This is a genomic window from Hyalangium gracile (genome assembly GCF_020103725.1).
Lineage (GTDB): Bacteria > Myxococcota > Myxococcia > Myxococcales > Myxococcaceae > Hyalangium > Hyalangium gracile.
In genome coordinates this window covers 57523-112890 of the sequence record NZ_JAHXBG010000032.1, presented here as the reverse complement: position 1 = coordinate 112890, position 55368 = coordinate 57523, and the positions used below count along the sequence as shown (strand labels likewise).

Genomic DNA, 55368 nt, shown 5'->3' with positions numbered 1-55368 from the left:
GCTCGAGCAGGAGGGCTACCGGGTGATGTCCACCTCGGGAGCGGCCGAGGCCCGCTCCGTGCTCTCGCACATCCGCCCAGCCATGGTGCTGCTGGACCTGCGCCTGAGCCAGGAGGACGGGCGCTCCGTGCTGCACTTCATCCGCGCCACCGAGTCGCTCTCGGACGTCGTCGTCTACATCATCTCCGGCGCCAGCGAGGTGGCCTCGCTCAGCTCCGGCCAGGGCCTGGATCGCATCGACGGCTTCTTCGAGAAGCCGCTCCAGCTGCCTCGCCTGCTGGACACCGTGGCGTCGGTGGTCCGCCCCAGCCGCCGCAGTCCAGCCGTGCCCTGAGCCCGGCCGCGCCAGAGTGAGGAAAGAGGCTGGAAAGCCGCTTTCCTTCGCTAGTATCCGCTCCGGCTCGGAAGCCTTTCCGCCGGAGGAAGCCACGTGGAGACTGCGGTGGCCGGGACTGCGAATCAGGGAGCGGCCGTGCTGAAGGAAGAGTTTGGACCGATCTCGCGCTGGCTGGGGGCGCGCTACTTCGACGGCGTGCTCTTCCCTCCGGAGTCCGAGGCCGAGCTGCGCGAGCTCCATGCCAAGGGGTTCGTGGTCCACGTCATGCGCTCCACCGCGTGGATCAACTTCCTCTACCTGGCCTGGGCCATGGTGCGCCGCGCCCTGCCCCCCATCCGCGCCGTGGTGAACCTGCGGCCCTGGTTCACCCGCCCCTTCCGCAACACCGCCCAGCGCGGCGACTTCGACGTGCGCTTCACCTACGCCCGGCGCCACGGCGGCAGCGGCCTCATCTTCCTGAAGAAGACGGCGCTGATGAGCGCCTCGGGCAAGGACATCGAGGAGAACCCCTTCCCCGCCCTGGTCGCCATGGCCCGCAAGGGCGACCGCACCGTCTACCTGGTGCCCGAGCTGTTCGTCTGGGAGAAGCGCACCGCGCGCATCAAGCCCGGCATCATGGACCGGATCTTCGGCAGCCCCGAGGCCCCCGGCTTCCTGCACTCGATGGTGGCCTTCTTCCGCAACTACCGCCGCGCCCAGTTCCGCGTGGGCGAGCCCATCGATCTGCGCCGCTTCATCGAGGAGAACCCCCAGGACTCGGACGAGGTGATCGCCCGCAAGGTGCGCAGCGCCCTGCACCACCACCTCACCCGGGAGACGCGCGCCGTCTTCGGCCCGCCCCTCAAGCCCACCGAGCGCCTCATCGACGAGACGATGCGCGACCGGCACCTGCGCAAGGCGCTGGATGCCCACGCCGCCTCGGTGAGCCGGCGCCAGGAGAGCGTCTACCGCGAGGCTCGCCGCAACCTGCAGGCCATCGCCGCGCGCCCCAGCCCCACCGCCCTGGCCTTCGCCTCGCCCCTGCTGGACTGGGTGTTCCAGCGCATCTACGACGGCATCGAAGTGGATGAGACGGGGCTGCACCGCGCCCTGAAGGCCGGCGGCATGGCGCCCATCGTCCTGTGCCCCTCGCACAAGAGCCACGTGGACTACCTGGTGATGAGCTGGGTGCTCTGGAACCGCGGCTACGCGGTGCCCCTGGTGGCCGCGGGCGCCAACCTCTCGTTCTTCCCGCTGGGGCCCTTCCTGCGCCGCTGCGGCGCGTTCTTCCTGCGCCGCTCCTTCAAGGGAGACCCCATCTACTCCGCGGCCTTCCAGTCCTACGTGCGCAAGCTCGTCCACGACGGCGTGCACCAGGAGTTCTTCCCCGAGGGAGGCCGCTCCCGCACCGGCAAGCTGCTGCCCCCCAAGCTGGGCATGTTCACCTGGCAGGTGGAGGCCGTGCTGGAGGGGGCCCGGAGCGATCTGATCTTCGTCCCCGTCTCCATCGACTACGAGAAGGTGGTGGAGTCCGGCAGCTACTCGAAGGAGCTGGCCGGCGGAGAGAAGAAGCCGGAGGACCTCAAGGCCCTGCTGAGCACGCCCAAGGTGCTGGCGGCCCGCTACGGCCGCATCCACCTCACCTTCGACGAGCCGCTGTCGCTGGTGGAGCTCATGAAGAGCCGCGGGCTCACCCCGGGCGAGCCCGTCACGGACGACCAGAAGAAGGGCCTGGTGCGCGCGCTCGGCAACCGGGTGATGTACGGCATCAGCAAGGTGTCCACCGTGACGCCGCACGCCCTGGTGAGCGCGTCGCTGCTGGCCCACCGCCGGCGCGGCGTCACCCAGCGCGAGCTGACCGACCGCATCACCCTGCTGCGCCGCATCGCCGAGGAGGAGCGCACCCCGCTCTCCAAGACGCTGGCCAACGCCCCGAGCGATCCCGAGACGATGGGCGCCATCCGGGACGCCATCCAGACGTTCCGCTCGGATGGGATGCTGCGCACGCAGCAGGCTCGCGGCGAGGTCATCTACCAGCCCGAGGACGAGCGCCGCGCGGAGCTCTCCTTCTACAAGAACACGCTGATGAACCTGGTGGCGCCGCGCAGCCTCGTGGCCAACGCGCTGCTGGTGGGCGCCCCGGCCCCCTACGAGCGCGTGAAGGTCCGCGCGCTGTTCCTCTCGCGCCTCTTCAAGGTCGAGTTCATCTACCGGGTGGGCACCACCTTCGACACCATCTTCTCGGAGACGGTGGAGGCCCTGGTGCGGATGGGCCTGGTGCTGCGCACCGACGACACCCTCCAGTTCGCGCCCGAGCCCCACGCCCGGCCCTACCTGGAGTTCCTCGCGGACCTGCTGCGCGACTACCTCGAGTCGTACCTGCTGGCCGCGCTGACGCTGAAGGACGTGGCCGACGGGGTGGCCACGGACCGCAAGTCCTTCATCAAGTTCGCGCTGGAGACGGGCCGCGCCGAGTTCCACGCGGGCCGCATCGGCGCCGCCGAGTCCCTGGCCAAGACGACGCTGGAGAACGCCGTGGCGTACCTGCTCGACCAGAAGTACCTCGTCGAGGAGGAGAAGAAGCTGAAGCTGGGCCCGGCCGCCTCCGAGGCCCAGACGCGCGACCAGCTCGCCGATCAGATCCGCGAGTACCTGCAGCGCGCCTGAGCCGCCGGCCTCCGCCTACGGGCCGGTGCGGAACGGGACGCGGACCTCCTCCACGAGCGCATTGCCCTCGTAGTCGGTGAGGATCGTCCGCATCACCAGGATGAGGCTGGCGTTCGCGGTGAAGGCGCCCGACTCCGCGCTCACCGTGACGGTGTACGGGATGTCCCCGCGCTCGACGTCCTCGTCCCCCTCCGTCGGGGCGGGCACGGCGATGCGCAGGGGCACCTCTTCGCGGCCGGAGAACACGGCGATCCCCGGGCGCAGCGTGCGCACGTCCATGAACTCCGAGAAGGTGATCTCCAGCGAGCCGTCCGAGCCGATCTCCCCGTTGGCCCCCGGATCGGTGGACTCCACCTCGGGAGGATCGCTGTCACGCACGGCCAGGAGGGGATCTCCCGGATCCAGGCAGCCCGCGAGGCTCAGGCAGGCGCAGGCAATCAGCAGGCGGCGCATCACCGGCACCCCTTCTGAGCGAGGCTCGTCTCCGAGTGGCACTTGAGGCACGCGCGGTCATTGGCCGCCGCGAGCTTCTTGCAGTTGTTGGCGAAGCCGTTCGGGTGCGGGTTCACCTGCTGGCGCTGGGACAGCTCCGAGTGGCAGCTCATGCAGGACTCCTCCCGGTGGCAGGCCGCGCACTGGCGGATGTCTCGCGAGGCGACGATGCCGTGGTGCTGGGGCCCGGGGATCTGCACCCACGTGGCGTAGTCCGGGTGCACCTTCGCGTTGCGCGGGCGCAGGGACGGGTCCGCGTCCATGCCCACGCCCACCCGCTCGTGGCAGGCGGCGCAGAAGGACTGGAGCCGGTGGCAGCTCTCGCAGCGCTGCGCGTCCGTGCGCGCCTGCACCGGGTGCAGGGTGATGTAGTCGTTGGGGTGCACCGACAGCGGCTTCTGCAGCGAGTCGTGGCACTTCTGGCAGTACGAGTCCGAGTGGCACTGGCTGCACAGCTGCCGGGACACGGCGGCGCGGCTGCCGTGGTTGAACTCGTAGCGCGGGCCGTGGTCCAGGCCCAGCGGGTCGCCCTGCATCGGCCGGAGGATGCCGGAGGAGAAGTTGAGCTGGAGCCGCCCCGAGGCCTCCTTCAGGTGGCACGTCGTGCAGGCGTTGGAGGCGGCCCGGCCGTCATGGCACTCGAAGCAGGTGGCCATCTTCGGCAGCTGCTGCCGGGTGGCCAGGGTCACCTTCGTCATGTCCCCGTGGCAGGTGACGCACTCCACCTTCTTGTCCAGGTGCACCTTGTGGGTGAAGCGCAGGTTGGCGGGCGGCAGATCGAGCTTCGCCGGCTCCTTGCGCACCGTGGGATCGAAGCCCGGGTGGCACGTGCCGCAGCTGGCCGGCGGATCCGTCTTCTGCCCCTTCTGGGCGGCCTCGATGTCGTGGCACGTCTCGCACTCGGGGTGGGCCGGGAGGTTGCGATCGCGGGCCACCTCGCTCTTGCTCACGGAGTCGTGACAGGTGGCGCAGTCCGCGCCGGCCTCCAGGTGCTGCGCGTGATCGAAGCGGAGCGGGATGTTCTGCGCGGGGTAGATGGCGAGGCTGCGCTCGCGGGCCGTGGCGGCCCAGGCCACACCTGCCGCGACGAGGGAGAGGGCGAAGACGCCCAGTGCGTTCCGGAACTGGCGGTCCATCTTAGAGGTTCGCCTTGAGATCGAAGAGGAAGAAGACCTTGGTGTCCGAGCGAGAGAACGGATTCACGTTCTGCTCGAGCACCAGGGAGACGCGGGCGGCCTGGCTCAGGGCCCGGCTGCCCCACACCTGCGCTCCGAAGAAGGTGCCGCGCAGCTGCTCGTTGAACGCGTCATCCACGTGCGCCACGGACAGCCGGGCATCCAGATCGAACAGCCCCCGGTCGAAGCTGTAGCCGCCGGTGAGATCCACCCAGAGCTGGTCTCCGCCGAAGCCGGTCCGGTACGTCACGTCCAGCCCCGAGCGCAGGTTGCCCCGCCGCAGCGACGCACCCACGGCGCCGCCCAGGTTGGTCGAGGCAGGCGCGCCCTCACCGTCCACGTCATCCGCGATGCTCAGAGTGCTGTTGAGGTTGGTGTGGTACAGGCTGGCCAGCGCCTGGACGTAGTAGCGCAGCGGGCCCACCGGGTAGAAGTCCGCGCGCAGGCGGGCCTCGTCGCGCGGGGCGTACGCGAAGTAGTACCAGATGGAGTCCGAGGAGAAGACCGGCGTGAAGCGCAGGGCCTCGGCCGTCACGGCGAACACTTCCCGGTCCAGGCGGACCTGCGCGCGCAGCTGCGCCGGCTTCATCTGCAACATGTCGAAGTCCAGGCCCGCCAGCGCGCTCACGCCGAGCCCGCGCGCGTAGCGGAACTCCAGCCCGGCGCGCTCCAGGTCCGTCTTCCCGGCCACCATGGCCTTGCGGTAGCCGAGCGAGCCGCTGAAGCCCTTCAGATCGCCCACCAGCAGCTTGGCGCCGTACAGGGGCTCCATGGCGTCCAGGCTCTCGTCGGCGCCCACCACACCCGCATCCAGGCGCCGGGAGTCGCTCTCGCGCGTCCCGTCCGGCTGGTATACCGACGAGCCGAGGATGCCCGCGCCCTTCACCCACAGGCCGCCGTAGGCCTCCACGCCCACGCCGAAGCGGGACATGTACCGCAGGCGCAGGCCGTCGAAGGACATGATGTCCATCGAGTCGACGTAGAGCTGGCGCCCCAGCCGGCCCTCGAAGCCGCCGGTGGAGTACCGGGCGTACGCGTACATGATGTCCGCGTCCTCGGTCCGCAGGCCGTCCACCTTCTCGGCCTCGCCTTTCGGCAACCCCAGGTCCGCGAAGATGCGCAGGCTGGACTCGAAGCCCAGATCCTGTCCGGTGACCAACTCGAAGGCGTTGAGCCCCAGGTACTGGACGATCCGCCGTCGTGGCAGCAACACCACGTCGTCTGGCGTGGTGCCACGCCAGGCGCGGATCTGGTACGCCTGAGCCTCCGTGCGCGCCTCGATCTGGACTGCCGCTGCTGATGCCGATCCCGAAGCCAGCAACACCAACGCCAGAGCCGCGGCCCGGGGGGTATGCGCGGCCATCCTCATGCTCCGCTGCGCTCGATCCAGGAAGAACCTCAAAGTGCCGGCATTATAGGGATATGCGACTCGGACGCTTCACGGTTTTCGCTCAGCTTTTTTCGTGACTCAGGAGATCCCGGTGGAAGATTCCACCCCCAGCCCCCCCGCCGAGCCGCCTCCTCCGCCCCTCAGCCCCCTGATCATGGCCGTGATCGGCGTCGCGCTCGGGCTGGGGCTCTTCCTCACGCTCGGAGGCGCCACCCAGCTGCTCAACGCGGCCTTCGGCATCTGGTTCACGGAGATCTTCATCTTCCTGGGCGTCCCCTGGGTCCTGCTGCGCGCCGCCCACTACGAGCCCCTGGGCTTCTCCGGCGCCCGGTCCGTGGCGCTCGCGCCCGCGGCTTTCGGCTTCGGGCTGGGGGTGATCAACTTCTTCGCCTTCGTGATCCCCATCCAGTACGCCGCGCAGTCGGTGGCGCCGCAGTGGCTGCGGGACATGTTCGACAGCAGCCGCATCTTCGAGGGGCAGAACTCGCTGGAGCTGGCCGTCATGCTCGCCGGCGTCTCCGTGGCCGCCCCCGTCTGCGAGGAGTTCTTCTTCCGAGGCGTCTTCCAGCGGGGCCTGCTGGCCACCTCGCTCTCCCGGGTGAGCGCCGTGGTGGTCACCGCCGTGGTGTTCAGCGCGTTCCACATGGATCCCGTGGGCTTCGTGGCTCGGGTGGAGCTGGGGGTGCTGTTCGGCGCGCTGAGGCTCTACACGGGCTCGCTGTGGCCCGGGATCATGGCCCACTCGGCCAACAACGTGGTGTCCTCGGCCCTGTTCCTCGCGGCGCGGCAGATGGGGGCGGAGGGCACGGACGAGCAGCCCCCGCTCAAGCTCGTCCTCCTCCTCTCGGCTGGTGGACTGGTGCTCATGGGTGGCATGCTGACGCTGGCGCGCTGGTTCCCGGTGCTGTGGGGGCCCAGGAAGGAGCTACCCACCGTCACCCTGCCCGCTCCGTCCCTGGCGCGGCTGATACTGCCGTGGATGCTGGCCGCCACGCTCTCCGTGGGCGCCCTGGTGCTGCTGGACAGCCGAGGCATCCACTTGAGCTTCGTCGACATGCAGCACCGCCTGCCCAAGCTGCCCAAGGACGCCTCGGAGGCGCAGCAGGCCGAGCGCGCGGAGCTGCTGCGCATGCGGGATGAGGTCCGCGGCGGACGCCTCCCAATCGAAGTCTACGAGGAGGAGCGCGCCCGCCAGGCCCGGCAGGCTTCGGAAGAGCCGACTCCCGAAAAGCAGTGAGCCCTCCGGCGGAGGGCTCCGCCAGGAGGGCTCTGTCCGAGCACGGTCGGCTTGGGGCTACAGGAACTTGTAGGAGGCCACGGTGAGGACGGGCCCCACCATGTGCAGGGTCACCGCGTCGTTGTCGACGTTGCCCTCGACTTCGACCCGCTGACCGTCCTTCTTGATCTTCCGATCTCCGCCGGCGAGCTGATAGGTGCGGCCGTCATCGCCCTCCAGCACCCACACGCCTGTCTCGATGTCCCGGAAGGCGATGCGCCCGCTCAGCTTCATACCGTCTCCTTCTTGAGCATGGCGCGGCCGATGACGACGCAGATGAGCGCGTTCACCACCAGCCACGGCATCGCCAGGAAGGTGAAGGGCATGTACGCCAGGCCGGGCGCCTTGGACCAGGCGGCGTAGGCCAGGAAGCCCGCGAAGCCCAGCGCCAGACCGCCGATGGCCGGACGCAGCCCGCGGAACTTGATGGCGAAGATCGACAGCACCGTCGGGATGATCGCGCTGTAGAAGAGCGGGTTGGCCAGCTTGCCGCGACCGAAGATGATGCGCTCCCAGTCGGGGATGGGCAGCGACACCGCGTTCACCACGTCCCCCGCCGCGCCCGAGGCCCCGCCGAAGATCGAGCGGGCGAAGAACACGCCCACCGTCGCCAGCAGCAGCGGCACCAGGAAGCTGGGGGTGAGGAGGATGTTGAAGAAGCCCGGCCGCGCGCGCCGGCCCAGCGTCAGCAGCACCAGCGCCAGCAGCGCCAGCGCCCACCAGAGCGGGGGCCACTGCCCACCGACGCCACCCAGCGCCTCCAGGGAGGCCTGCGCGTTGAGCAGGCCATGGCCGTACTCCTCGCTCCAGGCCTGGCCGTTGACACGCCTGGCGCCAGCAAAGAGCGCCTTCTCCACCTCGTCCGGGCCGCTGGCGCCCGCCGCGTACAGGAGCGCCGCCACCGCCGCCACGTGCGGGGTGGCCATGCTGGTGCCCTGGTACGAGGCGTACACGGAGCGGGACACGTCCCGGGGATCGATCGTGTTCTGGATGATGCCGTTCTGGTCGCCCTTGCGCTTGTCACCCCCGGGGCCGGCGATGTCCAGCTCCTTGCCGTAGGAGGAGTACGGAGCGCGCGTGCCATCCGGGCCCACGGCGGACACCGCCACCGCGCCCGGGTACGCCGCGGGGAACTCCACACGGGGCCGCGAGGCGTTACCCGCCGCCGCCACCACCGTCACGCCCTTCTTGCGCGCGTACTCCACCGCGTCGGCCATGGCCTTCGAGTAGCCGCCGCCGCCCAGCGACATGTTGATCACCTTGGCGCCCTTGTCCGCGGCGAAGCGGATGGCGTCCACGATGTCCGCCGAGGTGCCGCTGCCGAAGTGGTTGAGCACCTTCACCGGCATCAGCGTCGCCTCGAAGGCCACGCCCGCCACGCCCTCGCCGTTGTTGGTCGCCTGGGCGATGGTGCCCGCCACGTGCGTGCCGTGCCCGTGGTCGTCATTGGCGTGCTCGTCGTCGTTCACGAAGTCGTAGCCCTGGGTGAACTTCACGCCCTTCAGGTCCGGCACCTGCTTGAAGTCGTCGTAGTCCTCGTAGGCGATGCCCGTGTCCAGCACCGCCACCACCACGCCCTTGCCCTTGCTGCTGTCCCAGGCCTTGGGCATGTCGATCATCTTGAGGTTCCACTGCTTGCCGTAGTCCGGATCGTTCGGCGTGAAGCTGGCGCGGTAGGCCAGCAGCGGCTCGGCGGACTCGACGGCGGGGTTCTGACGGATGGCCTCCAGCACGCCCTCCACGTCATCCACGCCCACCGCCACGGTGAGGCCGTCGTCATGGCTCTCCACCGAGTTGAACTCGAGGTCCACGCCCCACGCGTCCTCCCAGGCGTCGAACTCTTCCTTGGTGGTCCCGTCCTTGAAGTCCACCACGATGCCGCCCGGCACCACCTCCGCCTCCGCGAGGTCCAGCGTCGGGGCCGACTGGCTCGCCTCGGGAGAGACCGGAGCCTTGCTCTCGGAAGAGCAGGCCGCGGCTGCCACCACCGCGAGCGCTACCACCGCGTTTGCCAGGATCCTTCGCATCATCGGCACTCCTCAGGAAACGGGGTACTTCCTCAACAGGCCCATACGAACGAACGGCGAATCGATTGGGTCTGCCTTGCAGTCTGTTCGACCGGATGGCTGGCCGGCAAGCGCACCCGTATTGAGAAACCTCAAGAAGTTTGATGGCTTGCGCGGCATCGGTCACTCGCCCGACACCCGCTTCATCCACGCGGACAGGAACCGGCCCACCTGCGGGAGATTCCTGTGGAAATTCGGGCCTGCGTCATCGATCACCTCCAGCTCTCCTCGCGGCGCCTCACCCACCGCCGCTGCCAGGGCCGCGCGGGACAGGCGCTTGTCCTCCTCCCCCACCACCACGAGCAACGAGCGGCTCAGCCGCGTCAGCTCCGCCAGTTCCACATCCGCGGGCGCCACCAGGCACACGCCGCCGACGGCCGGGTGCCGGGCCTGCAGCGCCAGCGCCACCTGGGCACCGCCATGCAGCGAGGCCACCACGAGGCTGGAGCTCTGCGCGTTCTCCATCAGCACGCGCATGGCGGCCTCGGCATCCTCCACGAGCGCCTCGCCCGTGCCTCGCGAGCCCTGGCTCCCGCCCACGCCCCGGTAGTTGAACCTCAGGGTGGGAAAGCCAGCGGTGGCCGCGGCCCACACCAGCTCCGCCGCGACGACGTGATCCATGCCCCCGCCCTCCTCGGGCCGAGGCGCGAGCACCAGCAGCGGCGGCCGCTTCACGCCCCGGTGCGCCGTGCCCTCCATCACCTCACGGCCGACGGGAATGAGCGTCGGGCGCTCGAGGAACTGCCCTTTGGTGACCATGCGCGGTGACCTTAATCCTCGCCCGCCCCGGTGGCCGCACCCGTGGACAGGAACTTCCTCCCCAGTGCAGCCCTGCCGACTTCAGCAGGCGGGTCCCTTTCGACTCGCTGAACGGAGATTCAGCAAAATCGCCATTCCTGATCGCAAAATGATCCAGGAATGATCCGGAAAGGCGGCCCCGAGGCGGCGGGAATTTCCCCCGCGGGCGGAGCGCTCCCGAGGCGAAGTGGGGGCCTCTTTGCTCCCAGGTCTGCTAGGCTGGTTGGCCTCGTTTTCCCCCGCCCGGAGATCCAGCCCCCTATGATGCGAGATGAAGCGCAGCGCCTGGCGCAGGCGTTACTGGCAGCTACTGGCAATCCCGACAGCCCCGGCCTCAACCCTCAAGGCTTTGGCGGCGTCGCGGTCGAAGGCGCCCAGCTCTACTTCGAGTGGCACGACAAGGAGCAGGCGCTCGAGTGCAGCGCGCTCATCTACAAGTTCAAGGACAACCCCAAGCCCGGCATCATCGAGGGCTTCCAGCAGGAGGAGAAGGCGGGCACGGACACCGGCGGCGGCAAGGTGGACTACGAGACCGAGAACAAGTCCCTCTTCCTCAGCCGCACCTATACCCAGGCGCCTCCGCACACCGCCTTCATCGAGGACATGAAGAAGCTCATGAAGGCCAGCCTCAAGTGGAGCGACGAGGTGCTGGACCGCGTGGCCTCGAAGGTCTTCAAGAACTAGGCCGCTCGACGCGCCGCGTCACCGTAGTGACGCAACTTTTTTCCTCCAGGTACGACAATTCCCTCCAAAGGCAGCACACCCTCACGAATTTACGGAGTCCCCAAATGAACCCCATCGAGCGTGGCCGGAACCTTATCAACAACGTGCGCACCGGCGCCGAGAAGGCCGTCAACAAGGTGGAGAACGCCGTCGCCAAGACGGTGGACAAGGTGCAGGACGTCGCTGCCGACGCGGGCCAGAAGATCCACAACGTGGTGGACGGCTTCGAGGCCAAGGCCGTTGGCGGCGCCAAGGCGGTGCAGGGCCTGTTCGGCGGCGGCAACCAGCCGGACCGCGTGTATGACGGGCAGTTCCTGGGCGCCGGCGGCAAGACGTTCCCCCCTGGCACCGCGCTGAAGGACGTCCCCGGCGTCACCCCGAAGAACAACCCGAACCCCTCCGAGACGATCGTCTACGTCAACGGCATCAACACCCCGAAGGACGCCCAGTACAGCAGCCTGGAGTCCATCGCGGAGACGACGGGCGCCAAGGTGGTGGGCATCCACAACGCCACCGAGGGCATGGCGGCGGACCTGGTCCAGTGCGTGAAGGACAAGCTGGACAAGGGCACCAACCCGGCCGTGGATACGCTGGCCGACACGCTCTACAAGGAGATCAAGGCGGGCCGCTCGGTGCACGTGATGGCGCACAGCCAGGGAGGCCTCATCACCAGCCGCGCGCTCGGCCACGTGTACGACAGGCTCCGCTTGGAAGATGGGATGTCCAAGGCCGACGCTCAGAAGGCCATGAGCAAGCTGAACGTGGAGACGTTCGGCGCGGCGGCCATGACGTACCCGGACGGCCCCAACTACGTGCACTACGTCAACCGCGGCGACCCGGTGCCCGACGCCTTCGGCCTGGGCCCCACGGGCTGGAACCCGCTGACGGACGGCGGCAAGAACTCGGTGGTGCACCGCTTCAACGACTTCAAGCTCAACCCCATCGCGGCGCACGGCTTCGAGTCCGTGTACCTGAAGCACCGCGTGCCGTTCGATCAGGCCCGGGCCGGTAACTTCAACAACTGAGATGGCGACCGCTCCTCGAAGTGGCCTGGCAGGCCTGCTGATGTCGTGGGTGGGTGGCCTGGCTCCCGCCTCCCCCCCGGGTGCTCCGATGACCCGGGAGGGCGCCAAGCGCCTGGTGCAGTCCTTCGTCCGGCCCCATGGCTCGCTGCAGAGCGAGGGGCTGAACGAGGAGGGCTTCGGCGGCCTCATCATGGGCGGGGCGCAGCTCTACTTCGAGTGGCACGAGGACACGCAGGCGCTGGAGTGCAGCGCCCTCGTGTACAAGTTCCATGATCCGCCGAAGCCGGGCGTGCTGGAGACCTTCCAGGCCGAGGAGAAGGAAGGCACGGACACCGGCGGCGGTACGGTGACGTACGAGACCGAGAACCGCGGCCTGTACCTCAGCCGGACCTATACGCAGGTGCCCGACGAGCGCGCCTTCGGCAAGGACATGAAGAAGCTGATGAAGGCCAGCCTCAGGTGGAGCGACGAGGTGCTGGACCGCGTGGCCTCGCGCGTCTTCCACCCCGAGGAGCTCGAGCAGGGCTGAGGTGCCCGGCGTGAGCGGGTGGAGGCAACTCCCCCGCTCCCGGGGCTCGCGGGCTCACACGGAGGCGAGCACGTAGAACTTGAGGTACTTGCCCTCGGGGAACTGCAGGCGGACCGGGTGATCCGGCGGCTGGTAGCGCTCCTCCACGAGCGCCAGGTCCACGCCGGCCTTGAAGCCCGCCTCGCGCACCGCGCCCATGAAGTCGTCGGGGCTGACGCGCGCCGAGCACGAGGCCGTGGCCAGCAACCCTCCGGGCCGCAGCAGCGCGAGCGCCTGCCGGTTGAGCGAGGCGTACCCGTCGATCGCAGCCTGCACCGCGCGCTGGCTCTTCGCGAAGGCGGGCGGGTCCAGGATGATCAGATCGAACGTGCGGCCCTCGTCCTTGAAGGACTGGATGATCTTGAAGACGTCCGCGGCGAGGAAGTCGTACTTCTCCGCCGGCAGCCCGTTGCGCGTGAAGTTCTCTCGGGCCAGCGCGATGGCGTCTGGATCCAGGTCCACCGAGAAGACGCTCCTGGCCCCACCCAGCGCCGCGTTCACCGAGAAGCCTCCGCTGAAGCAGAAGCAGTTGAGCACGTCCCGGTCCTTCGCCAGCCGGCGGATGAGGAAGCGGTTCTCCCGCTGGTCCAGGAAGAAGCCCGTCTTCTGCCCGCGCCATGCGTCCACGAGGAAGATGGCGCCCCGCTCGCGGATGGGGATGAGCTCCGGCGCATCCGGCCCGTAGAGCATCCGCCCCGAGCCCCGGCCGTCATCCTCCTCCACGTCGTCCCGAGCCACCTCATCCCGGCCGATGATGCCCTTGAGCTCGGGGAGCGCCGCCTTGAACGCCTCCACGATGAGGTGCCGGTAGGGCGTGAGGCCCGCCGAGTACAGCTTGAGCACCACGTGGCCCGCGTAGAGGTCCGCCACCACGCCCGGCAGGCCGTCCCCCTCGCCATGGAGGAGGCGGAAGCTGTCCGTGTCGGTGAGGTCGATGAGGCCCCTCCGCGCGGCGAGCGCCTGCCTCACCCGCCGGGTGATGAAGTCCGCGTCGATGGTCTCCCGCGGCTCGCGCGTGAGCACGCGCACAGCGATGGCCGAGTGCGGATCGAAGTAGCCACGCGCGACGAACTTCCCGTTCTCGGTGAGGTCCACCACGCTGCCGGCGGGGATCTTCGGCACCTGCTCCAGCGCCTTGCGGAACACCCACGGGTGGCCTGCGCGCAGGTGGCGGCCCAGTCCGCGGGCCAGCTCGAGCTTCACGACGTTCACGAGTCACTCCTGGAGAGCCGGGCGGCGGCGGCGCTGGACGAGGATGGCGCGAGCCAGCTCCTCGAAGCCCTGCCCCTCGGCGGCACGGGTGATGAAGGCCGGCGGCGCCTCGATGCGGTCCAGCACGCCGCGCACGTTGGCCACGCCCACACTGAGGGCAAATGCCTGGAACATCGGGGCGTCGTTGAAAGAATCCCCGGCGTAGACGGAGCGGCCATCCTCGGGCGTCAGCCGCTCGCGCCACGCCACCTGGGCGAAGCGCCGCGACATGGACAGCTTGTCGAAGCGCCCGAGCCAGCAGTTGACGTGCACCGAGGAGCGCACCGCCGTCACGCCCCGCGCGCGCAGCAGCGACTCGATGCGGCCCGCCGCCGCGTCTCCCAGCCGGGCCTCCTCGTTGTAGTCGATGGCCAGATCCACCTCGGTGTACGCACTGTCCGAGGACAGCCGAGCGCCCGGCACCTTGCCCAGCACCCGGAGCACCTCCGAGCGCAGGCGCTTGCGGTTGGCGGCTCGCTCCGCTGGCGTCTCCGCGTACACCCGGCGCAGCGCGCCCTGGGCTCCGCGCACGAAGCACAGGCCGCCGTTCTCCACGATGACACCCGCCACCGGGAGCGTGCGCGCCCAGGCCTCGCCCCACCCCGCCGGGCGGCCGCTGACGAGCACCACCCGCAGGCCCGCCTCGGACAGGCTCTCGAGCGCACGGATCGTCTGGCTGCGCAGCTTGTGGCCCGTGGTGAGCGTGCCGTCCACGTCCGTGAAGACGCTCTCCACGCGGGACAGCTCCGCCTCACGCAGAGGCCGAGGCCCCGTGGCTCGCACGCCCTTGCCCACCGCGCTGCTACGAGGCGACCGCCTCACGTCACCCCCAGGTTGGCCAGCAGGCCCTGCAGGTTCTCCAGCGTGGCGCGCAGCTCCGGGCCGGTGAGGCTGGCCAGCGGCGCCTTGCGGGCCTTGCGCAGGAAGGCGTCCATGTTCGACTCGCGCCCATAGAGCGACTGCCCGATGGCGGCGGCCTCGGCGAGCAGCCGCGCGGCGGTGGCCGGATCCGAGTCCACCAGGCCCATGGCCCGCTCCAGGCGCACCCCACAGGCGGCCCATACCTCGCGGTCATTGATGATGAGCACCTGCCGCTGGTTCACCGAGGCCAGCCCGCGCACGAGCCCATCCAGCGCCTCCACCGCGGAGAGCAGCTCCTCCTTCGGCGGAGCGGCCATGGCCGCCAGGGGCCCCACCTTGCCGCGCAGCTCGATGAAGTGCCGCTTGTCCTGGGCGCGCAGGCCCCGGTAGGCAGCCGTCCGGCCGAAGGCATCCATCTCGTTCTGGAGCTGCTGGGCGTTGGCCTGCAGCTCCGCGGGCCCGGCGTCACGCACCTTGGCCAGTCGCGCGGAGAGGATGCGCCCCAGGTCGGCCACGATGGCCCGCACCGTCATCGACGCCTTCACCTCGGCCTCGTAGCCGGGGACGACCTCCTTCCGGGCCACATCCACGAAGGCGGTGATGGAGGTGTAGACGAGGTTGCTGATCTGCTCTCGGAAGGAGGAACGGAAGCGCTGGATCTCGGCCAGCAACGTCCAGCGGTCCGACACCACGGAGGGGTTGCGCATGGCCTCGCCCAGCTGGGTGATCTGCTGGGCCATCTGGGCCATCGACTCCTGCAGCGCGGATGACGCCTCTCGGGCCTTGGCCTGGAACCCGTCCGCTCCTCCCGCGGGCAGCGGTCCGGAGAACTGCTCGCGGATGACGTTGAGCAGCGTGTTGACGTCCACCACCGTGTCCCGGATGACGGGAGCCATCTCCTCCCACAGGGACAGGTCGGCGCCCGACTCGGTGGAGTCCGTCTCGTACTTCACCAGGTCCATGTCGCTGAGCCTCGCGATGGCCTGCGCGGCGGCGATGTACGCCTTCCTGAGCCGACCGGCGAACGCCGGATCCGGCAGTGTCTGGAGGATCTGCTCGAGCCTCGGAGAGACAATCACGGGGGGTGGGGTATCGGCGGACACGGGGTCACTCTAGACAGATCCGAGGTCGCTGGGTTCTCGACTTCTCAGCCGGTTGGTTCTAGCAATCCACCACGTGTCGCGCTCTCAGCATTGTGAGTTCCACTCATGAAAATTCAGGTCTGTGTCCTGCACGAAGGTCGCGTCCTCACAGGTGGCGAGGAACTTCTCGATAAGCCTGGAATCAAGTGGATCGACGTGCTCGCCCCCAACGAGCCGGAGCTGATGAAGCTCGGCGAGCGCTTCTCGCTGCACAAGCTGGCCATCGAGGACTGCCTCCACCTGGATCAGCGCCCCAAGCTGGAGGAGTACCCCAACCACCAGTTCATCGTCCTCCAGGGCTTCACCGCCTCGAAGGACATCTGCGACCTGACCCTACAGGAACATCACTTCTTCCTCGGGCCCGACTGGCTGATCAGCGTCCACGAGCTGCCCTTCGACGCGCACGATGAAGTGCGCCGTCGGGTGGAGAACGAGCCGCGCGCGACGCTCGAGCGAGGCGCGGACTTCATCCTCTACCTGCTGGCGGACACGCTGATCGACAAGCAGTTTCCGATCCTGGACACCTTCGCCGACGAGCTGGAGGACCTGGAGGTGGCCATCTTCGAGCACGCGGAGAAGCACCACCTGCAGCGCATCTTCGAGCTGAAGCGGATGCTGGTGACGTTCCGGCGGGTGCTCTCGCCGCAGCGGGACGTGGTGGGGCTGATGTCGCGCCGGGGCATCCCCAACATCCAGGAGAAGACGACGCTGTACTTCCGAGACGTCTACGATCACCTCGTCCGGCTGTACGAGCAGATCGACAGCGGCCGAGACATCCTGGGCAACGCGATGGACGGCTACCTGTCCATGGTGGCCAACAAGACGAACGACATCACCAAGCAGCTCACCATCTTCGCGACGATCTTCCTGCCGCTGTCGTTCATCGTGGGGTTCTTCGGACAGAACTTCGATGCGCTGTCGGGCACGGGCTTCTACTACGCCATGTGGGCGATGATCGTGGCGTTCCCCATTGCCCTGATCTTCTGGTTCAGACACAAGCAGTGGATCTGAGCTTCCCGGGAGGAGCCATGCTGACCGTGACCGTGGACGGCGTCCCGCTGCACTACCGTGACGAGGGCCAGGGGCCGCCCGTGCTGCTGCTCCATGCGTTCCCGCTGAACGGCTCGGCGTTCGACGCGCAGGTGAAGGCGCTGTCGGGCCGCTACCGCTTCATCCTCCCGGACCACCGGGGCTTCGGGCAAAGCCGGCTGGGCGAGGGGCCCACGACGATGGAGCGGATTGCCCGGGACGCGCTGGCGCTGCTGGACGCGCTGAAGATCGACTCGGCGGTGGTGGGCGGGGTGTCCATGGGCGGGTACGCGGCCATGGCGCTGCTGCGCGAGGATGCCGGGCGCGTACGTGGGCTGGTGCTGGTGGACACGCAGGCCACCGCGGACGACGAGGCGGGCCGGGCCCGGCGCGAGGCCTCGGCGAAGGAGGCCCTGGACAAGGGCTTGGAGCCAGTGGTGCAGACGCTGCTGCCCAAGCTGGTGGCGGCGGGCCCGGACTCCCCCGTGGGCCGCGAGGTCGCCGCGATGATGCGGGCGGCGGCGCCCCAGGCGGTGGCGGCGGCCCAGCGAGGCATGGCCCTGCGGCCGGACAGCAAGGACATCCTCGCGCGCTACGCGGGGCCGGCGCTGGTGGTGGTGGGCGAGCGCGATGCCGTCACTCCGCTCGAGAAGGCGAAGCAGATGGCGGACCTCATCTCCGGCGCCCGGCTGGAGATCATCCCCGACGCCGGGCACCTGCCGAACCAGGAGCAGCCCGAGCGCTTCAACCAGGTGCTCGACAGCTTCCTGGGCTCCATCCCGAGCTGAGCGTCAGGAGCGAGGCTCCTCGGGCGGGCGCTCCTTCACCACGAGCGAGGTGAAGCTCCGGAGCCCGTCCAGGCGCGTCACCTTCACCAGGTAGAGGCCGGGCTCCCAGTCCCGGGAGATCTCGAAGGAGAAGGACTGCCGCGCGGGACACGCGGCGCGCGCGCACCGAGCCTGAGCGGACACGGTGATCGGCTCGCTGCTCCACACCTTGGCGGCGCCCGAGCCTCCGTAGACGCCCAGGCGGAAGACCTCGGCACGCACCACCGCGGACTCCCGAGCGGAGACCTCCACGGAGATGTGCTCGCCGGGCCGCGCGGCCTGGGTGGAGGAGCTCACGTGCAGCTCGCCGGGACTGGCGGGCCGGCCCTTGCGCCAGGAAGGATCCCCCTGAAGGGAGGCCTCACGCGCGCGGGGCTCGGGCGCACTCACGAACCTCACGCGCTGTTCAGCCGACAACGTTGCCGGGAGGACCGCGGCGGCCTGTCGGACCTGCGGCCGCTCGACGCTCCTGCGCTCCTCGTGCCGCGGACGGAGCTCTTCCCCAGGCCCACTTGCCGACAGCCATGCCACGGCCCCCAACCCCCAAAACCCCCAACCCGCCATGCCCACCCCCACAGCCAGGGGCAAGGTAGGCACAGGCAATCAGCCTGCCAACCGCCGGGCTCGGGCGCCCAGGCGGGCCGGCGGGGAGAAGTTACTTCTGGCAGACAACCTGGGAGCCGGACTGGGAGCAGGCGAGACAGGACTCCGTCTCCACGAGCACGCCCATGCGGCACTCCAGGGTAGCCAGGCCATCGGCGCGGCAGAGGCCCCGGCCCTCGGCGCTGAGCGCGCAGTTGTCTCCCGCGACGTTGGCGGTGGTGTCGCAGCGGATGCTGCCGCTGGCCTCCTGACAGCCCAGCGAGCCCCTGCAAGGCAGGGCACGCCACACGCCCTGGCGGCACTCCAGGGCCTGCTTCTCGTCACGGCAGACGTAGCCGCTGGTCTCGCACGAGTCGCCGGCGTCCGGGCCACCACAGCCGGAGAGGAAGAAGAAGCCCACCAGAGGAAGGAGCAGAGAGAAGCGGTTCATGCAGGCGCCGACTATCCCGGGCCTCACGGGGCCGGTCAACCGCCGAGCGTCTCCCGGAAGAACCGCCGGAAGTTGCCCCCGAGGATCCGCTCCACGAGGGGCTCGGGGAAGCGGCGCAGTAACACCTCGGTGAGACGGGGCAGATCCGTCACGTCCCGGAAGCCCTTGGGCAGCGCCACCATCCCGTCATAGTCCGAGCCGATCCCCACCCCGTCCTCGCCCATGACGTTGAGGGCGTGCTCGACATGCCGGGCGACGTCCTCCAGGGTGTCCCCGCCCAGGTAGATGGGGGCGAGGATGATGCCCACCACGCCCCCTCGGTCGGCGATGCGGCGCAGCGACTCATCCGAGAGGTTGCGCCACCCTCCCCCGGCGCCGCGCACGCCCGTGTGCGAGGAGAAGAAGCGCACGGAGGGGTAGGCAAACAGCTGCTCCAGCGTGCGCTCGGAGGCATGGGCCACATCCACGCTCAGGCCCACGCGGGCCATCTCCTCCACCACCTGATGGCCCAGGGGGGTGAGGCCGCGGTTGCCCATCATCGGAAAGGAGGAGCCGCCCAGCTCGTTGTTGGAGAGGTGGGTGAGCCCCATGAAGCGCACCCCCCGCTGGTGCAGCTCCGCGAGCCGCTCCACGCGCCCCTCGATGGCATGTCCCCCCTCCACGCCGAGGATGGCGGACAGCTGCCCCTGGGCCAGGTGCTCCTCCAGCAGGGCGGCGGTGGTGGTGATGCGCACCTGGCCCTCGGAGCGGCGGCAGAACGCCTCGAGCTGCTGGACCTGCCACAGCGCGCGGTGCCACTCGCTCGAGCGCGCCTCCCGAGGCCAGCCACGCCACGCCGCGAACACCGGGAAGCCGCCAATGAAGGGGAACCCCCGGGTGACGATGGTGAAGCACTGGAGCTTCACCCCCGCCTCGCGCAGCCGGGGGAAGTCCACGTGCCCTTGCGTGGAGCGCTCACAGAGATCGCGGTTCCACATGAGCGAGTCCGCATGGCCATCCGCGATGCACCAGCGCCGGTGGAGTTCGTTCACGTCGCTCATGCCCGGCAGTCTCGGGCCTCATGGCTTGGAGGACAAGCCGTCCGTGCCGGGCACGCCTCCCGCCAACACTGCCCACGGGGCCAGGGAGCGCCCCCTCACACCGAGAGGGCGCCCCCCGTCATGCCAGCACCTCAGGGACGAGGCTTGCGCGAGCCGCCGTCAGGAGTGTTGCTGGAAGACTCCTCTTCGGGGATCTCGGCGCCACTGCCGCGCCGCACGGCCTCGCCCCGTACCCGGGAGATCTCTCGCTCCGCTTCCCGGTGGCCGAAGCAGCGTCCCTGGCCGCCCAGGAAGGACCAGAGCTCATCCCGCAGCTCCTTGCCGGACTGGAAGCGCTCGGGGGGCTCTCTCTGGAGCGCGCGAGTGACGATGGCCCGCATGGGCGCGGAGAGCGTCTGGGTGGCACGCTCCACGTGCTCGCTGCGGAAGCGCTCCATGCGCATGGCCATCTGGGGAGCGGGGACCCAGCTCTGCTCCTCGCTCTCCAGGGCGGCCTGGACGGTGCTGGGAGGCCCCGCGAGCAGCATGGCCTCTTCCACCTCCGGCAGATCCAGCAGGTGCCGGCCCGTCACCAGTTCCAGCAGCACCACCCCCAGGGAGAAGAGGTCGGAGCGGGCATCCAGCGGCTGGAGCATGAGGTACTCCGGGGAGGAGTAGGCAATGTCCCCCTTGAGCAGAGGCCCCACCGTGGACAGCCGGCCCTCCATCGTCGAGTAGGCGACGGAGAAGTCCGTGAGCTTGACGTGCCCCCGGGTGCCGATGTGGATGTTCCGAGGGCTGACGTCGCGGTGGATGATGCCCAGCGGCCGGCCCTGCGAGTCACACAGCGTATGCGCGTGGAACAGCGCATCCGCCACCTCGGCCACGACGTAGGCGGCGAACTCCTCGGAGAGGGGCACGCGCCGCATGGCCGAGAAGTTGAGCAGGGACTCCAGGGAGATGCCGTCCACGTGCTCCATGACGACATAGGGTGAGCCCTCATGCATGCGCACCAGGAACACCTGGGCGATGCACGGGTGGTTGAGCTGGATGATGAGCTTGAATTCCTCCAGGAGCCGAGCGCGCGCGACGGCGTCGGCGGGTTCCTGCAGGCGCTTGATGATCACGGGGGCGCCGAGGACTTCCGCGTAGCGGCGGCGCGCGAGCAGCACCTCTCCAGTGCTGCTGGAGCCGAGGTACCGGACGAGTTCGTAAGAGGTGGCACCGGACGAAAAGAGGATGACGGGTTTGGACGTAGGACGCTCAGGGGGTGAAGACATCTCGTGCACTCCTTGGGGTGGGCACGCGAATGGCCGCGCGTGTGACGGCGGGGAGAGCAATCCAACCTTATAGGTTGGGCGTCGCGCATCCTACCAGAAAGCGCACCATCGCGCGCTTCAACCTTGCTTCCAGGTAGGGATGGCATGAACAACCTCATGGGTCGTCACCCTACCAAGGGGGGCAGACATTGCCTCCCCTACCCACCCGGCCCCGCGGCGAACTCCGCGCCGTACAAAGAGAAACGGCCCCCGCCGGAGCGGGAGCCGTCCCCAGAGCCCCTCAACGGGCCCTGCCTTCGGGAGCCTACTTCTCCTTCACGGGGGAGATGATGACCACGTCGCGGGCGACCAGGTCCTCCCCATCCGCCACGTAGGAGGCGCGCACCTCGGTGCCCTCCTTGAAGTCGTCCAGCTCCACCACCTGGCTGTTCTGGGTGACGCGGGTCTTGTCATCCGTCTTGAGCTTCAGCTCGGTGTTGTTCTGGTTGGGGACCACCAGCACGAGCGAGTCGCCCGTGGTGGAGCGCACCCTGCCCATGACGGTGTCGTTGACGGCCGCGGTGGCCGCGCTGTCGTCACGCAGATCCTCGGCACGCTCCCGGTCTGCCTCGGCCACATCCCGCTGGGCCTGCGCCACGTCACGCTGGGCGTCGGCGATCTCCTCCTGCTCTTCCCGCTGGATGTCGGCCCGCTCCTCACTGGCCTCCCGCTGGGCCTCGGCGACCTCCTGCTGGGCGTCCTGCTGGACCTCGGCGAGCTCGCGGCGCTCCTCCCTCGGGTTCTGCTTGCAGCCCGCTGTGAGAGCCAGCCCCGCCACTGCCGCCACCGCCACCATGAGCTTTCGCATACACCTCTCCTTTCGTTACCTGACCAGGGAACAAGGTCCCCGGCGGTTGGGCAGAAAGTGGGTGTCCGGGCTGTACCTGAACAGCGCTTGGCACGGCCCGCGGGCCGCCCTAGGGGCAGCAGCCGGGCAGCCGAGCCCCGAGAAGGCAGCTCGTACTCACCGAGGGGTTGACGGCGCCGCTACCTGCCGCCGTCCGTGCCCCCATCCGCGGGGGTTCCGCCGTCTGCGCCATCATTGCAGAGCGGCGTGCCACCCAGGGCCCACTGCCCGATGAGCTCGCGCTCCTCGGCGGAGGGGGCGGGGTTGCCCTGAGGGGGCATGTCCTTGAACCTCACGACACGCACCTCGAGGCGGGACGCCATCTCCCGGGCTCCCTTGATGCTCCCGACGGTCTCGTAGTTGTCCAGGCGGAAGTCCGTCCGACCACTGCCGGTCTGCACGGCGCCGTGGCAGCTCGCCAGGCAGTAGTTGGTGAGCAGCGGCTGCACATCCGCGCACCAGGTGGGAACCGGCCCCGGAGCGGGCCCTCCCCCATCCGTGGTGCCCGGCAGGCCCAGCGCCTCGCACGTGCGCCCGGCGCCGGGGCGCGCCGCGACACACACGTACGGGTCCGGACAGTCCTCGGCGATCTCGCAGCTCTTGCCCGCGAAGTCGCTCACCGACACGACGCAGCCCACCACCACCACCGTGGCGGAGACACACACACTGAAGACGGCTCTTTTCATGGCTGGCTCGGTTGCCCTCCACATCAGGGAGTGCCCCCATCACAGAAGGGTGCCCCGCCCGCCACCCAGCGCCCCAGCACCGCGCGCTCGGCATCCGTGGGGGCCGGGTTGCCCATCGGCGGCATGGTCCGCAGATCGAAGGCGCGAACCTTGATCCGGGCCGCCATGTCCTTGGCTCCTTTGGGGCCGCTTCCTTCAGGCTCGTAGTAGTCCAGGCGGAAGTCGGTCCGCCCACTGCCTCCGGTCTCCGCCCCGTGGCACCCCGCGACGCACGTGGCCGCCAGGATGGGCTGGACGTCCTGGCAGTACGTGGGCACCACGCCCGCATCCGGCGTGCCCGCGTCCGGCGTCACCGTCGGCGGAGGATAGATGACCTCGCAGAAGCGCTGGCCCTCCGGCCCCACGCAGGCATACGCCTCGGGGCAGTCGGCGTTGAGCGAGCATGCGCTCCCCGCGACCTCGTCCTGGGAGATGATGCAGCCCGCGGCCGTCAACACCGCCGCGAGCGTGAGGAAGCCACCTTTCAACCTTGCGTCCACGCGCCCTCTTCAGAAGTGGTAGGTGAGGCTCGCCGCATCCGCGGCGGGTTCCGGGAGGACCTCCAGCAACAGTCCATAGGCGATCGTCAGGCCCGCCATCCCATACATCAGGTTCGAGGTGGCCGCGGCGGTGCGCGACCGGCTCAGCGCCGCCTGCGACTCGCGCGCCGTCTCGAGGCTCTCCGCCCGCTTCGCCTCTCCCCGAGAGAAGTAGCCGAACCCCACGCCGCCCAGCAACAGGACGCCGCCCGCGACATAGGCGTAGCGGTGACCGTGGATGAAGGGCTCATTCCGCGCGGGGGCATCAAGCGCTCCGGCGGGCACCGAGGCCGGCTCGGACGCCGAGGCCGTGGCGGGCCTGGACTCCGCGGCGGGCTTCGCGGGCGCTGGCTTTGCCTCCGCGGCGGGCTTCGCCGGGGCCGCCCTGGCCTCGGGAGCGGGCCTGGCCGGAGCCGCCTTCGGCTCGGGAGCGGACTTCGCGGGCGCGGACTTCGCCCCAGGCGCGGACTTCGCCTCCTGCATGGGAACGGCGGGTTTCAGGTCATCCGCCGCCGCTGGCAGGGCAATCGTCAACGCCAGGACGGAAGCGGCGAGCTGGCGGGTCGCAGTGAGCATGCGAGCGAGTATAGCGGGCCCTTCCCCCGCCGCAGCAGGTCCGTGTGCGTTGACAGCGAGGGAGAGCACTTGTAGTGCGTCGGCATCCAGGCAAGGAGCGACCGGCCGTGGAGGTATGGGTCAACGGAGAAGTGCGTGAGGTGCCAGAGGGGACGACCCTCTCGGCCCTGCTGGAGCTGCTGCGCATCGCCGGAGGCCCGGGCGTCGCGGTGGAGGTGAACGCCGAGGTGGTCCGCAGGGCCCGCCACGCCGAGCACCGCCTCCAGCCCCAGGATCGCGTGGAGATCGTCACCTTCGTAGGCGGCGGGTAGGAGAACACATGAGCACCCAGGACACCCCCTTCACCCTGGCGGGAGTCACCTTCCAGTCCCGCCTCATCGTCGGCACCGGCAAGTACCCCAGCCATGAGGTGATGAAGCGCTGCCACGAGGCCTCCGGCGCCGAGATGGTCACCGTGGCCGTCCGGCGGCTGGACCTGAGCGCGCGCGGCGAGGCGTCGCTGATGAACTGGATCGACACCTCGCGCATGCGCCTGCTGCCCAACACCGCCCTCTGCTACACCGCCGACGATGCGGTGCGCACCTGCCGGCTCGCCGAGGAGCTGGGCATGAGCAAGTGGGTGAAGCTCGAGGTGCTCGGCGACGAGAAGACCCTCTACCCCGACGTCGAGGAGACGCTGAAGGCCGCGCGCATCCTCGTGAAGGAGGGCTTCACCGTCCTGCCCTACACCACCGACGATCCCATCACCGCGCGCAAGCTGGAGGACCTGGGCTGCGCGGCCGTGATGCCGCTGGCTGCTCCCATCGGCTCGGGCCTGGGCATCCGCAACCCCCACAACATCCGCCTCATCCGCGAGCTCGTGAAGGTCCCCGTCATCGTCGACGCGGGCGTGGGGACGGCCTCGGACGCGGCGATCGCCATGGAGCTGGGCGTGGACGCCATCCTCATGAATACCGCCATCGCCGGCGCGAAGGATCCGGTCCGCATGGCAGTGGCCATGCGCAAGGCCGTGGAGGCCGGCCGCGACGCCTTCCTCGCGGGCCGCATCCCCCGCAAGGCCTACGGCAGCGCCTCCAGCCCCATCGAGGGGCTCGTCGAGTAGTGTCCGCCCTGCCCCGGCTGGTCGTCATCACCGACTGGCGGCTTCCCCGGGCTCGGCTGCTCTCGGCCCTGGAGCGCGCGCTGGAGGCCGGGCCCGAGGTCGCCGTCCAGCACCGTCACCCCGACGCTCCCGCGCGCGCCTTCCTGGAAGAGGCTCGGTGGCTCGCGGAGCTGTGCCGGGCGCGCGGCAACCCGCTCTTCGTCAACGGACGGCTGGATGTGGCGCTCCTGGTCGGCGCGCACCTGCACCTTCCCGCCCATGGCCCCACGGTGGCGGACGTGCGCCCTCACCTCCCCGCCGGACGTCTGGTCAGCGTCGCCGTCCATGACCGGGACGAGGCCCTGCTCGCTCGCGGGGCCGACCTGGCGCTGGTGAGCCCCGTGTATGCCCCGGGCTCGAAGCCCGGAGACACCCGTCCCCAGCTGGGTCCGGAGGGCTTCCAGGCGCTGGCCGCGTCCGTGCCCTGCCCGGCCCTGGCGCTCGGAGGCATCACCCCGGAGCGGGCCTCCCTGCTGCCGGGCGCCCATGGGTTCGCGGTCATCTCCGCCGTCCTCGAGGCCGAGGACCCCGCCGCCGTGGCCCGCGCCCTGCTGCGACCTGCCCCTCTCTTCCGCCAGGAGCGGGGGTGAGACGCGGTATGCTGCCCCGCCTGTGAGCCCCCCCTCCGGCATCAAGGACCTGCGCCCACTCGCTCTCGGCGAGCTGATCGACCGCTCCGCCACCTTCTGGCGGGCCCACCTCCGGCCGCTCTTCGTGCTCTGCCTCGGCTTCGAGCTGGTCAACTACATCATCGCCAAGGGCATCACGCTCTTCCTCGAGCGCACCAACTCCCTCATGCAGGGCAGCAAGGCGATCCAGGCCCGGATCGAGGCGGATCCCACGAGCGTGTTCGGGGATTTCGCCACGATGATGGTGTCCCTCTCCGCCCTCTGGCTCGTCCTCATCTGGAGCTACTGGCTCGCCACCCTCGTCATCACCCGGTACGTCGTGCCCGTGCAGCTCGGCGAGTCCGCCCGCCCGGCGGATGGGCTGCGCCGAGGCCTGGCCCGACTGGGTGCCTTCACCGGCGCCTACGGCCTGTCCCTGCTCTGGGGTATCGCCATCACCCTGCTGCTGGTGCTCCCGGGAGGCGTCCTGCTCGGGCTGGGAGCCGTCCTGGGAATAAACGCCAGCACCGGCGCCGGAGTCCTCGGCATCGTGCTCTTCATCGGCGGCATGCTCCTGAGCAGCCTCGGTGGACTGGCCGCGCTCCTCTGGTACTTCCTGCGCTTCTCCCTGCTGGCGCCCGTGTTCGCCATGGAGGACCTCTCGGCTGTCGCGGCCTTCCGGCGCTCGGGCGCGCTCATCTCGGGCCGGGTGGCTCCCGGCTTCATGGGCCGCGTGAAGGTCCGCGCCATGATCCTCTTCACCGCCCTGTCCGGCATCGTCATCGCCGTGAGCCTGATCTTCAGCCTGCCCACCTGGATCGTCCGCGCCGCCTACGGCCAGCTGACCGACCCTTCCGCCGCAGCCACCAATCCCATCCCCCAGGCGCTCCTCGTCCCCGTGGAGCTGTTCCAGGTGTTCGGCCAGTCCATCTTCACGCCCCTGGCCCTCGTCTTCTCCGCCATGTTCTACCTGGACATGCGCATGCGCCGGGAAGGGCTGGACCTGGGACGCCGCCTCGACTCCCTCCGACCCGCGCCTTGATGGGCCCCCCTCTCCCGTGAGCGACGCGTGCTGACCCTCGCCCTTCCCCTGCTCCTCGCCTCGGTGCCGTGCGCGGACCTGGAGGCGAACGTCCAGCTCCTCGAGGAGACCGCGAAGGACCGCCCCGCCGAGCTGGCCGTCGTCGTGGAGGGCATCGAGTCTCGCGCGGGAGGCCTCCCGCTGCGCCCGCCCGGAGAGCTCCCCGCGGAGCAGCTCGCCCGTGACGTGGTGACCCGACTGCGCGCGGCCTGTGAGCTCCAGGAAGCGGCGACGCGCGTCCAGGCGCTCCCTCCCTCGAGCGACACGGACCGGCTCCGGGCCATCCTCGATCGCCCCGAGTTCTCCCAGGCTCGCAAGCGCAACACCGATCTGCTGCAGCGGCTCATGCGCCAGCTCGACGCCTGGCTCAGCACCTTCTTCCAGTCCCGGGGCGCCCAGAGCTTCGCCATCGCCACGCGCGCGGTGATGCTGGGTCTGGCCCTCGCCGTGGTGCTCTGGGCAGCGCTGCGGTTCCGACGCTGGCGCCGTCCCACCGAGCCTCAGGCCCTCGGCTCGCCAGGAGCCGCGGCTCCGCTCGAGCTCGACTCGCCGGGTGAGCACCTGCGGCGCGCACGGGAGGCGCTCGCCTCGACTCCTCGTGAGGCCATCCGCCAGGGACTGCTGGCCCTGCTCTCCACCTTGGAAGAGCGCCAGCTCGCCCGCCCCGACCGCGTGAAGACGAACCGGGAGCTCGCCGCCGAGCTGCCCGGCCGTGGGGCGCCGGCCCCGCTCGTCCAGGAGGTGGAGCGGCTGGTGCGCTGGTACGACCGCACCTTCTACTCGCTGACTCCCGTACCTCCCGAGGAGGCCGCGCGCTTCATCGCGGACGTGGAGCGCCTGCAGGCCTCTCCTCCTCCAGGAGGGGTGGCATGAAGAACCTGCGGACCTTCCTCTTCTTCGGGGTGCTCATCGCCATCGCGGCGGCGCTGGGACTGGCGGCCCACGAAGCCCCCCCGGAGTCCACGATCCCCTCCGTGGACAATCCCGGCCCTCTCGGGCTGCGCGCCCTCTACCTCTATATGGAGGAAGGCGGAGCCTCCGTCGGCGTGCATCGCGAGTCCCTCGAAGCCCTGCCCTCGGGCACCCGGACCGTCGTCATCGCCGCCCCTCACGCCCGGGCCGTGTCCTCCGAGGAGGTGGATGCGCTGGAGCGCTTCGTCCGCGCTGGAGGGACGCTCGTCTTCCTGTCCTCCCGTGAGAAGGAGCCGGGCCAGCCCGCGCTGGAGGACTGGCTGAAGCTGGAGCAAGGCCCCTGGGTGCCCGCGGACGGGTTCGGACTTCCCCAGGGAGAGCAGGATCTCGGAGGAAGCACCGTGGGGTTCTGGCTGCCCGCGGGCGCCGCGCGAGGCCTGGGCCGCTTGCGCGTCTCTCGGGACCGGGGCGTCATCGTGGGCTTGCCGGAGGCCGTGCCCCTCGCGGGCCTGGGCAGCAGCGTGACGCTCTGGCGGCTCGGCATGGGCCAGGGCGAGGTGTACGTGGCCGCGGGAGCGGACCTCGCGGAGAACCGTCGGCTCGAGCTGCTCGACAACCTGCGCTTCTGGGACGCCCTGGCCGCCCGAGGCCTCATGCTCTTCGACGAGTTCCACCACGCGGCGGCGCCACCCCCGCCCCTGTCTCGAGGCCTCTGGGTGTTCGCGCTCCAGTGTCTGGCGGTGGGTGGGCTCTACGTGGTCGCGCGGGGCACCCGCTTCGGAGCGCCCAGGCCCCAGCTGCCGGAGCGGCACCGCTCGTCGCTCGAGTACGTGCAGTCCATGGGCTGGCTCGCGCGCCGGGCGAAGGTGGAGCGCGAGCTGCTGACCGAGCTGGCCCGGCACCTGCGCCAGCTCATGCAGGATCGGCTGGGCATCCCCCTCGTGCTCTCCGAGGAGGAAGCCGCCCGACTGCTGGAGCAGCGCTGCGGCATCCCCGCCGCGCACTACCTCGAGGCTCGCACGGAGCTGATGCGGGCGCTGGACGCGCCCACCCTCTCCCCCAAGGACTACGCCCGCGTGGCGGCACGGTACGCGCGGCTCGAAGCCGTCATCATCGGCCGCGCATCCGCCGACACCGCCTGAGCCTCACTCTCCGGCGCCGTGCTACAGGCCGCGGCCCAGCCGGACCATGGCCTCGCCCACGTGGCCGCGGATCTCCTCGACGCGCGCATCCCAGCTCTCGTGGAAGATGCGCTCGGCGCGCTCGCGGCTGGGGCCCGCGCCCTCGGCGAGGCACTCGTCCACCTTGCGCACGAAGTCCTCCGTCGAGGTGGCCAGCTTGCACAGCCCCACCTTGCGCACCTCGGGGATGTCCGTGGACACCACCGGGAGCCCCGCGGCCAGGTACTCGCGCACCTTCAGCGGGTTGGCGTTGAGCGTCAGCTCGTTCACCTTGAAGGGCATCAGCGCCACGTCGAACGCGCGGCAGTAGCCCGGCAGGCTCGCGTACGGCTTGCGCCCCAGGAAGTGGATGTTCGGCACCGCCTTCATCGCCGAGACGTCGCAGTCGGGCGCCACCTTGCCGATGACGACGACCGAGCCCTCCGGATGCGCCTTCGCCGTGGCGATCATCGCCTCCTGATCCACCCAGTCCGCCATCAGCCCGAAGAAGCCGATGATGGGCCCGGGCAGCTTCGCGATGTCCTCGGGAACCTGCGTGGCCTCGTCACACGCCTTCACGAAGTGCTGGTAGTCCACGCCGTGCCGCACCAGCACGGTGTTCGGGTTCACCTTCGCCTTGTTCTCGCGCAGGCGCTCGGCCGAGGTGATGACCAGGTTCGCCTTGCGCAGCAGCCGCTCCTCCAGCTCCGCGATGTGCTTGCCGTTGGTGTCGCTGAACGCGGAGAACTCGTCCACGCAGTGGTAGACGACGAACTCCTCGCCCAGCGTGCCCGACACCGGCGCCGAGGCCGGCAGGAAGGACCACGAGATGGGCCGCTTGAAGTTCAGCTGCTTCATCGCCCGCTTGACCTGGAGCCGCAAGAGCTCCCGGTTCGTGGTCCGCACCACCTCCGAGCCGTAGAACGGGATGGCCAGCGGCGCCAGCACGAAGAGGTTGGGCTCCACCTCGCGGATGCCCTCGGTGAACGAGGACAGCTTCCTCCAGATGCGCTGGAGATCGTGCGCGTTCGCCTTCGGCGCGCGGTTGCCGATGCTGTTCACCCACAGCACGCGGTTGTCCCTCGAGAGGATCCGCATGATGTGGACCTTGGACAGCGGATCCCCGTCCCAATCGTTGGAGAACACCACCAGGTCCCGCCCTCGCAGGGCCCGGCGCGCCAGGTCCATGTCTTCGCTACGCCGCATGTCTCTTCTCCCGTATGGAAATCCAGCGAAGTGAAGCTCGGCCTCAGGTGGCCATCGCCGGCCGCTGACCCTCGAGCCGAGGCTCGGACAGTTCCTCGTACAGCCTGAGCAACACGGGCCCCGCATCCGGCAGCGCCGTCTCCGCCGGGCCCTCCACCAGTGCCTGCCGCACCCGCAGGGCCAGGTCCGGCGCATGCCCCGCCCGGAACAGGTACGTCCCCTCCGGCCGGGTACACACGTCGCTGGCCACGCAGGGCACTCCCAGTGCCAGCGCCTCGCGCACGGAGATGGCATCCCCGTCATGCGTGGTGGGCCGGATGAACGCATCACACCGCGACATCAGGCCCAGCACCTCCGAGTGATCCAGCTCGCCCAGATCCTCCAGGTACGGCGCCGCGTGCGTCTCGCGAGCATCGCGAGCGAACTCCGGAGTCCGCGTCCCAGGGCCGAAGACGGCGAGCCCCACTCCCGGCAATTCCTCCGCGAGCATCCGCAGCGCCCGGAACATCACCATCCGCCCGTACACGGGCGACGGGTGGTGCGCCATGGCCAGCAGCGGCTTGCGTCGGGCCCTCGCCAGCTCCACCTCGGGCGTCACCGGCCCCGGCTGCACCTGCGAGGCGCAGAACGCCGGCTGGACGAGGATCTTCTCCTCGGGCACGCCACACCCGACGAGCGCCTCCTTCACCGCCTGCGACACCGCCACCACCCGCGAGTACCCCGCGAGCGCGGCCCGGGCCAGCGCCCTGCGCGCCGAGGAGCCCGCCAGGAAGTCCGGCAGCAGCCCCGAGTGCAGGGTGATGACGCGAGGCGCTCGGGGTGCCGGGACACCGGCCGCCGCGGCCAGCATCCAGGACTTCGGGTTGTTGCCGCTGGTGTGGACATGCACCGTCCACCCAGCGCTCAAGAATCCCGCGAGCCGCAGCCCGAACCGAGCCAGGGACTGGACCGGGATGACGTCCGGAGCCGGCCGGCCGCCCTTTCCGATGTCCAGGACCTTCGCCTCGATACCGCGCCCGCGAAGAAATCGATGAAGTTGTTGTACGTGGATCGCCACCCCGCCGTACGGCGGGGGGTAGTCTCCAATGAGAAGCACGCGCATGACGCTCGGACCTCCGGCTACTGGAGCGGCATCTCCATGGGAGTCGACGGCACCTGGCGGCGAGGCAGCAGCCCCATCTCACGCTGGTACGTGGTGAGCGGATCCGGATCCTGGCGGAGCACCTTGGCGGGCACGCCCGCGACGACCGTGGCCGCCGGCACGTCCTTGAGCACCACCGCGTTGGCGCCGATCACCGCGAAGTCACCGATGGTGATGTTGCCGAGGATCTTCGCGCCCGCGCCGATGCGGACGTAGTCCCCGATCACCGGCGCGCCCTCGATGCCCGAGCGGCCACCGATGGTCACCTGCTGGGAGATCAGACAGTGGCGCCCCATCTTCGTCGCCTTGTGGATGACGACCCCGATGCCGCCGTAGCCCAGCTGCGTGCCCTCACCGATCTCCGCCTCGTACGGGATGTACGAGCTGTGCAGAAAATAGATGGCCTTGCGCAGCACCGCCGGCAACACAGGGACCCCACGCAGGTGCAGCTTGCGCGCGATCCGATACAGCGTCATCGCATCCAACCCCATCACGCCCTCCCAGACCCAACCAGTGGACCGCAACCTAGGTACCCGACCCCAGGGAGGGAAGCCCTCCCCAGGTGTCCGCTACACCGCGATCACGCCGCCCCGCGGGAGCGCATCCCCGCCAGCACGCGCAGCGGCCGGATACCCGTGACATACAGCACCGCGACATATCCAATGACGAACAGCAGCCCCGCCACCGCCAGGGGCAGCACCCGCCAGACGAAGCTCTCGGGCAGCGTCACCCAGGCGCTCACCGTCCCCGCCCGCAGGGCGAAGATGCCCACCGCCGCCGCCACGGCCGCCAGGGCCGCCTTGCCCAGCTCCGGCCAGGGGATGACGTCCCGGATGCGCAGCCGCTGCTCGGGAGTGGACAGCGCGGCGGGCACTCGCGCCAGCAGCGTCGCCTTGCCCACCAGCTCCGCCACCGCCCACGAGACGATGCCGCCCTTCATCCCGAACCGCTGCACGCCCCACCACACCAGCGGCACCGTCACCACCGCCTTGATGAGGTACGACAGGAAGATGGCCCGGGTGTGGCCCCGGGCGCGCAGCACGCCATCCATCGGCAGGATGGACAGCACCACCCCGAGCACGCTCACCCGGAAGATGGACACCGCGGGCAGGAACTTCGCGCCGAACAGCGCGGAGATGAACTCGGGCGCCGCGGCGAAGAGGAACGCCGCGAACGGCAGGAACACGAAGGCCAGCTTCCCGGCCGCCTCGCGGAAGGCCACCACGCCCTCCTCGAGCCGCCCCTCCTTCTCCAGCTCGCCCAGGCGCACCATCAGCACCTCGCTGGTGGGCGTATAGAGGAGGTCCACCACCGGCAGCTGGAAGCAGCCCACCCGATAGAGCGCGTACAGCGCCGGCGCCACCGCGCCCGCCACCACGTAGAAGTGCGCGTTCTGCTGCGGGATGGACAGCGCCATGGCCGCCCCGAAGGGCGCCGCGTACACCAATTGCTCGCGGAACAGCCGCCCGCTCAGCACCGGCCCCGTGGAGCCCTTGAGCGCCAGTACCCACGCGGCCAGGTAGCGCAGGCCCGCGAGCCCCGCCACCGCCACCATCATCCCGTGCAGCGACATGCCCAGCAGGCACGGCACCACCATGGCCAGCGCCCGCAAGCTGTCGGACACCAGGTACACCACCGCCGAGTGCTTCGTCCGGCCCTGGCTGGTGAGCGACACCTCCAGCGGGAAGCCGCCGATCAGCAGCGCGGTGTAGATGGCCAGCGGCACCCGGAACTCCAGGAGCGCCGGGTTGGAGAACAGCCCGGCCACCGGCCCCAGCAGCGCGGCCACCAGCACCGCCCCCACCACGCCCGCCCCCGTCACGAAGAGCATCGTCTGGCCCAGGTAGGGCCGCTTCTGCTCCGCGCGCGGCAGGAAGTAGTACAGGCTCTGCACCACCCCGAACGGCAGCACGTAGTGCAGCGTCGTGGCGATCAGGAAGAGCTGGTAGTACGTCCCGTACTCCTCCAGGCTCAGCACCCGGGCGAGGACGAGCGGGATGGACAGCGTCAGCCCGGCGGTGAACAGCCGGGCCAACACCAGGGGACCCACCTTGCCCAGGAACGAGCTGGGCGAGGCCGGCGCCGGGCTGGAACTCACGTCGGTGTCCTCCCGGCGAACTCGCCGCGGATGTGCAGCCGGTTGGCGGCCTCCACGACGGATAAGTGCGGCCGCCGGCCCATCACGGGGCTGCTCACGCCCAGCACGCCGAAGCAGTCATCGAGCTGGCACCCGGTGAGCGCCGTCGAGTAATCCCCGAGCATCCCGATGCTGAAGTTCTCCCACATCACCTTGCGCTTCAGGGTGAACGGGTCTCCGCCGATCCGGTTGGGCACGTCCTCCGTCGTGACGCCCGAGCGGAACCCGTGGGCCGCCAGCACGCGGATGATCTCGTCCGAGTACCACCCGTTGCAGTAGGCGAAGTCCTTCACCTGGATGTTCACCTCGCGCTCGATGGCGAGCTTGGACTCGAGGATCTCCCGCTCCACCACGTTGGGAGGCTCCAGCGTGAGCACGGTGTGCCCCAGCGTGTGCGCGCCGAACTCGAAGCCGTCTCGAGCCATGCGCCGCACCTCGTCCCAGTCCATGATGTCGCCCTGCGGCGGCATCAGCCCCTTGCCACCGCCCAGCTCCTGCTCGAGCGACTCGATGACCTCCAGCAGGACGCTGGCGGAGTGCTCCCCGATGAAGTCGTCCAGCGCCGCGGACAGCGTCTTCTTCTCCGCCAGCACCGGCTCGAGCAGCTCGATCGCCGGAGGCGGCAGCGCGCAGAAGTAGGGCCGCAGCTTCTTCTTCTTCGCGATCCGCACCAGGTGGAACAACCGGTCGTGGTTGAACCGCCGCTCCGTGCCGATGAACGACGTCGGCAGATAGACGATGGCCGGGATGCCCATCTCCTTGAGCAGCGGGTAGGCGTACCGGTACACGTCCCGGTACCCGTCATCGAAGGTGATGACGCACAGATCCCTCTTGGCCACCTTGCGGCCGGCCATCACGTCCACCGCGTCCCCGATGGACGCGAACTCGTAGCCCGCCTGGTTCGCTTCCTCCAGATGCCTGCGGAATGTCTCCTGGGAGATGAGCAGCCCCGGAATGGACCGCTGCAGCTCGCCTGTGAAGTCCCCAACCACCCTGTGGTAGCTGACGATGAGGATGCGCCGCCCACCGGACTGGCTCCGGCGGTACGCCGCCATCGCCTTCCTCAGTCCGCTGTAGTGAAGCATTCCCGCCGCCGCGACCTTCACTGCCCTCCGCACCAACCGACCCGCACCCATGACCTACCCCATGCGCAGAGAATCCCTTGCCCGGGAGTAATGCATGGGCGATGCCAGCCCCATTCGTAGCGACTACCGCACATTGGAGCCGCCCGCGGGGAAGGCTCCGTGCCGCCCCTGGAACAAATGGGACCTGGGGTAGAAAAACTTTCCAGATCGAAAGCACCCTCCCCACGCGATGCAGGAAACGGAGCAGTCCGACTGAGGAGCGGCGAGGACCTGCCCCCGGGGGCCTCCAAAGGGGGCCGAGCGAGCCCCGATCAAGCCGGCTTTCACTGGAGAACGGCGCGATTTCCAGTTACGAACGCTTCCCTCGATGGAAGCCCCTGCCTCGCCCCCCGCGATTGCCCTGCACGACGTGAGCAAGCGCTATGGGCGTCACTGGGCCCTGGCGCGCCTCACCTACTCGCTCCCCCCGGGCCGCTCCCTGCTCCTCACCGGCCACAACGGCTCGGGGAAGACCACCCTGCTGCGGCTGGTGGCCACCGCCCTGTCTCCCACCGCCGGCCGCGTGGAAGTGCTCGGGCGCAACGCCGTCAGCGACCGTGACGCGGTGCGGCAGGAGGTGGCGCTGCTGTCCCACGCCAGCTTCCTCTATGAGGATCTCACGGCGCACCAGAACCTCACCGTGCTCGCTCGCCTGCTGGGGCTGGCTCACGCGGCGGAGGTGGCCGGCGAGCTGCTGACGCGGGTGGGCCTCACCCGGCGCACGGAGAGCCCCGTCCGTCACTTCAGCGCGGGCATGCGCAAGCGCCTGGCCATCGCGCGGCTGTTGATGAAGAAGCCGGCCCTGGCGCTGCTGGATGAGCCCTTTGGCGAGCTGGATCCCGCCGGCATCCAGGCCATGGAGGCCATCATCGGCGAGCTCAAGGCCTCGGGCGTCACCGTCATCCTGGCCACCCACCTCATCGAACAGGGGCTTACCCTGTGCGAGGAGCGCCTTCACCTGCAGGAAGGCCGAGCGGTGCCCGCATGAAGCGCCCTGCTCCCATCGGCCTTGTGCGCGCGTCCCTCGTCCTGTTGGGAAAGGATCTGCTCATCGAGTGGCGCACGCGTGCCCGCCTCAATGCACTGATCTTCTTCGCGCTCTCCACGCTGCTGCTGTTCTCGTTCGCGCTGGGCCCGGACACCAAGCTGCTGGAGCGCAACGCGGGCGGCTACCTGTGGCTGGCCATCCTCTTCGCCAGCACCCTGTCGCTGGGCGAGTCGTTCCGGGTGGAGTACGAGAACGCCTGCCTGGACGGCCTGCGACTGGCCCCGGCGGACGCGCGCGCCATCTTCCTGTCCAAGGCGCTGGGCAACACCCTGCTCCTCGTGGTGCTGGGCGGGCTGCTCGTCCCGGCCATGGTGGCGCTCTACGGGGTGAAGGTGGTGCTGGGGGTGGGAGAGCTGCTCGCCACCCTGGTGCTCGGGTGTATGGCGCTTGCCGCCCCGGGGACCGTGTATGCGGCCATCGCCAGCAACGCCCGCGCGAGGGACGTGCTCCTACCTCTGCTATTGTTCCCGCTCATCGTTCCGGCCCTGCTGGCCTCGGCCAAGGCGATGATGCTGGTGCTTCAAGGTGACCCAATGAATCAGATCGGTTCGTGGTTCGGTCTGCTCGGCGGCTTCAACCTGATCTATTGGGGCCTGGGCTTCCTGCTGTTTCCGAGGGTGATCGAGGATTGAGTATGGACTTGATGTCGCTGTTCACGATCTATCTGCCGCCCCTCGTCCTGCTCCTGCTGCTCACGGTGGGCCGCAAGTACGCGAAGGTGACGCTGCCCGTCTACGCGCTCCTGCTGGTGGGCGTTGGCCACTACTGGGGCCTGGCGGTGGCGCCGCCGGACCGGGAGATGGGCGACGTGCAGCGCATCATGTACGCCCACGTGCCCGCGGTGTGGAACGCGATGCTGGCGCTCACGCTCAACTTCGCCTGCTCGGTGACGTACCTCTTCAAGCCGAGCTGGAAGACGGACTCGCTGGCGGAGGCCTCCGCCGAGGTGGGGCTGGTGTTCGGCGCGGTGGGCGTGCTGCTGGGCGCCATCTGGGGCCGGCCGACCTGGGGCGTGTACTGGACGTGGGATCCCCGGCTCACCACCGCGGCCATCCTCCTGGTGGCGTACATGGGCTACATGGCGCTGCGCCGCTTCGTGGAGGATCCGGAGAAGCGCGCGGTGTGGAGCGCCGTGGTGGGCATCATCGCCGCGGTGGATCTGCCCATCATCTGGTTCTCCGTGAAGTGGTGGCGCAGCCTGCACCAGCAGCAGTCCACCCCGAGCACCACGGATCCGGCCTTCTGGATTCCGCTGCGCATCAGCGCCTACGGCTTCCTGGCCCTGGTGGCCCTCTTCCTGATGCACCGCTACCGGATCGCCCTGGCCGAGCGGAACGCCGAGGTGGCCCTGCCCGACGCCCTGCCGGGCTCCCCGGGCTCCGGCCCCAATGTCCCGACCAACCGCACCGCGGGGGTGGCGTGATGAGCGCGCTCGAGAGCTTGACGGTGCTGGCCCAGACGGCCGCCGGCCAGGTGGGCAGTGGCCGCATCCAGGGTGGCTGGAGCTATGTGTGGGTGAGCTATGGCATCACCTGGGGCTCGTTCGTCGTCTACGCGCTGTCGCTCTGGTTGCGGCGGCCCAAGAACCCATCTGCAGGCCAGAAGGAGTGAACCATGACGCCAGTCGTCCGTAACCGCCTCATCGCCCTGGGTGCCCTTCTGGTGGCCGGAGCCGGCCTGGCCTTCGTGGCCTTCGGCAACATCGGCGAGAACCTCGTCTACTACTGGAGCCCGGCGGAGATGCTGAGCCAGGGCGAGAAGGCCTATGGCCCCACCATCCGCCTGGGCGGCGTGGTGAAGCCCGGCACCATCCAGTGGAACGCCGAGCACACCAACCTCACCTTCCAGGTGTCCAGCGATCACACGCCGCAGTCGGTGGCGGTGACGGTGCGCTCCACGGAGGTGCCGCCGCAGATGTTCCGTGAGGGCATCGGCGTGGTGGTGGAGGGCACCTTCGACAAGTCGCAGGTGTTCAGCTCCAACCGGCTGATGGTGAACCACTCCAACGAGTACCGCGCGCCCAAGCCGGGCGAACAGCCGCGCGAGTGGAAGGAGAGCGTTGACAGCTCCGCCACGGCGTCGACGAGGCCTCAGTGAACGCAACGATTGGATACGGGCTCGTGCTCGGCGCGCTGGTGTGCGCCGCGTTCGGAGCCGTCGTCGGGCTGACGAGCGGCCTGCGGCAGACGGACGCGGGCTCGCAGTGGGTGCGGCGCGCGGTGTGGGGCTTCTTCGCCTGCATGGTGGGCTCCAACCTGGTGATGGTGTACGCGCTCGTCACCGACGACTTCAGCATCAAGTACGTGGCGCAGGTGGGTAGCCGCGCCACGCCGCTGCTCTTCAAGATCGTCGCCCTGTGGAGCGCGCTGGAGGGGTCCATCCTCTTCTGGGGCGCCATCATGGGCTGCTTCCTGCTGGCCTTCGCTCTGGTGCACAAGAACGAGCACAAGCGCTACATGTCGCTGGCGCTGGGCACCATGCTGGCGGTGGGCGTCTTCTTCGCCTTCCTCATCGCCGGGCCGGCCAACCCCTGGCACACGCTGGCGCAGGTGCCGGCGGACGGCCCGGGGCCCAACCCGCTGCTGCAGAACCACATCCTCATGGTCATCCACCCGCCCATGCTCTACCTGGGCTACGTGGGCATGACGGTGCCCTTCGGCATCGCGGTGGCGGGCCTGCTGCGCGGGGAGATCGGCGACGCGTGGATGGCGCCGCTGCGGCGCTGGATCCTCATCCCGTGGATGTTCCTCTCGGTGGGCATCATCCTGGGCTCGTGGTGGGCGTACGCGGTGCTGGGCTGGGGCGGCTACTGGGCGTGGGATCCGGTGGAGAACGCCTCGTTCCTGCCGTGGCTGACGGCCACCGCCTTCATGCACTCCACCATGGTCCAGGAGCGCAAGCAGATGCTCAAGCTGTGGACCATGAGCCTGGCGCTGGCCAGCTTCATCCTGACGATCCTCGGCACGTTCATGACGCGCTCGGGCATCTTCAACTCGGTGCACTCCTTCACCCAGTCGGACATCGGCCCCACGTTCCTGGTGTTCATCGCCGTGCTGCTGGTGATCTCCATCGGGCTGATCGCCACGCGCGGGCACCTGCTGGTGCCGCAGGGGCAGATCAACTCACTGATGTCGCGTGAGACGAGCATCCTGGTGAACAACCTGGTGTTCGTGGCCATCACCTTCACGGTGCTGCTGGGCACGGTGTACCCGCTCGTCGCCGAGGCGGTGGGCCGCGGTCGCGTCAGTGTGGGCGAGCCGTACTTCAACAAGATGGCCGTGCCTGGCGGCATCGCGGTGCTCTTCCTCATGGGCGTGGGGCCGATGCTGCCCTGGGGTACGCCGAACAAGGACACGGTGCGCCGGCAGTTCATCATCCCCGCCGTGACGGGGCTGGTGGTGGTGGCGGTGTGCTACGCGGCGGGCATGCGAGGCTTCTACCCACTGCTGACGTTTGGGCTTGCCGGCTTCGCTACCTTCATCACCCTGCGCGAGCTGGTGGCGCCCATCCGCGTGCGCATGAGCGAGCGCAAGGAGGGCCTCGTCACCGCCGTGGTCCAGAGCGCCTCCAAGGCGCGCCGGCGCTTCGGCGGCTACGTGGTGCACCTGGGCATCATCGTCATCTTCGTGGCGGTGGCCGCCTCGTCCGCATACGTCAAGCACACCTCCAGCACCCTGCGCATCGGCGAGTCCATGACGCTGGGCGGCTACCAGCTCAAGTACCTGGGCACGAACGAGGGCCAGGAGCCCCACCGCGCCTTCGTGGCGGCGCGCGTGGAGGTGACGACTCCCAGCGGCAAGGTGGAGGAGTACCAGCCGCGGATGAACTACTACGAGCGCAGCACGGATCCCATCGGCACGCCCGCGGTGCGCGAGTCCCCGAAGGAGGATCTCTACATCTCGCTGATGGCCTTCTCCGAGCGGGGAACGACGGCGAGCCTCAACGTGTGGGTTTTCCCGCTGGTGGGGTGGATCTGGTACAGCATCCCCATCCTGGTGCTGGGCTCGCTCATCTCGCTGTGGCCGTCGCGGCGGCGCGTGGCGGTGGGCGCGAGCACTCCGGCCAGCTCGGAGGCGGCGCCGGTGGCCGGCAGTGACATGAACCGGGGTGCGGCATGAGGTGGGGAATCACGCTGGGCGCCGCGGCCATCTGCGGCGCGCTGCTCGTCGTGCTGCTCAAGGGCTTCGGCCGCAATCCGCACGAGGTGCCCTTCATGCTGTCGGGCAAGCCGGCGCCGGCCTTCACCCTGCGTGCGCTGGACAGCGGCAAGCCGGTGAGCCTGGCGGAGCTGCGCGGCCGCCCGGTGGTCATCAACTTCTGGGCCTCGTGGTGCGGGCCCTGCAAGATGGAGCACCCGGTGCTCGAGTGGGGCGCGCGCGAGTTCGGCAACCAGGCCGTGTTCCTGGGCATCGTCTTCGAGGACACCGAGGAGAACGCCCGGGGCTTCCTCCAGGAGTACGGGGCCAGCTTCCCGCAGCTGGTGGATCCGCGCTCGCGCATCTCCGTGGACTACGGAGTGGCCGGCGTGCCGGAGACGTACTTCATCGACGCCAACGGGATCATCATGGGCAAGCACGTGGGCCCCATCGATCCCCAGACGCTGGCCAACCGCATCCGCGAGCTGAGCGCCAGGACTGCATCCACCGTGACGGCTCAGCCTTGAGCCTCGAGCTGTCAGGCCCGTGCCATGCGAAGTGGCACGGGCGGAGGTCGTGAGTTCATGCACCAGTGCACGGAGTGCGGCACGGTCGCCGCGGAGCCCCGGCTGCGCTACTGCGAGGAGTGCGGCGCGCGGATGCCGGAGTACAAGCCGCCCGCCGTCCTCCCGGAGGAGCGCGAGGGTGGAGCCGCGCTGGCGGACTCGCGCTCCGCGAAGCCCCCGTACGACGGGCCGAAGTGGCTGGAGCACGTCCCGGCGCACTCGCCCACCTCGCTGGGCGTCATCCTCCACATGGTGGCGCTGTGGCTCACCATCCTCCCCTTCTTCGCGGGGGTGGGGCCGTTCTGGTCCTTCGTGATGACGCTGGGCGGGGCCATGGTGATCGCCCGCGAGTACCGCGTCGCCCACCTGCCGAACCCGCTCCTGGACTGGATCCCCGAGTCGGTGCTGCCGCGCTTCCTGCCCGCCGTGTACTCGGCGCTGGCCGTGGCGCTCATCCTGCCCCTGCTGGAGATGAGCATCCTGCCGCTGCTGTGGCTGGGCGGCACGGCGCTGGTGCTGCGCGATCAGTGGACCAAGGTGCTCGTGGGCCCGGACGGCTACGCCGAGCTCTTCGAGCCCCGGCAGGCGCTGCGGGGCATGCGGGTGCTGGCGTTCGCGGGCATCGTCGTGTGCCTGCTGGCGCTCTTCTTCACCTGGACGATCGTGGGCGAAGTGCCCAGCGGACCCACCCCCTATGGCGGCGAGGGCGGGCTCCGGGTGTCGGGGCTGCAGCTGCCCATGGGCGCCACGGTGGAGATCGGGCTGCTGGCGCTGCTGGCCATGCTGATGCTGAAGCCCGAGGTGGAGCGCCCGGTGTGGCTGCGCTTCGTGCCGGTGGGCGTCATGGTCATCTGCCTGGCCTGGGCGCTGGTCAACATCCACATGAAGATGGGCCCGCTCGTGTTCCTCGGCGGGCTCGTCCCCCTGGGGCTCGTGGCCGTCTTCCAGGCGCTCGGCCGCGAGGAGCTGCCGGAGCCCGTGGCGGACGAGTTCCCCGAGGACCAGCCCTACGATGAGGACCCGGACGCGCCTCCGCCGGACGAGTTCGCCGACGACGACATGCCTCTCGATGACGACATGCCTCCCGACGACGACATGCCGCCCGACGAAGACGACAACAGGCGAGGCTGAGCGGCCGGGCCTCACGCCCTGCTCCCCTGCCCCGGCCAGGCAGGCAGGGGCTGGCCGGGAAGATGGCCGTCCCCGTGAAGGTTTCGCTGTGCAACACTGCGCCGGGGCGCTAGGTAAGCCGCGCCCGGGGTACCCCCTATGACTTCTGCCCTCCTCTCCCTCGCCCTCGCGGCCGGACTCGTGACCGGCCAGTTCGCTCCCCAGAAGGGCGGGAGCGATCCGCTCGCCGATCCCGCCCTCGAGCAGCGCGTCCAGAAGCTCGGCAAGCTGCTGCGCTGCGCCGTGTGCCAGGGCGTCTCCATCGCGGACAGCCCCGCCTCCATGGCCCGCGCCCAGCTCGACACCGTGCGCGAGCTCGTCGCCGAGGGGAAGTCCGATCAGCAGATCATCGACTACTTCGTGGAGCGCTACGGCGAGTGGGTGCTGCTGGAGCCGCCAAAGTCGGGCTTCAACTGGCTCGTGTGGCTGGGCCCCATTGCCCTCATCGTGGGTGGAGCCCTGGTCATCTCGCGGCAGATCAAGCGGGCCCCGGCGCCCACCAGCGCGCCCCCTGCCGCCACACCCTCGGCGCCCACCCCTGATGCCGAGGATCCCTACCTGAAGGCCGTTCGCCAGGAGCTGGAGCGATGACGCAGACCAACTGGTTGCCGGGCATCATCGCCCTGGGCATCTCCCTGCTCTGCGGGCTGGCCTACCTGCTGCTCCAGAAGAGCAAGGGCGGCACCTCCGCCACGCCTACGCCCCAGCGTGACGGCGTGCTGGACGATCTCGATCGGCGCGCGCAGTCGCTCATCGAGCAGCTCAAGGAGCTGGTGGCGGACAAGCACAACCTCGCCCCCGAGCAGTTCGAGGCGGAGAAGTCCCGACTGGAGCGCGAGGCCGCGGCGGCGCTGCGGGCCCGCGATGAGCACCTGCAGCGCAAGCCTGGAACGGCTGGCGCGCCCGGCTCGGCGGCTCCTGCTCCCGGCCAGGCCGCTCCTGCTCCGACGGGCTTCGCCGCTCGGAACCCTCAGCTGGTGGGTGCCCTGTGGGGTGCAGGCGTGGTGCTCTTCTTTGGATCGCTGGGCTACCTGCTCGTCTCGGAGCAGCGGGCTCGTGACGATGGCATGGAGGCCACCGGGCGGATTCCCCCGGGTCAGTCCGCCCCGGGTCAGCAGCAGCAGCCGCCGCAGCGGATGCCCGGTGAGGACGAGGAGCTCGCCGCGGCCAGGCAGCGCCTGGAGGCCAACCCGAACGATCTGGAGGCCGCGGCCTTCGTGGGACACGAGATGATCCGGACCCGCGAGCTCGAGATGGCCGAGAAGGTCACCCAGAAGTCGCTCGCCGTGGATCCGTTCCACGTCGAGTCCCGTGTCCACCTCGGGGTGCTGCACGCCCTGCGAGGCGACGTCGAGCGCGCGGAGAGGGACCTGCTGGAGCTGGCCGACACCTACCCGGGCGCCCAGGAGGCGCTGCTCTTCCTCGGCTTCATCAACCTGCAGTCGGGCAACCGCCCCAAGGCCCTGGACTACTTCGAGCGCTTCACCGTCGAGGTGCCGCGCAACCAGCAGCCGCCGGGCCTTGACGCCGCCATCGCCCAGCTCCGCCAGGAAGTCGGCCGCTGAGGTCGGCCCTCCGGTCGCGCTCTCGACGAACTGGTCTACCTGTCATACCAGTTCGCCAGCGGCTTCCGCCCACCCCGGGTGTCACACCGCGGCCCGGCGGCGGCGGAACCTCCGGATTCGCTCGACCGTCTCGGAGGGCAGGACGCGCTTGAGGACCTCGCGGGCGTCTCGCGCCACCTCCTCGTGACGGGTGAACCAGTGTCCCGCGCCCTGGGTGGCGTGGATGCGCACCGACACCGTGCGCCGCTGCTTCGTCGTCCAGTCGGACTTGTACGTCTCCGTGCCGCGCAGGAAGTCGTACTCGGTGAGGCCCGCCTCGATGGCGTCCTTGAACGTCTCACCCACGAGCACCAGGCCCACGCTCCGGTTGCGCCAGGCAGGATCGTAGCCGGACTGGAAGTAGATGAACGTGTCCCGGTGCAGGATGCCATACACCGAGGCGACGGCCTGGCCGCCCACCTTCATGATGTACATCCGCAGCCGGCCGCGCTCGGCCAGGAACTGCGTGGCGTCACGGTGGAAGGACTCCACGCCCTTGCCCTTGATGCCCTGGGAGCCACCGTCCTCGGCCCAGCGCGCCGCGTGCAGCCGGAAGAAGTCCGTCATGGGCCCGGCCAGCTCGCCGGGAGCCTCCGTGCGCTCGATGCGATAGCCCTCCTGCTTCTCCAGCCACTTGCGGCGGCGCAGGAAGTTGTCGCGCCGGCCCGTGCGCTTGAGGAAGGCGTCGAAGGGCTCGCCGGGCGTGAAGGTCTCGTACGGGCACACGTAGCGCTCCGTGACGCGGACCTCCAGCTCCGGGAAGGTCTCTCGCAGCACCTTCACGGTCAGCGAGTCCTCGTGCAGGTCCGTGAGGTCCAGCACGTCCCAGCCGCCGTGCATCTCGCGCAGCCCGTGGGCGAAGGCGCGCGTCACCGCCTCCTCCATGCCCCGCCGCGCCACCACGTCCAGGTAGTCGCTGCCGATGTGCGTCTCGCCCAGGAAGGAGAGCCGGCCCACCTGGCGCCCAAGGACGTGGCGCAGCTCGAAGCCGAGCGGCATCAGGCCCACCAGCGTGCCCGTCCTGTCTCGCGCGGTGAGGACCAGCGGCCGGCGGTCCGGCGCGATGCGGCGGCACCAGGGGTAGATCCACTCCCAGGCGTTGAAGGGGCCCGCGTCGCTCGCGTCGAGCAGCGCGTCCCACTCGGAGCGCATCCGCGCCAGCACGGCGTGCTCGTGGACGATCTCCACCTGGAGCCACTGCGAAGGCCGCGGCTCGGGTGTCACCTCGGATTCACGGATCATGGTGTGTCGACTCTCGAAGAGAAGGAAATCAGCTCGCGCGCTTGCGGGAGCGGCGATCCAGCTTCACGGCCTCGCGCACCGCCGAGGCCACGGAGGCCATCACCTCGGGGCTGAGATCCTGGTGGCAGGGGATCTCCACGATGGAGCGGCGCAGCTCCAGCACCTCGGGGAACTGGGCCGCGTCGCAGGCCGGGTGGAAGCGCTTCCAGAAGTCGATGGCGTCGATGCCCTGCTCGTGCAGCTTCGCCATCACCTCCGCCTTGTCCTGCACCACCAGCGGGTAGAAGAGCGGGCACACGCCCGGCGGCAGCTGGTTGCACAGCGGCGGAGAGATGTCGCGCAGGCGCCCGAGCAGAAAGAAGTAGTTGCGCCGGCGCTTCTCGACGATGCCCTCCAGGTCCTGCGCCAGGGCGATGCGCTTCGTGAGCGGGCTCATGCCCAGGTCCACGTGCTCCCGGTTGAAGTGCTGCGTCCCGGTGGCCACGCGCTTGATGTTGGCGGCCTTCACCGTGCCATGGCCCACGCCGCGGATGACGCGGCGCAGCCCCCGGCCCATCGCCCCACCCCGCAGCTCCAGGTTCTGCAGCAGCGCGGAGACGGTGTGGCTGAAGGTGGAGGTCGACGGCGGCGCGGGCGGCTCCGGCAGGCTGTACTGGCGCGCGCCGTTGATGGTCAGCGCGCCTCCGTTGGGCACCGGCAGCGTCTTGTAGAGGCAGAAGATGCCGATGTCGCCCGTGGTCCCCAAGGGCACCGTGCCGTCCGCGGACAGCAGCGACAGCGCGCAGTCCTCGATGAGCGGCAGCCCGTGGCGGTCGGCGATCTGGCGCATCTCGGCCGCCGGGCCCGGGAAGCCCGCGTAGTGGATGAGGTAGAGGGCCTTGGTCTTCGGGCCGATCTTCTTCTCCACGTCCTGCAGGTCCACGTCCCAGCGCGAGCCCACGCGGTAGAAGCGCGGCGTGGCGCCGGCATCCACCACGGCCTCCACCTCCACGCCGTGGTGGTAGGCGGGCATGAGCACCTCGCCCTTGTCCAGCCCGAGCATCTTCACCGTGAGCCAGACGGCGTTGCGAGCGAAGTAGAAGTAGCGCACGTTCTGCGCCGCGAACGGCTGGAAGGCGCTCGCCTGCCCCTTGCCCCACAGCATGCTCGGCCAGAGCGTAGGCAGGGAGGGAACGAACAGCTTCTGGGACGAAGTCACTTCTTCCATCGCGCCATCACCTCTTTTGCCGCGGGGACCCAGCGGAACTTCGCCGCGCACAGCGCGCGACCGAAGGCGGAGTCGTTGAACACGGAGAGCCAGGTGTGGCGGCGGACCTTGTCCGTCCAGTCCCGCTTCCACACCATGTCCGGCCCCAGGAAGTCGAACTCGCGCAGCCCGCGAGAGATGCAGTCCGCCAGCACCTCGTCCATCAGGAGCTGGCCGGGGCTGCACTCCTTGAGGCTCTCGTCGTAGCCAGGCTTGAGCAGGAGGTAGCGCTCGCCGTACGTCAGGCCGTACTGGAAGGCCACCGGCCGCCCGTCCAGCCGCAGGTAGTAGAGCGACAGCCGCCCGGAGTAGGCCGCGTCCCGCGCCAGCTCCGTGTAGAAGCCCCGCGTGCTCGCGTCCTGCGCCATCGCCGTGCCGCGCTGGCCCTTCCAGCCGCTCTGCTCGAGCGCGAAGCCCTCCTCCAGCTTGCTCTCCAGCTCCAGGCCGCCGTCCACGCGCTCGAACTCGACCTTGCCCTTCTCCTCGAGCTTCTTGCGGCGCCGCCGGCAGTTGGCCTTGAACTTGGACTGCAGCGTGGCCTGGAAGGCCTCCCGGGTGGCCGGCAGCGGCACGTAGGGCGACTGGAGCGACTCCCACGTCCCCGTGGCCAGGCCCGCGCTCCTCGCCTCCTCGAGCAGGCTCCAGCCGGCCCCGCCCTCGGGCACGTCCGTCAGCCGCAGCACGTCCCAGCCGCGGTCCAGCCGCAGCCAGGAGAGGAACATCGCCGCGGCGGCCTCCGGCTCCCGGGCAATCAGATCGAACCGGCACGAGTGCGGATTGGCCGTCCCCGACAGCTGTCGCACCGGGACGCCGTACATCGTCGTGCGCTCGGCCATCAGCGGCAGCGCCGCCGTCAGCCGTCCGTCCGAGTCCCGCAGGGTGAGGATCCGCACCCGCGCCGAGGGCGCGAAGTTGTCGATCCAGATGCGCAGGAACTCGTGGCGGTAGAAGAGCTCGTTGGACGTGGCCTCGACGAGCGCGTTCCACTCGGGCGCGAGGGCCATGAACCCGGCCCGGTCCGTCACCTCCTGGACACTCGGCGCGGGCGTGAGCTGTCTGGCTTCCATGTGTGCAGGACTCCCGAAGGCGCGATCCTCCCCCCGGGGCGACCGCGCGAGCAAAGGTGGGAATGCCTAGGGCCGACTACAAGCCGCTGCGGGCCATCTTCAGCAGGCAGCGAGCAATCTTCCGGCCGTCATGTCGGATCTTGGACCCCTCCTTGAGGAGATCCGCCTCCACGGGAACGACGCCGGCGGTAATCAGCTCGCGGCGGTTCACGGGAATGACGTAGGCGCCCTTGCGCGAGTAGCGCTGGATGGCCTCGGTGGGCGGAGTGGTGCCGTTGATGAGCACCGCGTCCAGCACCGGGCCGGCGTGGTCGATGACCGCTCGGACGTGGTCCAGGCAGTCCATGCCGTCCGTCTCTCCGGGCTGCGTCATGAGGTTGGCCACCATCACCTTGAGCGCCCGCGACTCGCGCAGGGCCTGGGCAACCCCATCCACCAGCAGGTTGGGGATGACGCTCGAGTACAGCGAGCCCGGCCCGATGACGATGAGGTCCGCGGTGTGGATGGCCTCCAGCAGCCCCTCTGCGGGCGGCGGAGAGCGCGGGCTCAGCGACACGCGGCGCACCCGGCCCTGGGCGCGGACGATGTTGCGCTCACCCACCACCTCGGTGGCGTCATCCATCTTCGCCACCAGCTGCACCGGCGCCAGCGTGCACGGCAGCACCCGGCCCTGGGCGCCCAGCATCTCGCCGGAGACGCGCACCGCCTCCAGGAAGTCGCCCTTGAGCTCCGCCAGGGCGGCGATGAGCAGGTTGCCCACCGCGTGCCCGGCCAGGCCCTTGGCCCCGCCGAAGCGGTACTGGAACACCTCGGCCAGCGCGTTCTTGCCGCCCGCGAGCGCCACCAGGCAGTTGCGGATGTCCCCGGGAGGCAGCACCCCGTGCGAGCGGCGCAGCCGGCCCGAGCTCCCGCCGTCATCGCTCATCGTGACGACGGCGGTGATGTCCACGCCGGGATCTCCGGCCTTCGGCATGGCCCGCCGCGCCAGGCCCCGGAGCACCACCGGAAGCCCGGTGCCACCGCCCATCGCGACGATGCGCGTGGGGCGATCCACATGAGGCTGCAGCAGCTCGTTCCGCCCCTGCTGCCGGGCGGTCTTCGTGTTCTCTCCCCACGCCTCATGAAGAGTCGAATCCAGATCCATCACCGACATAGCCCCACCCCTTCCCGCCCTACCGACCATGATGCCCTGCCCACCCTGTCGCGGCGGCCACCGCCGCGACCTCGACCCGACTGCCTGCTCCAACTCCAACTACCTGGCTCCACGCGCCAGCAGCACGTGCCGCACCGTGTGGAAGATGATGCCGAGATCCAGGAAGAGCGACCCGTTCTTCACGTAGTACAGGTCGAACTCCAGCTTGTTGCGCGCGTCCTCCACCGAGGCGCCGTAGGGGTAGCGGATCTGCGCCCACCCCGTGATGCCCGGCTTGACGGCCTCGCGCAGCCCGTAGAAGGGGATCTGCTGCTTGAGCTGCTCGACGAACACGGGGCGCTCCGGCCGCGGCCCGACGAAGCTCATGTCTCCCACCAGCACGTTGATGACCTGCGGAATCTCGTCGATGCGCGTCTTGCGGATGAACCGGCCCACCCGCGTGACGCGGTCGTCATTGGCCCGGGCCCACACCGCGCCGTTCTTCTCCGCGTCGGTGCGCATGCTGCGGAACTTCCACAGCCAGTAGGACTTGCCGCCCAGCCCCACCCGCTCCTGCCGGTAGAAGATGGGGCCCTTGGAGTCCAGCTTGATGGCCAGCGCCACCAGCACCAGGACGGGCGAGGCCAGCACCAGCAGCAGCGACGCCACGAAGACGTCGAACGCCCGCTTGAAGGCCCGCCGCGTCGGCGACTGGGTCAGCTCGTCCGCGAAGGCGAAGTCGCTGGCGCGCAGGAACTGCACCGGGATGCGGCGCAGCACGCGCTCGCAGAAGCCGGTGGCGTCATACACCCACCGCCCGTCCAGCCGGCAGCGCAGCAGCGCGTCCACCCAGTTGGCGCCGCGCATGTCGTCCGCGGCCTGCACCACGTACTGGGCCTTGAGCCGCGCGGCCATCTCGTCCAGCGGCCCCACGCCCTCGCGGCGCGGATCCACCATGGCGACGACCTTGAAGGTGCCCTCGCCGCCCTCCTCGATGGCCTTCATCACCGCTCGAGCCTTCACGCCGTCCCCGACGAGGAGCACCGGCGAGGGCTCACCCACCAGGGCGTGGATGGCCACGCGCACCGTCAGCGTGCCGGCCAGGGCGCCCATCGCCCCGCCCAGGAGCGTGCCAGGCGGCAGCTGCACCGGGAACAGCATCGCCACCGCCAGCATGCCCGCGCCCACCACGGCCACGGTGACGCCGGCGGCCTTGAGGAAGCGGTAGCCGCGCTGGCGATCCTCGGCGGCCACTCGCAAGTCGTAGAGATCCAGCAGGTACAGCGTGAACTGGAAGGCCAGGACAAAGGCCGCGCTCAGCACCAGCAGCGTCGGCATCAGCGTCAGCAGCGGAGGACGTGTCCCAGCGGGAGAGAACATCCACGCGCAGCCCGCCGCGCCCAGGACGCAGGCCAGTGCGATCGCCGAGCTCTCCGCGAGAAAGAACGTGAGCTTCCTGGCAGAAAAATAGTGATGAAAGACCCGAAGCACGTGCACCCTCCAACCCACCCGCCCATTGAAACTTCCGAACCGCAACCGCCGCTCCCCCCGAACCCGAGGGGAGCGACGGGGTACCACCCCAGCCCTTACTTCTTGATGTAGTTCTTCAGGTACGGAGTGGTGTTCACCTCCGCCCCGTTCAGCACGCAGCCCAGGATGGGCGCGCCGCCCAGCTGCTCCACCGCCTGGTTGACCGCCTTGCCCGGCGTGACGTTGGCCCTCACCACCATGAGCACCCCGTCCGTCAGGTGGCTCAGGATGGCCGCATCCGCGAAGGGCAGCGTGGGCGGCAGATCGATGTACACCTCATCGAAGTTGTCGCGCACCGCCTTGAGGAACTGCTTCATCCGGCCGCTGGCCAGCACCTGCGTGGCATCCTCCGGCGTGCTGTCGGCCGGGATGACCGCCAGGCGCGTCGCGTTGAAGCGGCGCACCACATCCCGGACATCGCACTCACCGGCCAGCAGCTCCGCCAGGCCCGTCTTGCCGCGGATGCCCAGCACGGAGGCCACCTGGCTGCGACGCAGGTCCGCGTCGATGAGCAGGATGCGCCGCTCCGGGTTGGCCTTGGCCGCCGCCAGCGCCAGGTTCACCGCCGTCACCGTCTTGCCCTCGCCCGGCATGGCCGAGGTGAAGGCGATGACCTTCATCGGCTTCACCTCCCGCATCCGCTCCAGCCGGTAGTACAGGGTGCGGTACTGCTCGGCCGCGGCCGAGGCCGGGGCCGTCAGCGTCACCACCCGGCGATCCACTGCGTTCGGGTTGCCCGCCGACTCGTCCACTCGAGGAAGGAAGTTGCCCGCCCGCTCCATCGTCTGATCCATTGCCATCTCCCCTCAGCTTCCTTTTTTCAGCCTCAGTTCAACGTGGTCGGGGAAGAAATCCCGTTCCGCGTCGTCGACGAGGGCATCAACACCCGCTTCTCCGTCTTCCCCTGCATGTTCGGGACCACCGCCAGGACTGGCAGGGTGATCCGCTCGCGCAGCTCGTGGCCGTCGCGGATGCTGTCGTCGCGCATCTCGAGCACCACGCCGGTGAGCACGCCAGCGCCCAGGGCGATCAGCAGCGAGATGAGCAGGCCGCCAAAGCGATCCGGCCGGGCCGGGGTGGCGGGCACGCCCGCCGGAGAGATGACGTTGAACAGGCTCTTGGAGCTCTTGGCCTCCAGCTCCTCGGCGATCTCCGCCTCCACCCGGCGAGACACCACGCTCTGGTACTTGGTGCGGGCAATCTCATAGTCCCGGTTCATCACGCCCAGCTCGTGGGCCCAGCGCGGAGTGCTGTCCAGGCGCTTCTGGAACGTCTCGGCCTGGTTCTGCAGGTCCTTGATCTCCGTCTGGATGCTGCCGATGAGCTCGGCGACGCGGGCGCGCTCCTGGCGCTCGGCCACCATGCGGCCCTCGGCGTCCTTGCGCTTGGAGGACAGGGCGCCCAGCTCGTTCTGCAGGCGCTTCACCTCGGGGTGATCCTCCGTCCAAGAGGTACGGGCGGCGACCAGCTCCCGGGTCAGCCCGTTCTCCGCGGCCTCCAGGCGGCCCGCCTCGCTGTCGGCGGCGTTGCGAGCCCGGGCCAGATCCGAGCGCCGGGCCTCGGCCGCGCGCAGCTCCTCGGACTTGGTCTGCAGCAGGTGGCTCACGCGCTCCAGCCCGCGCATGTTCATCTCCAGCTGCTCGGGCAGCTCGCCCATGTGGTCCACCTTGAACTGGGCGATGCGCTTCTCCCAGGCGGACACGCTCTTGGCCAGCGCGTCCATCTCCTCGGTGAAGAGCTGGGTGGCGCGCGAAGCCTGCGCCTGGCGCAGCTTGAGCGTCTCCTCCGCGAAGATGGCCGGCAGGCGGTTGGCCACCTGCGACGCCACCTGCGGATCCCGGTTCGCGTACGTGAGCTCGAAGGCGTTCTCACCCTCGACCTTGATCGTGAGGTCCTTGCGCATCTGCGCCACCGCGGCCTCGATGCCCTTCTCCGACACGATGTCCGGATAGAGGTTCATCTCCTGGATGGCCTTCTCGAGCACCGGCCGGGCCATCAGCTCCTGGCGAACGGTGAGCAGGCGCTGTTCGATCAGCTCGCTCACGGTGCGCTGCACCATCTCCTCACTGGGCCGCTGAGGCTCCACGCGGACCACCGAGGACGCCTCGTACATGCTCGGCCGGGTCATCACGACGGCCGCTCCCACCGCGAACACCGCTGCTGCGATGGCCCCTACCAGGGCCTTGCGGCGCCACAGGGCCACCAGCACCTGGTCCGCCGTCATCCCACGCTCCATGTTCTGCTCCTCCTCCTCAGGTGCACTACCAAGCCGAGATCAACATCCGGACCGCAAAGACGTTGCGCGCCAGGTTCACCCCAGCCGCCGCGTCTCCCTCGCCCACCTGGGCGATGCGGTCCACGGCCCCCTGCAGCGTCAGGTACCGGTTGAGCCGGTAATCGACGCTGCCTCCCACTGCATAGCCCTGCGACACATACGGCGAGTCGTACAAGCGGAAGGCGCCCTCGCCCGGCGCACGACCGTTACGGAAGAAGCTGGCCGCGGCATTCGCGGTCAGCCGACTGCTGAGGCGCCGGCCCACCACCACCGACGCGTAGTCCGCCCACAGCGCGTTGGTGAAGCCGCTGGCACCCACCAGGTCATGCCCCACCGCCACGCCCAGATCGAGCAGCTCCCCTTCCCGAGCCAGCTCCACCGAGAAGCGAGGCAGCCACCCGGACTCTCCCTCGGGCGAGGTGTAGAGCACGGGCCCGCCGCGCACCGTCAGCGTCGTGGGCCGGGTCAACCGGTAGCGCAGGGCCGCGGAGGCGCCGTGCGCGTCGGAGAACTTCTCTCCGAAGATGAAGCCCTGGTAGCGATACTCGAGCCCCAGGGTCAGCCGCCGGGTGCTCCGGTACCAGGCCTCGAGCGAGGGCGTGTGGACGAAGCCGGGCTCGCGGCCCTCCTCGTACACCTTGGCCCCCTCGAAGGCGTAGTTGGCCCGGACATCCAGGCGCTGCGTGGCGCGATTCGAGACGGAGACCCGCGCCTGCCCGTAGAGCGTGGGCGACAGCGTGCGCGCCACTCCCTCGCGAGGCAGCGACGTGGGATCCGTCACCCGGAAGATGCGTCCGGTGAAGTCCAGCTTGAGCCGCCGGGACAGCGCGTGGCTCAACGACAGCCCACCCCGGTGGTCCAGCGTCGCGTTGCCCGAGCCGTGCCGCACGAGCAGGTCGGCCGCGTAGAAGGCCTCGCCCGTGGAGCGCGGATCCTTCAGCTCCAGCCCCAGCCGCGGAGACAGCTTGGTCATGAACTGACCACCGGTCGCGCCATCGGCGAGCCGGAAGTCGTCGTCGTAGCGCTCCTCCGCGGTGAACCGCAGCGAGGGATCCAGGACTTGTGCCGCCATCGCGGAAGGCCCGGCCAGCAACATGCACGCCGCCAGAAGCTTCCTCACGCCACCCATCATCGCCGCCCTCCTTGCACGCATCCCCGCCCCCTCGCCCTCGATTGCCCTCACCCGTCGCCTCACGGCACGACGATGGTGTCACCCGGGCGCAGGATGACGTCCCCGTTGCCGTCCGAGGAGATCAGATCGCTGTAGCGCACGGGGATCTTCCCGCCCTGGCCATCGCTGCGAATGACGGTGATGCCGTCCGAGTTCGCGAAGTCCGTGAAGCCGCCGGCCAGCGCGATGGCCTGCACCAGCGAGACGCGTCCGCGCAGCGGGTAGGCGCCCGGGTGGGTGACTTCGCCCGTGACGAAGATGCGGCTGCTGTTCACCTCACGAACGATGACGGTGACTCGCGGCTCCTGGACGTACGGCTGCAGCCGGCCCTTGATCTCCTCGGCCAGCTCGGTGGGCGTCTTGCCCGCGGCCAGCACGTCGCCCGTCATGGGCATGGAGATGTAGCCATCCGGACGCACCGGCAGCGTGCGGGACAGATCCGCGTCCCTCCACACCGCGACATCCAGCACGTCCTCGCGCCCGATGCGGTACGGCTGATCCGAGTTGTCCACCTTCATCGCCGGCTTGTGGGCGCACCCTGCCAGGAGCAGCACGCCCACCACCGCCCAGAAACTCGCCCGCGTCTTGCTCATTGTTCGCCTCTCCTCCATCCGTGTGTCCGCTACTCGCCCCCACGCCGTACTGGCGTGTTGAAGCGTTGTTCCTTCGGCGGGCTTGCCGTAGCACCGCGCGTGCCACGCTCCCCAGGAGAGGAAAACCAATGGATCGCGGTGGGTTGCGCGTTGCCCTCCCCAAAGATGCCTTGCGGTCCGGGAAAATTTTCCGGAACGCGACGTGCGATCCTCCCGTCGGTTTCCAAGGATCGGCACCCAGGGTGGGAAAAGGTTTTCCTTCCTTTTGCCTCGCGCCTTCCCTCCTGAAGCGCGCGAGCCCGGCACATAGATTGAAAGGACAGAGGCACGAGAGTGACGGGCGACGGGCCCCGATAGATGAGGAGGGTGGAAGAGATGAGGAAGGCGGCGGCGGCGATGGTGGCGGCGTTCATGTCGGGTGGCGTGGCGATGGCGGTGCTGGGCTCGGTGCTCGGCCCGCTCTCGGAGGCCGCGGTGCTGGGGCTGGTGGGCGCCAGCCTCTATGCCGGCAGCGCGATGCTGCAGGGCAAGCTGACGGCAGCTCCGGAAGGCCTGGCCAAGGAGGCCTGAAAAGCAGGGCAGCACCTGAATTTGTTACCGGCGGCGGGGGCCTCGCTCGAGAGGACAGAGGCCCTCCGCCACCCTCCGCCCGAGGAGCAGGCTCCCCAACGAGCGCCAGGAACGCTCGCCAGCGTTGCTTCACGTCGGGTCCGGTCGCCTCCAAGTTTCCGGCGACGCGTCACTTCTCGGGAGGGAGCCATTGGACTCCAATACGCCGTTCCAGCTCACCCTCGGTGCTCGGGTTCTCGGTGATGGAAGGACGCGCTTTCGCGTCTGGGCCCCTCGGCGGAGGAGTGTCGACGTCTGTCTGCACGATCCCAGCGGGCTGCGCTGCCTGCCGCTCGAGAGGACGGCGGGCGGCTACTTCGAGGGCACCCACGCGATTGCCGCGGGTGCCCTGTACAAATACCAGCTGGATGGCGGGGATACCTTTCCGGATCCCTGCTCGCGCTTCCAGCCCGAGGGCCCTCATGGCCCCTCCCGCGTCGTGGACCCGAGCCGCTTTGCCTGGTCCGACCGGGACTGGCGCGGCCTGGCCTCCATGAAGGGCCAGGTCATCTACGAGCTGCACGTCGGCACCTTCACGCCCGAGGGCACCTACGCGGCCGCGGCGGCGAAGCTGCCCCTGCTCGAGGAGCTGGGCGTCACGGTGGTGGAGCTGATGCCCCTGCACACCTTCCCCGGCCGGTACAACTGGGGCTACGACGGGGTGTCGCTCTTCGCGCCCTGCGCGGTGTACGGCGAGCCGGATGACCTGCGGCTGCTGGTGGACGAGGCGCACCGGCTGGGGCTCGGCATCATCCTGGACGTCGTCTACAACCACCTGGGGCCGGACGGGAACTACCTGTCCCAGTACTCCCAGGGCTACTTCAACTCGAAGTACCCCAACGAGTGGGGCGATCCCACCAACTTCGATGACGGGGAGGCGGCGGGCCCCTCGCGGGAGTTCTTCATCCAGAACGCCTGCCTCTGGGTGTCCGAGTACCACTTCGACGGGCTGCGGCTGGATGCCACCCAGAGCCTCTATGACGCCTCGCCCCGGCACATCGTCCGGGAGCTGGTGGAGAAGACGCGCGCCGCCGCCGGGAAGCGGAAGCTCCTCCTCATCGCCGAGAACGAGCCCCAGGACGCGCGGGTGATCACCCCGACGGAGCGCAGCGGGTACGGCGCGGACGGGCTGTGGGTGGACGACTTCCACCACTCGGCGCGAGTGGCCTCCGTGGGACGCTCGGAGGCGTACCTGATGGACTACCGCGGCACCGCCCAGGAGCTGCTGTCCTGCGCGCTGCGCAACTCGCTGTACCAGGGGCAGTACTACTCCTGGCAGAAGAAGCGCCGGGGCTCGCCGCTGCTGCGCACCCCGCCCGAGCAGATCGTCTTCTACCTGCAGAACCACGATCAGCTCGCCAACACGCTGCGGGGCCAGCGGCTGCACGTCGTGGCCGGCTACGCGAGGGCCCGGGCGCTGACGACGCTGCTGCTGCTGCTGCCACAGACGCCCATGCTCTTCATGGGGCAGGAGTTCTTCGCCTCCTCGCCCTTCCTGTACTTCGTGGACCACAAGCAGGACTTGCAGAAGCTGGTCCACAAAGGGCGCAACGAGTTCCTCTCCCAGTTCCCGAGCGCCCGCCAGGCGCTGGAGGTGGAGGGGCACGACGTGCCCATTGGAGAGCAGGCCTTCCGGGCCTCGAAGCTGGAGTGGGCCGAGCGGGAGCGGAACCGAGAGGCGCTGACGCTGCACCGGGAGCTGCTGCGCCTGCGCCGGGAGGATCCGGTGTTCGCGGCGCAGGACCCGAGCCGCATCGCGGGGGCGGTGCTGTCGCGGGACGCGCTGGTGCTGCGCTACTTCGGCA

57 protein-coding genes (2 of these 57 cut by a window edge) are annotated in these 55368 nt (G+C 69.5%); 26 read left to right on the top strand and 31 right to left on the bottom strand.

Annotation, left to right across the window (positions count from 1 at the left end; translation table 11 throughout):
* Both KY572_RS40990 and KY572_RS40985 read left to right on the top strand, forming a co-directional pair.
* Positions 1 to 334: the end of an ATP-binding protein gene (locus tag KY572_RS40990; RefSeq protein WP_224249201.1), read on the top strand. 1223 nt of this gene lie to the left of the window's left edge; 334 of the gene's 1557 nt are visible here — the last part of the coding sequence; its start codon lies off the left edge, out of view; its stop codon occupies positions 332 to 334.
* 96 nt (positions 335 to 430) lie between these two features.
* Positions 431 to 2983 carry a 1-acyl-sn-glycerol-3-phosphate acyltransferase gene (locus tag KY572_RS40985; RefSeq protein ID WP_224249189.1) on the top strand — a complete coding sequence of 851 codons (2553 nt, stop codon included), beginning with the start codon at positions 431 to 433 and terminating at the stop codon, positions 2981 to 2983.
* A gap of 15 nt (positions 2984 to 2998) precedes the next feature.
* Here the strand turns inward: KY572_RS40985 and KY572_RS40980 are convergent, their stop codons facing one another.
* The 3 genes from KY572_RS40980 to KY572_RS40970 are packed head-to-tail and all read right to left on the bottom strand — an operon-like array spanning position 2999 to position 6013.
* A complete protein-coding gene (locus tag KY572_RS40980; RefSeq protein WP_224249188.1) occupies positions 2999 to 3436 on the bottom strand; it encodes an Ig-like domain-containing protein in 438 nt (145 codons plus the stop codon).
* Entirely contained in the window at positions 3436 to 4611 is a 1176-nt protein-coding gene (locus tag KY572_RS40975) for a cytochrome c3 family protein (protein ID WP_224249187.1), read from the bottom strand. Before KY572_RS40975 ends, KY572_RS40980 begins: the two co-directional genes overlap by 1 nt.
* Position 4612: 1 nt before the next feature.
* Positions 4613 to 6013, bottom strand: a complete 1401-nt coding sequence (locus KY572_RS40970; protein WP_224249186.1) for a hypothetical protein — start codon at positions 6011 to 6013, stop codon at positions 4613 to 4615.
* Positions 6014 to 6131: 118 nt separating this feature from the next.
* Between KY572_RS40970 and KY572_RS40965 the strand changes: the two genes are divergently transcribed.
* Entirely contained in the window at positions 6132 to 7277 is a 1146-nt protein-coding gene (locus tag KY572_RS40965) for a CPBP family intramembrane glutamic endopeptidase (RefSeq protein ID WP_224249185.1), read from the top strand.
* A 57-nt stretch (positions 7278 to 7334) separates the two neighbouring features.
* Here the strand turns inward: KY572_RS40965 and KY572_RS40960 are convergent, their stop codons facing one another.
* The 3 genes from KY572_RS40960 to KY572_RS40950 form a co-directional block, all read right to left on the bottom strand.
* Positions 7335 to 7550, bottom strand: a complete 216-nt coding sequence (locus tag KY572_RS40960) for a DUF5818 domain-containing protein (RefSeq protein WP_224249184.1) — start codon at positions 7548 to 7550, stop codon at positions 7335 to 7337.
* Positions 7547 to 9346, bottom strand: coding sequence for a S8 family peptidase (locus tag KY572_RS40955; RefSeq protein ID WP_407660098.1), 1800 nt, complete (start codon positions 9344 to 9346; stop codon positions 7547 to 7549). The genes KY572_RS40960 and KY572_RS40955 overlap by 4 nt, the downstream gene beginning before the upstream one ends.
* Positions 9347 to 9505: 159 nt before the next feature.
* Complete coding sequence (locus tag KY572_RS40950; protein ID WP_224249183.1) at positions 9506 to 10141, bottom strand: alpha/beta hydrolase; 636 nt, start codon at positions 10139 to 10141, stop codon at positions 9506 to 9508.
* A gap of 300 nt (positions 10142 to 10441) precedes the next feature.
* Here KY572_RS40950 and KY572_RS40945 point away from each other — a divergent pair, with 300 nt between their 5' ends.
* The 3 genes from KY572_RS40945 (at position 10442) to KY572_RS40935 (ending at position 12457) form a co-directional block, all read left to right on the top strand.
* A complete protein-coding gene (locus KY572_RS40945) occupies positions 10442 to 10864 on the top strand; it encodes a hypothetical protein (RefSeq protein WP_224249182.1) in 423 nt (140 codons plus the stop codon).
* Between the two features lie 104 nt (positions 10865 to 10968).
* Positions 10969 to 11928, top strand: a complete 960-nt coding sequence (locus tag KY572_RS40940) for a putative lipase (RefSeq protein ID WP_224249181.1) — start codon at positions 10969 to 10971, stop codon at positions 11926 to 11928.
* An 88-nt stretch (positions 11929 to 12016) separates the two neighbouring features.
* Complete coding sequence (locus KY572_RS40935; RefSeq protein WP_224249180.1) at positions 12017 to 12457, top strand: hypothetical protein; 441 nt, start codon at positions 12017 to 12019, stop codon at positions 12455 to 12457.
* Positions 12458 to 12511: 54 nt separating this feature from the next.
* Here KY572_RS40935 and KY572_RS40930 read toward each other — a convergent pair whose 3' ends face one another.
* From KY572_RS40930 to KY572_RS40920, 3 genes are read right to left on the bottom strand one after another with little or no spacing between them, the layout of a single operon-like run.
* Positions 12512 to 13708 (bottom strand): class I SAM-dependent rRNA methyltransferase, encoded by a 1197-nt coding sequence (locus KY572_RS40930; protein WP_224249179.1) that lies wholly within the window; start codon positions 13706 to 13708, stop codon positions 12512 to 12514.
* 3 nt (positions 13709 to 13711) lie between these two features.
* Complete coding sequence (locus tag KY572_RS40925; RefSeq protein ID WP_407660097.1) at positions 13712 to 14569, bottom strand: HAD-IIB family hydrolase; 858 nt, start codon at positions 14567 to 14569, stop codon at positions 13712 to 13714.
* Positions 14566 to 15711 (bottom strand): BAR domain-containing protein, encoded by a 1146-nt coding sequence (locus KY572_RS40920; RefSeq protein ID WP_224249178.1) that lies wholly within the window; start codon positions 15709 to 15711, stop codon positions 14566 to 14568. The genes KY572_RS40925 and KY572_RS40920 overlap by 4 nt, the downstream gene beginning before the upstream one ends.
* Before the next feature lie 105 nt (positions 15712 to 15816).
* Here KY572_RS40920 and corA point away from each other — a divergent pair, with 105 nt between their 5' ends.
* Positions 15817 to 16761 carry a magnesium/cobalt transporter CorA gene (gene corA / locus KY572_RS40915; protein WP_224249177.1) on the top strand — a complete coding sequence of 315 codons (945 nt, stop codon included), beginning with the start codon at positions 15817 to 15819 and terminating at the stop codon, positions 16759 to 16761.
* A 17-nt stretch (positions 16762 to 16778) separates the two neighbouring features.
* A complete protein-coding gene (locus KY572_RS40910; protein WP_224249176.1) occupies positions 16779 to 17567 on the top strand; it encodes an alpha/beta fold hydrolase in 789 nt (262 codons plus the stop codon).
* Between the two features lie 3 nt (positions 17568 to 17570).
* Here the strand turns inward: KY572_RS40910 and KY572_RS40905 are convergent, their stop codons facing one another.
* The 8 genes from KY572_RS40905 to KY572_RS40870 form a co-directional block, all read right to left on the bottom strand.
* On the bottom strand, positions 17571 to 18005 hold the full coding sequence (locus KY572_RS40905; RefSeq protein WP_224249175.1) for a N,N-dimethylformamidase beta subunit family domain-containing protein: 435 nt from the start codon (positions 18003 to 18005) through the stop codon (positions 17571 to 17573).
* A gap of 256 nt (positions 18006 to 18261) precedes the next feature.
* The gene (locus tag KY572_RS40900) at positions 18262 to 18639 is read right to left on the bottom strand and encodes a hypothetical protein (protein ID WP_224249174.1); all 378 of its coding nucleotides are present in this window, start codon (positions 18637 to 18639) and stop codon (positions 18262 to 18264) included.
* A 35-nt stretch (positions 18640 to 18674) separates the two neighbouring features.
* The gene (locus tag KY572_RS40895; RefSeq protein WP_224249173.1) at positions 18675 to 19679 is read right to left on the bottom strand and encodes a dipeptidase; all 1005 of its coding nucleotides are present in this window, start codon (positions 19677 to 19679) and stop codon (positions 18675 to 18677) included.
* Between the two features lie 131 nt (positions 19680 to 19810).
* A complete protein-coding gene (locus KY572_RS40890; protein WP_224249172.1) occupies positions 19811 to 20938 on the bottom strand; it encodes a serine/threonine-protein kinase in 1128 nt (375 codons plus the stop codon).
* Between the two features lie 304 nt (positions 20939 to 21242).
* Positions 21243 to 21785: an SPFH domain-containing protein gene (locus tag KY572_RS40885; RefSeq protein WP_224249171.1), complete on the bottom strand. Its 543-nt coding sequence runs from the start codon at positions 21783 to 21785 to the stop codon at positions 21243 to 21245.
* Positions 21786 to 21964: 179 nt separating this feature from the next.
* Positions 21965 to 22510: a hypothetical protein gene (locus tag KY572_RS40880; protein ID WP_224249170.1), complete on the bottom strand. Its 546-nt coding sequence runs from the start codon at positions 22508 to 22510 to the stop codon at positions 21965 to 21967.
* 23 nt (positions 22511 to 22533) lie between these two features.
* Positions 22534 to 23049: a hypothetical protein gene (locus tag KY572_RS40875; RefSeq protein ID WP_224249169.1), complete on the bottom strand. Its 516-nt coding sequence runs from the start codon at positions 23047 to 23049 to the stop codon at positions 22534 to 22536.
* 9 nt (positions 23050 to 23058) lie between these two features.
* Entirely contained in the window at positions 23059 to 23664 is a 606-nt protein-coding gene (locus KY572_RS40870; protein WP_224249168.1) for a hypothetical protein, read from the bottom strand.
* A gap of 107 nt (positions 23665 to 23771) precedes the next feature.
* Here KY572_RS40870 and thiS point away from each other — a divergent pair, with 107 nt between their 5' ends.
* Genes thiS through KY572_RS40840 form a run of 6 tightly spaced genes read left to right on the top strand, consistent with a single transcriptional unit; the run spans position 23772 to position 28548 of the window.
* Entirely contained in the window at positions 23772 to 23975 is a 204-nt protein-coding gene (thiS, locus tag KY572_RS40865) for a sulfur carrier protein ThiS (RefSeq protein WP_224249167.1), read from the top strand.
* Positions 23976 to 23983: 8 nt separating this feature from the next.
* On the top strand, positions 23984 to 24766 hold the full coding sequence (locus KY572_RS40860) for a thiazole synthase (RefSeq protein ID WP_224249166.1): 783 nt from the start codon (positions 23984 to 23986) through the stop codon (positions 24764 to 24766).
* Positions 24766 to 25395: a thiamine phosphate synthase gene (locus KY572_RS40855; RefSeq protein ID WP_224249165.1), complete on the top strand. Its 630-nt coding sequence runs from the start codon at positions 24766 to 24768 to the stop codon at positions 25393 to 25395. Before KY572_RS40860 ends, KY572_RS40855 begins: the two co-directional genes overlap by 1 nt.
* Before the next feature lie 22 nt (positions 25396 to 25417).
* Positions 25418 to 26455: a hypothetical protein gene (locus KY572_RS40850; RefSeq protein ID WP_224249164.1), complete on the top strand. Its 1038-nt coding sequence runs from the start codon at positions 25418 to 25420 to the stop codon at positions 26453 to 26455.
* A gap of 27 nt (positions 26456 to 26482) precedes the next feature.
* Positions 26483 to 27367, top strand: a complete 885-nt coding sequence (locus tag KY572_RS40845; protein WP_224249163.1) for a DUF4129 domain-containing protein — start codon at positions 26483 to 26485, stop codon at positions 27365 to 27367.
* Entirely contained in the window at positions 27364 to 28548 is a 1185-nt protein-coding gene (locus KY572_RS40840) for a DUF4350 domain-containing protein (protein ID WP_224249162.1), read from the top strand. Before KY572_RS40845 ends, KY572_RS40840 begins: the two co-directional genes overlap by 4 nt.
* Positions 28549 to 28569: 21 nt before the next feature.
* Here KY572_RS40840 and exoP read toward each other — a convergent pair whose 3' ends face one another.
* From exoP to KY572_RS40815, 5 genes are all read right to left on the bottom strand, one after another.
* Complete coding sequence (gene exoP / locus KY572_RS40835) at positions 28570 to 29772, bottom strand: spore coat polysaccharide biosynthesis glycosyltransferase ExoP (RefSeq protein ID WP_224249161.1); 1203 nt, start codon at positions 29770 to 29772, stop codon at positions 28570 to 28572.
* 43 nt (positions 29773 to 29815) lie between these two features.
* A complete protein-coding gene (locus KY572_RS40830; RefSeq protein WP_224249160.1) occupies positions 29816 to 30874 on the bottom strand; it encodes a glycosyltransferase family 4 protein in 1059 nt (352 codons plus the stop codon).
* A 17-nt stretch (positions 30875 to 30891) separates the two neighbouring features.
* A complete protein-coding gene (locus KY572_RS40825) occupies positions 30892 to 31404 on the bottom strand; it encodes a serine O-acetyltransferase (protein WP_224249159.1) in 513 nt (170 codons plus the stop codon).
* 89 nt (positions 31405 to 31493) lie between these two features.
* Positions 31494 to 33011 (bottom strand): lipopolysaccharide biosynthesis protein, encoded by a 1518-nt coding sequence (locus tag KY572_RS40820; protein WP_224249158.1) that lies wholly within the window; start codon positions 33009 to 33011, stop codon positions 31494 to 31496.
* Positions 33008 to 34105, bottom strand: a complete 1098-nt coding sequence (locus KY572_RS40815) for a polysaccharide deacetylase family protein (RefSeq protein WP_224249198.1) — start codon at positions 34103 to 34105, stop codon at positions 33008 to 33010. Before KY572_RS40815 ends, KY572_RS40820 begins: the two co-directional genes overlap by 4 nt.
* A 397-nt stretch (positions 34106 to 34502) precedes the next feature.
* Here KY572_RS40815 and ccmA point away from each other — a divergent pair, with 397 nt between their 5' ends.
* The 10 genes from ccmA to KY572_RS40765 all read left to right on the top strand — a co-directional run bounded on the left by ccmA (position 34503) and on the right by KY572_RS40765 (position 42659).
* Entirely contained in the window at positions 34503 to 35162 is a 660-nt protein-coding gene (ccmA, locus tag KY572_RS40810) for a heme ABC exporter ATP-binding protein CcmA (RefSeq protein WP_224249157.1), read from the top strand.
* Entirely contained in the window at positions 35159 to 35854 is a 696-nt protein-coding gene (locus KY572_RS40805; protein ID WP_224249156.1) for a heme exporter protein CcmB, read from the top strand. Before ccmA ends, KY572_RS40805 begins: the two co-directional genes overlap by 4 nt.
* Positions 35855 to 35856: 2 nt before the next feature.
* Entirely contained in the window at positions 35857 to 36645 is a 789-nt protein-coding gene (gene ccsA / locus KY572_RS40800) for a cytochrome c biogenesis protein CcsA (RefSeq protein ID WP_407660095.1), read from the top strand.
* Entirely contained in the window at positions 36645 to 36833 is a 189-nt protein-coding gene (locus tag KY572_RS40795) for a hypothetical protein (RefSeq protein ID WP_224249155.1), read from the top strand. The genes ccsA and KY572_RS40795 overlap by 1 nt, the downstream gene beginning before the upstream one ends.
* Positions 36834 to 36836: 3 nt before the next feature.
* Positions 36837 to 37319, top strand: coding sequence for a cytochrome c maturation protein CcmE (locus KY572_RS40790; RefSeq protein WP_224249154.1), 483 nt, complete (start codon positions 36837 to 36839; stop codon positions 37317 to 37319).
* The gene (locus tag KY572_RS40785) at positions 37316 to 39340 is read left to right on the top strand and encodes a heme lyase CcmF/NrfE family subunit (RefSeq protein ID WP_224249153.1); all 2025 of its coding nucleotides are present in this window, start codon (positions 37316 to 37318) and stop codon (positions 39338 to 39340) included. Before KY572_RS40790 ends, KY572_RS40785 begins: the two co-directional genes overlap by 4 nt.
* Complete coding sequence (locus KY572_RS40780; protein ID WP_224249152.1) at positions 39337 to 39885, top strand: TlpA family protein disulfide reductase; 549 nt, start codon at positions 39337 to 39339, stop codon at positions 39883 to 39885. The genes KY572_RS40785 and KY572_RS40780 overlap by 4 nt, the downstream gene beginning before the upstream one ends.
* A 57-nt stretch (positions 39886 to 39942) precedes the next feature.
* The gene (locus KY572_RS40775) at positions 39943 to 41055 is read left to right on the top strand and encodes a hypothetical protein (protein ID WP_224249151.1); all 1113 of its coding nucleotides are present in this window, start codon (positions 39943 to 39945) and stop codon (positions 41053 to 41055) included.
* 138 nt (positions 41056 to 41193) lie between these two features.
* Positions 41194 to 41685, top strand: a complete 492-nt coding sequence (locus KY572_RS40770; protein WP_224249150.1) for a cytochrome c-type biogenesis protein — start codon at positions 41194 to 41196, stop codon at positions 41683 to 41685.
* Complete coding sequence (locus tag KY572_RS40765) at positions 41682 to 42659, top strand: tetratricopeptide repeat protein (protein ID WP_224249149.1); 978 nt, start codon at positions 41682 to 41684, stop codon at positions 42657 to 42659. The genes KY572_RS40770 and KY572_RS40765 overlap by 4 nt, the downstream gene beginning before the upstream one ends.
* A gap of 81 nt (positions 42660 to 42740) precedes the next feature.
* Here KY572_RS40765 and KY572_RS40760 read toward each other — a convergent pair whose 3' ends face one another.
* From KY572_RS40760 to KY572_RS40720, 9 genes are all read right to left on the bottom strand, one after another.
* Entirely contained in the window at positions 42741 to 43940 is a 1200-nt protein-coding gene (locus KY572_RS40760) for a GNAT family N-acetyltransferase (RefSeq protein ID WP_224249148.1), read from the bottom strand.
* A gap of 28 nt (positions 43941 to 43968) precedes the next feature.
* Positions 43969 to 45147, bottom strand: coding sequence for a DegT/DnrJ/EryC1/StrS family aminotransferase (locus KY572_RS40755; RefSeq protein ID WP_224249147.1), 1179 nt, complete (start codon positions 45145 to 45147; stop codon positions 43969 to 43971).
* Entirely contained in the window at positions 45135 to 46253 is a 1119-nt protein-coding gene (locus KY572_RS40750; RefSeq protein WP_224249146.1) for a GNAT family N-acetyltransferase, read from the bottom strand. Before KY572_RS40750 ends, KY572_RS40755 begins: the two co-directional genes overlap by 13 nt.
* Positions 46254 to 46329: 76 nt before the next feature.
* Entirely contained in the window at positions 46330 to 47406 is a 1077-nt protein-coding gene (locus tag KY572_RS40745; RefSeq protein ID WP_407660094.1) for a gluconeogenesis factor YvcK family protein, read from the bottom strand.
* A 99-nt stretch (positions 47407 to 47505) separates the two neighbouring features.
* The gene (locus tag KY572_RS40740; protein WP_224249144.1) at positions 47506 to 48876 is read right to left on the bottom strand and encodes a sugar transferase; all 1371 of its coding nucleotides are present in this window, start codon (positions 48874 to 48876) and stop codon (positions 47506 to 47508) included.
* Positions 48877 to 48971: 95 nt separating this feature from the next.
* The gene (locus KY572_RS40735; protein ID WP_224249143.1) at positions 48972 to 49709 is read right to left on the bottom strand and encodes a CpsD/CapB family tyrosine-protein kinase; all 738 of its coding nucleotides are present in this window, start codon (positions 49707 to 49709) and stop codon (positions 48972 to 48974) included.
* A 32-nt stretch (positions 49710 to 49741) separates the two neighbouring features.
* Positions 49742 to 51151, bottom strand: coding sequence for a GumC family protein (locus tag KY572_RS40730; protein WP_224249142.1), 1410 nt, complete (start codon positions 51149 to 51151; stop codon positions 49742 to 49744).
* A gap of 25 nt (positions 51152 to 51176) precedes the next feature.
* A complete protein-coding gene (locus KY572_RS40725) occupies positions 51177 to 52319 on the bottom strand; it encodes a hypothetical protein (RefSeq protein ID WP_224249196.1) in 1143 nt (380 codons plus the stop codon).
* Between the two features lie 62 nt (positions 52320 to 52381).
* Positions 52382 to 52954 carry a polysaccharide biosynthesis/export family protein gene (locus KY572_RS40720; protein WP_224249141.1) on the bottom strand — a complete coding sequence of 191 codons (573 nt, stop codon included), beginning with the start codon at positions 52952 to 52954 and terminating at the stop codon, positions 52382 to 52384.
* A 375-nt stretch (positions 52955 to 53329) separates the two neighbouring features.
* Here KY572_RS40720 and KY572_RS40715 point away from each other — a divergent pair, with 375 nt between their 5' ends.
* Entirely contained in the window at positions 53330 to 53524 is a 195-nt protein-coding gene (locus tag KY572_RS40715) for a hypothetical protein (protein WP_224249140.1), read from the top strand.
* A 190-nt stretch (positions 53525 to 53714) separates the two neighbouring features.
* Positions 53715 to 55368, top strand: partial view of a malto-oligosyltrehalose trehalohydrolase gene (gene treZ, locus KY572_RS40710; RefSeq protein WP_224249139.1) — the 5' portion only. Its footprint extends 245 nt past the window's final position; 1654 of the gene's 1899 nt are visible here — the first part of the coding sequence; it begins with the start codon at positions 53715 to 53717; its stop codon lies off the right edge, out of view.

Coding starts and splice junctions, on each gene's coding strand:
- KY572_RS40980 (WP_224249188.1), bottom strand. CDS start 3,436: ATGCGCCGCCTGCTGATTGCCTGCGCCTGCCTGAGCCTCGCGGGCTGC.
- KY572_RS40975 (WP_224249187.1), bottom strand. CDS start 4,611: ATGGACCGCCAGTTCCGGAACGCACTGGGCGTCTTCGCCCTCTCCCTC.
- KY572_RS40970 (WP_224249186.1), bottom strand. CDS start 6,013: ATGGCCGCGCATACCCCCCGGGCCGCGGCTCTGGCGTTGGTGTTGCTG.
- KY572_RS40960 (WP_224249184.1), bottom strand. CDS start 7,550: ATGAAGCTGAGCGGGCGCATCGCCTTCCGGGACATCGAGACAGGCGTG.
- KY572_RS40955 (WP_407660098.1), bottom strand. CDS start 9,346: ATGATGCGAAGGATCCTGGCAAACGCGGTGGTAGCGCTCGCGGTGGTG.
- KY572_RS40950 (WP_224249183.1), bottom strand. CDS start 10,141: ATGGTCACCAAAGGGCAGTTCCTCGAGCGCCCGACGCTCATTCCCGTC.
- KY572_RS40945 (WP_224249182.1), top strand. CDS start 10,442: ATGATGCGAGATGAAGCGCAGCGCCTGGCGCAGGCGTTACTGGCAGCT.
- KY572_RS40940 (WP_224249181.1), top strand. CDS start 10,969: ATGAACCCCATCGAGCGTGGCCGGAACCTTATCAACAACGTGCGCACC.
- KY572_RS40935 (WP_224249180.1), top strand. CDS start 12,017: ATGACCCGGGAGGGCGCCAAGCGCCTGGTGCAGTCCTTCGTCCGGCCC.
- corA (WP_224249177.1), top strand. CDS start 15,817: ATGAAAATTCAGGTCTGTGTCCTGCACGAAGGTCGCGTCCTCACAGGT.
- KY572_RS40910 (WP_224249176.1), top strand. CDS start 16,779: ATGCTGACCGTGACCGTGGACGGCGTCCCGCTGCACTACCGTGACGAG.
- KY572_RS40900 (WP_224249174.1), bottom strand. CDS start 18,639: ATGAACCGCTTCTCTCTGCTCCTTCCTCTGGTGGGCTTCTTCTTCCTC.
- KY572_RS40895 (WP_224249173.1), bottom strand. CDS start 19,679: ATGAGCGACGTGAACGAACTCCACCGGCGCTGGTGCATCGCGGATGGC.
- KY572_RS40890 (WP_224249172.1), bottom strand. CDS start 20,938: ATGTCTTCACCCCCTGAGCGTCCTACGTCCAAACCCGTCATCCTCTTT.
- KY572_RS40885 (WP_224249171.1), bottom strand. CDS start 21,785: ATGCGAAAGCTCATGGTGGCGGTGGCGGCAGTGGCGGGGCTGGCTCTC.
- KY572_RS40880 (WP_224249170.1), bottom strand. CDS start 22,510: ATGAAAAGAGCCGTCTTCAGTGTGTGTGTCTCCGCCACGGTGGTGGTG.
- KY572_RS40870 (WP_224249168.1), bottom strand. CDS start 23,664: ATGCTCACTGCGACCCGCCAGCTCGCCGCTTCCGTCCTGGCGTTGACG.
- KY572_RS40860 (WP_224249166.1), top strand. CDS start 23,984: ATGAGCACCCAGGACACCCCCTTCACCCTGGCGGGAGTCACCTTCCAG.
- KY572_RS40840 (WP_224249162.1), top strand. CDS start 27,364: ATGAAGAACCTGCGGACCTTCCTCTTCTTCGGGGTGCTCATCGCCATC.
- exoP (WP_224249161.1), bottom strand. CDS start 29,772: ATGCGGCGTAGCGAAGACATGGACCTGGCGCGCCGGGCCCTGCGAGGG.
- KY572_RS40830 (WP_224249160.1), bottom strand. CDS start 30,874: ATGCGCGTGCTTCTCATTGGAGACTACCCCCCGCCGTACGGCGGGGTG.
- KY572_RS40825 (WP_224249159.1), bottom strand. CDS start 31,404: ATGGGGTTGGATGCGATGACGCTGTATCGGATCGCGCGCAAGCTGCAC.
- KY572_RS40815 (WP_224249198.1), bottom strand. CDS start 34,105: ATGGCGGCGTACCGCCGGAGCCAGTCCGGTGGGCGGCGCATCCTCATC.
- ccmA (WP_224249157.1), top strand. CDS start 34,503: ATGGAAGCCCCTGCCTCGCCCCCCGCGATTGCCCTGCACGACGTGAGC.
- KY572_RS40805 (WP_224249156.1), top strand. CDS start 35,159: ATGAAGCGCCCTGCTCCCATCGGCCTTGTGCGCGCGTCCCTCGTCCTG.
- ccsA (WP_407660095.1), top strand. CDS start 35,857: ATGGACTTGATGTCGCTGTTCACGATCTATCTGCCGCCCCTCGTCCTG.
- KY572_RS40795 (WP_224249155.1), top strand. CDS start 36,645: ATGAGCGCGCTCGAGAGCTTGACGGTGCTGGCCCAGACGGCCGCCGGC.
- KY572_RS40790 (WP_224249154.1), top strand. CDS start 36,837: ATGACGCCAGTCGTCCGTAACCGCCTCATCGCCCTGGGTGCCCTTCTG.
- KY572_RS40780 (WP_224249152.1), top strand. CDS start 39,337: ATGAGGTGGGGAATCACGCTGGGCGCCGCGGCCATCTGCGGCGCGCTG.
- KY572_RS40775 (WP_224249151.1), top strand. CDS start 39,943: ATGCACCAGTGCACGGAGTGCGGCACGGTCGCCGCGGAGCCCCGGCTG.
- KY572_RS40770 (WP_224249150.1), top strand. CDS start 41,194: ATGACTTCTGCCCTCCTCTCCCTCGCCCTCGCGGCCGGACTCGTGACC.
- KY572_RS40765 (WP_224249149.1), top strand. CDS start 41,682: ATGACGCAGACCAACTGGTTGCCGGGCATCATCGCCCTGGGCATCTCC.
- KY572_RS40760 (WP_224249148.1), bottom strand. CDS start 43,940: ATGATCCGTGAATCCGAGGTGACACCCGAGCCGCGGCCTTCGCAGTGG.
- KY572_RS40755 (WP_224249147.1), bottom strand. CDS start 45,147: ATGGAAGAAGTGACTTCGTCCCAGAAGCTGTTCGTTCCCTCCCTGCCT.
- KY572_RS40750 (WP_224249146.1), bottom strand. CDS start 46,253: ATGGAAGCCAGACAGCTCACGCCCGCGCCGAGTGTCCAGGAGGTGACG.
- KY572_RS40745 (WP_407660094.1), bottom strand. CDS start 47,406: ATGTCGGTGATGGATCTGGATTCGACTCTTCATGAGGCGTGGGGAGAG.
- KY572_RS40735 (WP_224249143.1), bottom strand. CDS start 49,709: ATGGATCAGACGATGGAGCGGGCGGGCAACTTCCTTCCTCGAGTGGAC.
- KY572_RS40730 (WP_224249142.1), bottom strand. CDS start 51,151: ATGGAGCGTGGGATGACGGCGGACCAGGTGCTGGTGGCCCTGTGGCGC.
- KY572_RS40725 (WP_224249196.1), bottom strand. CDS start 52,319: ATGGGTGGCGTGAGGAAGCTTCTGGCGGCGTGCATGTTGCTGGCCGGG.
- KY572_RS40720 (WP_224249141.1), bottom strand. CDS start 52,954: ATGAGCAAGACGCGGGCGAGTTTCTGGGCGGTGGTGGGCGTGCTGCTC.
- KY572_RS40715 (WP_224249140.1), top strand. CDS start 53,330: ATGAGGAAGGCGGCGGCGGCGATGGTGGCGGCGTTCATGTCGGGTGGC.